The following is a 57,671-nucleotide window of genomic DNA, read 5'->3' as shown; positions in this document are numbered from 1 at the left end:
AAAGTAGCCCATATAATCGCATTACTTGAGCAAAGTTCAAGTATACATCACTCCATTCTTGAAGAAGCTATTTCCTATCGCAATACTTCCATAAGGTGAAGCAAAGAAACTTAAATGTAGACCAGTCTATGACAGCACATACTACAAGAATCAATTTTCATAGGTAAAATGTGAAAAAGATATAACTTCTTCTCGATACATGACAATATCAATCCAATCCAACTGGATTTCAGGAAACTCAATAGAGTTGAACATAGGTTGCTCGTGGACCAAATAATATTGCAACAGCTTGAACATTCTTTTAATTTTCTGGGTAGTAGCCGCTTCATTGCTATAACCCATAGTTAACGATGCACTTCTGGTTTTAACTTCTATGGCAATGATTTTATTGGATTTTTGTGCTATGATATCCAATTCACCGAAAGAACATCTCCAATTATGAGATAAAATATGCCATCCCAAGGTTCGTTTGACATATTCCCTAGCCAAACGCTCGCCTTTCTGTCCTAATTCACGATTCCCGCTCATTGGCAAATAAATAGGCCAAAATATGAGCCACTGGCTCATATAATTCCTCAGGAATAACATCATCAATTTCTAATTTCAATAATGAATGAACTAATTTTTCATCTTCCCAAATCGGCACATGGTTTTGATGTGCGGAGTCTATTATTGCTTGAGCGACTTGTTCAACGCCTTTAGCCAGCACGCGCGGAGCAGCATCAACTTGTTGGCGGTATCTTAACGCCACTGCCTTTTTGACTTTCACTCTGCATCACCCGGTTTTTCAAAGTGATAAGACCATTGTTTCAGTTCCCATCCCAACGGTTGTAAAATATTTTTAACCACCGCGCCTAGCGATTGAATTTTCTTCAAAAATTTCTCATGTCCAGTTTCGATATGAACAAATAAAAGAGGTTGTAAGCTTGTAATATGCATCACCACCGGCTGTCGCTCATAGACAAGGTTAAGCACCATATGATGCATAATCTTTCCACCCACTGCTAACTTTGTCTGTCGTTTCGCACGCCATGGGAAAACTCTTGCTCGTTGGCTAGAATGCGTAGAATAGGAAAGGAGACCTGCGCCATTCCGTTCAAATGGATTAACCACCACTGCAGATGAAAAACGATTCAACAAGATTTCTTTACGAATAGGGAGTACCCATGGAGATTTCATATCGTCCAAATTCAGTTTGGCAAAGGAAATAAACTGGGCTAGTCCATCTCTTGTACGAATAAACGAAAAACGGTTCTCTCTGATTTGCGGTTTGTCCATTATACCTGTTCGCACTAATTTTTCCATATCATTTTGACTCACCAATTGCTCTACCATAGACCAATAACGTTCAATCATGGGATGAATAATTTGTTCCAGACTACCACTTTTTTGGTCACTCGCATTTTCCGCTGAGGCTATACTCCCTGCCATCCAGTCAAGGATAACTTTTCTCCAGCCCCATTCGGCTTGCTGAATCTCTCGGCTTTTCCAAAATTGTGCCGGCCAATCATGCAACGTATTCGATTCAGGTTCATTAAGAGCTTGAATTGAAGTCGCTTGATGCAAGGTTGCTGGATTTTTTGTTCTTTCAGCTATCGTACGACTTTCAGTAGAAATTTTGGCAGATGGTTGAGTTGATGAAATATTGGAAGACGGTGATGTGGGATGAGATATTTTATTCACAGAAAGTCATCCTTCGCGATTTCTCATTATCGTTTGAACAGGAGAAAAAGATTGACGATGATGGGGCGTAATACCATAAATATTCATAGAATCAAGATGTTGAGAAGTGCCGTAACCCACATTATTTTCCCAATCATAGAAAGGGTATTCCTTTGAAAGATTTTTCATGTAACGATCTCTCCATTCCTTCGCCACAATAGAAGCGGCACCAATGGATAAGCATCGTATATCCCCTTTAATAACGGACAGAGTTAGTGAGTTCACTCTGTTTTGTAAACTATCATTTCCATCTACCAATACCCAGTCTGGTGTCCATTTTAACCCTTGAACAGCCCGTTGCATAGCTAATAAACTAGCTTGACGTATATTCAAATGGTCAATTTCTTGTACACTAGCCGCCCCTACTGAAATATCGAGAGCAATTTCCTGAATTTTCTCCAGTAAAACCTCTCTTTTTTTGGCGGTCAACTTTTTCGAATCTGTGATACTCTGAAGTTCTGCTATTGGAACATCTGGAGAAAAAATAACAGCTGCTGCAACAACAGGCCCCGCTAAACACCCCCTACCTACTTCGTCTACTCCTGCAAGTAAAACTTGTTTTGAACCTACAAGCCAACGTTCCATTTGCCAAGAACGAACCAGCATGTACACCACCTTTGATTTTCAAACTTTATCCTTTCAATAAAAAGCAATTTTGCCATATCAACTTAGCAACCGTTTAACATTGAAAAGACACTGCTTATTCTATCGAGATCATCAATAATAATCTATCCGTTAATGGCTGATTCATTCTACTCAGCACTCTATTCTTCCCCGTGTACCCATTCAAAAGACACTCTGCCCAGTTTACCCGTCTGCAGCTCACGAAGTAGAGACTCTGCCATACGTTCTAAATCCGGACGCGCACCAGACATTAACATGCCTTTCATACGGGTCATTTTTTCAAACAAATCTAAAAACGCTTCCGCTCCTTCAGGTTCATCGAGAGAATATGAAGCATAGGAGCGCGCTTCAATTTGCCATCGTTCTTCAACCAGATGCGGGTAATATCGAATTAAGAATTGTAGTGCATGTAACGCCAAATCTACATGATCTAAAATTTCTGGTTTTATAGCCCCACTCATAGCCAAGAGATACCCATCTTCAGGGGAATCTATTTTGGGCCAAAGCACTCCAGGGGTATCCAGCAATTCAATGCTACCTATACGTACCCACTGCTGGGCTTTTGTAATTCCCGGACGATCACCTGTTTTTACAGCAGAACGTTTAGCCAATCTATTGATTAACGATGATTTGCCCACATTGGGTATACCCACCACCATAGTACGCAGAGGACGTGGTCGCATGCCCCGACGCGCTTCCCGTTCGCGTTTAGCCTTAGCTGCCATTTCTAAAGCAGGAATAATCCGCTGTACTTGACTACCCGTTTGCGCATCGACAGCTATAGCTGAAATACCTTGATGTTCAAATTTCTGCAACCATTGCTTCGTTTGGCTTTCATCTGCCAGATCCTTGCGAGTCATCACAAGCAAGCGTGGCCGTGCTCCAATTAAATCTTTCAGCAAAGGGTTGGAACTGGCCATTGGCAATCTCGCATCGACTAACTCAATAATTGCATCAACCATTTTTATGGAAGCTTGAATTTCCCGACGTGCTTTGGCCATATGTCCAGGAAACCACTGAATCGTTTGCAATATCTTTTCACTTCCATCACATATAATTTTCTGTTGAAATCAGATCCGATAAACTACCACAGATGAAACGTATACTGAAATACTAAAACTAAGAAAGGGCCACCCGGCCCTTTCTTAACGCATTTACTTTTACTAACGCAAATCAGCGTACGGCTTAAACTAGCGAATTTCTTTAATGCGTGCAGCCTTGCCAGACAATCCACGCAAATAGTACAACTTCGCTCGACGAACTTTACCGCGACGCATAACTTCAATCTTTTCTACCTTTGGAGAGTGTAATGGAAATGTTCTTTCTACACCAACACCATAAGATATTTTGCGCACAGTATAGGTAGCACTGATGGCTGAACCACGACGCCGAATGACCACGCCTTCAAAAACCTGAATACGCTCACGCTGACCTTCACGAACTTTCACGTGCACACGCAACGTGTCTCCCGGGCGGAAACTAGGAATATCTGTACGTAATTGTTCCCGCGCTACTTCTTGAAGTAAATTCATCTAGGATTTTCCTCCCTTACCTTCGACGTTCATGCTTGTTTGCAAGCAGCGGACCGTCGAGATCACGCGCGATAATATACCATATAAATTCATCAAGGTCAATTTTTTAAAAATTTCACCTAATATAAAATGGTACAATAGAACAGGTAGTCGTACGACTACCTGTTCAAAATGCATGTATTAAGATGGAGACGTGCGAGTAGAAAACTTTACTTTTAGCTTTTTGTCTTCGTCCAGCATTTTAGAGACTGAATTCCGTGCTTGCTGCGAGGAACGCATCTTCCTCAAATGATGCAAAATCTCCATATCTCGCTCCCACTGTGGGAGCTCTGCATGTTTGTTCATGCTTACCAACTCCCCGATGGAAAAGTCCATCGCGGCATTCCTAAAAAGAAGCATTTCTTAAAAGTTACAATTGACGATTACTCGCCACCATTGTAAAACTGCCCGCAACGCTTACGGAGTTAGCTGACGGGTTCGGGAGCAGGCATTCCCTACATCAGTGAAAGACTGATGATTCACCCCTGTGATTGGGTTCTCCGCTTCTCTTAGGAATTCAGCGACGGCATACTTTATTATATGCCTCTTTGCTTGTTTTGCCAACTGATGAGCATATCTGAAATGATATAAACTCTAATCTTTGAATTGTTTTACAAGTGACAAAGGAATGTTTACCTTGGCGTATTTTTTATTCAGGTTAAACAGAATGGTGTCTGTAGAAATTTGTATAGGTCCCACTTCCGATATAGAACCCACCGAACTCGTTTCTACTTCACGAATTTGACCACTGCGTTTTCCGACCATGACCGTCATTAAAACATGCGAACTGGCTGGAAACACTTCTCCCGCATCCCATGTGGCTAATTTTTCCACATCCACACCAGGGACAATCATGGTGAACACCCAGCAATACTCGTCTACCACATATTGTTGAGGCTGCAGATACACAGGCGTTCCCATCTTCTCTACACCTTCTAGCACTTTAGCATACGTTTGAAATACATCGGGGCTTGGCAAAGGATCAGAAGGTGTCCAGTGACCATTGACAAACGAGAATGCGGACTGCCCTTGCTGAAAAAATTGAATATTCGTGTCTCCCTCATGTACACCTAACGAAACTTCATTTGGTTTTTCAACTGAACCATAGACGGTAAATGATGGATTTATAGAATTATCAACTAAATTAACACTAGCCTTAATTTGATATTGATGAAGTTGAAGCCCCTTGTGAATAGCCGTCTGAATGATGGGCCATGCTTCAGCATCCGTTTTCGCTAAAGAAATGGGTGGCACTTGATTTAAGGTGGTCAGAGGTTTTGGCGAACATCCAACCAGTCCAAAACAACCAAGCAATGCAGCTACAATCCATAGCTTATTGGACTTCATCTGCTTTCACCCGCTTTCTTCTGTCATTCAAGCGCAGTCCCCAGCCAATGAGACCAATGATTATAAAAATACCAATAGAGACTGGGAGTACTGGCGTATACGAACGTTGAATGATTAAATATTCACCCGTTCCGTATATTGAAAGAGCTAAATCAACCTTACCTGGTTGCCAATGAACAGGCTCTACATTGACAACGTTGGTTCGATATACACGCCAATTTCGATAAAGTTGATGATCTCGATATAGATAAGAAGAGAAATATCGAGTTGGCACGTCTCTCATCGCACTTGGATCATCCGTGATAATTTCAGGTGCTCGATTTCCAACAGAAGGTAATACAGCTTCAAAACGCAACGAGGAACCAAGGGGAGCCTCATATACTGTACGAAACTGTCCTGCACTATTGACCGACAAAATATAGGCTCTTTGAGCGTTGACAAAAATAGCATCTGGTCCACCCTTGGTAAGCGGACCAATCACAATATCATGCGGTAGTGATTGTGTCAACGAAGCATGGAAGCTAGCTACTACTTTATTTTGAGTTAAACTGACAATTTGCAGTAAATTGGCTCCTTCGAGCAATACCTGATTGGCGCCTGGTCGAGTAAATGAGCCTTCACCAAGAATAATTTGCGTTTTGACTGGAACTTGCACTGTATGACCTTGCCAACTTCCGGTCAAAAGTCCTCCTTGAATCTGCAAGGGTGGATTTGCAGGTGTAACATTTGCGTCAGATAATAATTGATTCCATTGCTCTTGATCTTGCTCCCAGGTTTGTGCAGCCAAAGCCAGAAAATTGCCTGAATAACTGGCTGGTTCTAAACCTAATGCTGCGGCGCTGGCAGGTGAAACTGGAGCCGTCAAATACATAATGGCATGTTGATTGACAATCTTCCAATGTGAAACTGACAAGGGGAATGTAGGCGCCACCAAATTCCAAAGTGAAACTTGAGCTAAATCACTCAACGGTAGCGGTTTAACTACTGCTTTGCCGTGATCCGAAAGTATTTCCATTAACTCATACTCGTGTTGAGCGGTCTGTAAAAGATTATACAGAGAGTCAGGCTTACTTGTAGCTTGACTAGCTAAATCACTAAGTTCTGCATTGCTAGGTAATACACGATTGAAAGTGACAAGTGCAGGTCCTTGCGGAGTTGAAATGGTCGACCAAGGCAATGCAGGAATATCTCCAGGAATCAAACTCATTTTTCCATATTTTACGATCTTAAAATGTGTCAAAAACGGCCATTCACTGTAGGGAAGCCATAGATTCACCAGCAAAATTGCAGCCGCAGAAACCAGTACGGTCTTCCAACCTGCTTTCGTAAACCATATAGCCAAAATACACAATCCCAGAAGCATGATGACAGTAAAAAGCACACGCAACCCTGTAGGATAAAAGGATACGCTTGAAATTCCTTGACCAAGCAAAAGAGCAAACAGCGTGAAAGTAATCCATTTTTTGCGCGATTGGATGCGAATAGTTGTCAGCCAGAGCACAATAATCACGATGACAGCCAGTACGCCAAGCAAAGCAAAATCTTCAACCAATGGTTTAACAACCCAAAGATTCATAGCATTGACAAACAGCGCCCAAAGCAGATAGACAATCCAAAGCCATCGACGACTACGCTTCAATGTTTTGTCCATCTTGCACCTCCTTGCCAAACCGCCCATATCCCCAAATCAGTAAGAGAGTTAAAAAAGCAAAATACAGAGCTGTCATGGGATTGTATTCCCATACATTTTCTGTGAAATTATGAATCACAACCGCTAAAATACCTGCAAATCCTCCAATAGCTAAAAACTTATCTCGTCCCCAAGCTGCTTTGGCAACTTTTTTATACAGCTCATAAAGAAGGGAAAGTTGCATACCAGCAAACAGAACAAGCCCCACCAATCCAGATTCGCCCAATGTCTTTGCGTAGTAATTATCGGAGTAGATTCCACCTCGATAAGTTGCAGCAACTTGTCCTCCGTAATGGCCTAAGCCTGCGCCAAAAAGAGGATTTGCCGCCATATGATCAAACGCCGTTAACCAACGGGCAATGCGGCCTGCTTCAGCTGATTTAAGAAAATAGACCGGTGAGAACAAATCAGCAAATCGATGATGTATAGATGGTAGAAAGAATGCCACAACACCTACGACTAAAAGAATCAGTAACAATCTCCGCTCAAAAATGAGCGCGGTAATCAACAATGACAACGCAAAAGCTAACCAAGCTCCTCGTGTATAGCTGAAGAGTAACGAAGCTAGACAAAAGACAGCGCCAAGAATATAAAACATTTTTCTCCAGCGATTGGTTTCACGAATAGCTAAGCTGATTAAAAGTGGTGAAGTCATAGCTGTAAATGCGCCCATTTCATTCGGACTCTGTAATACAGAAAAGACACGGGTACGAACATGTTCGTTGACGTCATTAAACGCTTGGGGGACCGGAGCTTTGGTGACATACTGATAAATTCCATTTGCTCCAATTAGAACAGCGGTAGAAGCAAGAACATGAAGTAACTTTGGCACATCTTCTTCATCGACAACAAAAGGCATTAAAAAAGTATAGAGCATGTAATAAATGTCATCCCGCAACCCTTGAACAGCAAGAATAGGTTGTCCAATATTAGAAAACATCATAGCGAAGCAGAATAGAATGTACCAGCCGGCAAATTTTTGCCAGAGAAATAATTTGGGTTTTTCGCCTGCCAACCAACGTCGCAATGCTACAACAGCTAATATGAGTAGCACTACGACATCCCAAATAACACCAATGGGATGGATATGCGGTAGACGCAATGCATAATCGACAATGGGATACGCCATGTATAATACCATGGCGTATCTAGCAACGCGGTGATGCTTGAGACCTAACCTGGCATGGCGCGGAAGATGTGATTGATCGCGCTCAGACTCCTGCATTAACAAAGAATTCACTCCCGTTTCACTGATTAGGAACAACCCCGCCCCTTATTTCACGAAAGCCATTAAGTTCAGCGAATCTGAAGTTCGAAAGCGGGACGAATCTCTCCTACCAAAGTTCCGCTGTGATTAACGAGAGACGGCCGATGCCAGCGGTTTAACGCATTTTTCTCTTCTGCGGTTAAAAGCTGCAATTGACTCAGCGCTTCAATTACAACTGGTCCCACCGCACGGCTGTTACCATCGTCAATCTTTAAACAAAGTCCTATTCCTTTTTCTACCCATCCTACACAATAAACGCCTTCTGCTCCGGCTTTTGCAACTACTCTGCCAGGCATTGACATCATTAAATCTGTACAAAGTCGTTCGCTACCAGCTACAAGTTTAGGATTATCCATCATAGCACTTGCCAAACGTTTTAAAGCCAAGCCAATTTTTTCTTGCGGATTTTCCTGTCTAACACTCTCTGCCAGCTTGGCATATAGCAGCGCAAAACGATGAATGGGCATAGCAAACACTGGTACACCGCATCCATCGACTCCCCATTTCACTTTGTCAGACTCTATTTCACAAACTGCTTGCAATACTTGAAAAATATGCTCTTGAACTGGGTTATCGCGCTGGTCATATGTATCCAGTGGAGCATTTAAAAATTTTGCTAGCGCAAGCATTCCGGTGTGCTTTCCAGAACAATTGTTATGCAACGCGGTGACTACTTGACCATTTTTCAACATCGTCTCATAGGTTTTTTGATGATAAGGAGCATGGACACCACAACGCAAATCATCGACGGAAAGACCCAGACGAGCAAGTAAACTTTGTACAAGTTCAGTATGCTCTGGCTCACCACTATGTGAAGCACAGGCTAGAGCCAGTTCCGCACTGGACAATTGAAAACTGTCAGCAGCTCCTGTCAATAGAAGCGGCAATGCTTGCAAAGGTTTGGCTGAAGAACGAGCAAACATAACACGATTAGGATCGCCAGTTGAAGCAATCAGATTGCCCTTGAAATCTATCACGACTAAATCGCCGCGATGTACACTTTCTACAATTTCACCACGTGTGACTTCAACGAGAAGTTCGCTCATTTTGTGCCAACCTTTCCATTTTACGCTGCTTGCGATATTCAAAGCGAGCAGGCGCAGTTTGATAATGCCATTTCTCCTCTTCCGTTTCCGGAATCACACCAGGTACAGGAGCAGGTCTTCCATCAGGCCCCAGTGCAACAAACGTCAAATACGAAGCGCCTGTTTGTTTGACTTGCCCAGTCATCAAATTTTCGGACTCTATACGCACAAAAACTTCCATTGAAGTTTTGTGCGTATATGTCACAAACGCCTCCAATCGAATGGCTTCCCCAGCTTTAATAGGTTCCAAAAAATCCAGGCTATCTGAAGAAGCTGTAACCACTGGCATACGGGCGTGACGCATTGTGGCGATGCTTGCTATTTTATCCACATAAGCCATCACTCGCCCGCCGAAAATAGTACCATAATTATTGGTATCTGGAGGTAGCACCAAGTCCGTCATAACGGTTCTTGAAGCAGATACTGGCTTGCTTTTCACTGTTAGGCTCCCTCACTTCAAGAAAGTTCTCTTTTCGACAAAATCCATCATCAAAAAGTCCCTTCCCAATTGTAGTGCCAAGAGCCGTTGGCTTCAACTTTTTACCCTCATGACCGTCTGTTTTTGACGTTCCCAGGAAGCTAACATGGACGAAGGGCTAAAAGCCCACTCACGATGTCCGATCTCTCGATATATTCCAAAATGCAAATGGGGTGGAAACTTTCCAGCCGTACCAGGTGGTCCGTATCCTGTTGAACCAACATAGCCAATCACTTGACCAGGACGCACTAAACTGCCTTGTTTCACGCCTTTTGCAAAAGAAGATAAATGAGCGTAATAATAGTAGTAGTTATCTCCGTCTCGTATCCCTACACGCCAGCCGCCAAAACGATTCCAACCCATCAATTCTACGTATCCGTAACTGCAAGCCAGCACGGGTGTACCGTAAGAGGCAAAAATATCGACACCTTCATGAATTCTTCTACCGCCAAAACTTCTTCCCGCACCAAATGTATGCTTGACAGTATAATTATAACGTTTATCTACTGGAAAACAGTGACCCTCTGGATGCAAACCAAATGTCTCAAAAATACGTGAGAAGGCAAAGACTCTGTCCATTGCCACAGGATCTTGAAACAATGCCCACACGCATTCATCCAAATCACTCTCACCGCTTTCCAAATCAATCCAAGAGGCAAGGGCAGCAATTCGATCTTCTGCTTCAATTTGACTGGCAATCCGATCACGATTGGCATCTACACCTAGACCTCCGAATAAACTAATGGTCATCGGATCGATATCGTGACTATTTGGATTCGATAGACCCGACCAGGCTACATCATCAAAAGCATATCCATAGAACGGATGCTCATTGCGATCAGCCTTTGTCTTGGACAATTCAGCGTATCGATCGATCCCTGCTAAAATCCCCCAAGGGACATCAAAACGCTTACCGTACTGTTCATAAATAGGCTGTAATTTTATATCGGCTTTCGTAGCTGCTTGAGCAATGGATGTGGTTTGTCCCCACGGAACAAAAATCGTGAAGGAACAGAATGTGGCCAAGAATACTTGCAGTTTGGGCTTATTTAGAAATCCCATGCGATTTAAATATCCTCCCTTCCTGCTCTTCTTAAACTCCAGAAGTGTTTAGAATTCATTCCACGACCATCTCATCTTTACCATTTCCCAAGTCAACGCGGATATGCTCTTTTGTGGACTGGAAAACGCATGATAAAATATCCATGGACGTAAATAGCAGATACTAAGGAGAAGTGAAGATTGAAATCTTTTTCTAAAATTGAGTTTCCCGTTCGTTCCACAGATTTGGATGTAAATGCGCATGTGAATAATGCGAAGTTTCTCGAGTATTTGGAGTGGGGACGAGAAGATTGGTTTGAACAACGCGGTTTTAAATACGACGAATTAAAAAAACAAAACCTCATCACAGTTCTTGCTCGTATGGAAGTTGACTATCGTCGGGAAGCTAGGCAGAACGATACAATGACCGTCTATACTTGGTTAAGCGCCGTCGGTCGCAGCAGTATGCAAATGGAACAAAAGATTTTGAACCAGTATGGGGAAATGGTCACGGAAGCAAAGGCTACAGTAGTAACTGTAAGTGCCAAAGAGCGCAGACCCATAGCCGTACCGGATGAAATCCGAAAACACATAGCTTTGGAATCACCTGCGCTAGTGATAAATTAATCAGAAAAAGGATTATATTTATCGATCTCGTTAATTTCAAAAGATGAATATCCCATTTTCTGTAATTTATTCCGAAAATCTTTAGGCAACGGATCGCGCACAATATATCCATCGGCCATTTGCAACATAAAGGCGTGCAGCCATTGATGGAGTGCTTTATCCGCATTTTCATTATTCAATTCTCTAATGGCGCGGCCTCCCTGATATTTAACATCGTCAACCAGAGCATGTCCAATATGTTTCATATGGGCGCGTATTTGATGTGTCCTGCCAGTAATGAGTTGCAGGCAGACAACTGTCGATTTACCATTGCTTACAATAGGTTCAAAATCCGTTCGAGCGGGTCGAGCATCTAATGCATCAGATATAACGGTACGATTGTTTTCTCGACGTGAAATAGCCAACTGAATAGACCCGCGATGCTTAATCTCTCCGTGTACTAACGCTATATAATACTTCTCAATCTGACCATTTTGAATCTGGCGAGAAATTTCCTTAGCCGCCCAGCCATTTTTAGCAAAAAGAACAATCCCGCTTGTATTTCTATCCAAACGGTGAAGAGGTGCCGGACTGTATGTATCCGAATCTGCATCACCTTTTTGATAGAGATATGCGGCAACTTGATTGACTAATGTATGCTTGTGCTCGCCCGCCGCACCATGTGTTAAAACACCTGCTGGTTTGTGCACAGCCAACCAATCAGAAGTTTCTTCTAACACTTCAATATCTGTTCGGATGCCGGAAAATTTATGAGGCGACTTTTTGACATTCTCATAGTCATCACGATGAATAAAGAGAATTAAACGATCACCCGTATCTACAATTTGATCCGGTTTCGCTTTTTTTCCATTGAGTTTAACGCGGCCTGTACGAATCATCTTATATATCCCTGACAAGGGAATACCGGGAAGCATCTGCCGAACCACACGGTGTACCTTTTTACCAGCTTGCATTTGGGTAATTTCATGTTCTATCAATTAACATCCTCATTTCCAACTTTTATAGCATTAAGGTTTCCCACAAGTTAGCTCTTTGAACCGGATCGCCATGAGCTGGACAAACCCAATTAAATGACAAATTCCCGACTTCTTTTATCGATTTACGCAATGCTTGTTTATCCCAAGTTAAGAACCCCGGAGATGGCTTTAATTGACCACGACGCGTTGTCACCAAGTCCCCAGCAAACAATATATCATTGTAACGTAAAGAAACATGTCCTAAGGTATGACCAGGAGATGGAATAATTTCAATGCCACCTATCTGTTGCCCAGCATGGTAAGAATGAGTGATGTGTGGACGCTCAACTTTCATAGTTCTTTGAATAAAACCCCTTACTCCCTTTGCCTTCGCTTGTCCATGAATGTAAGGAATCTCTATTTCGGGAGCCCAAATGATAGCTGATGATTGATCCTGAAGCCATTTTGCGTTTCCAATATGATCAACATCCATATGCGTTAACAGAACATGCGCAATATCTTTTGGAGTCATTCCTAAATTGGCCAATTCTTTTTTTAATTGATCTCTTTTGGATGAAAGACTTGTATCAATCAATACAGGTTCATCGGATAAAACCAAATAAGCATAACTACCTTTAGTAGAAGTTAACAAATGTACATGAGGAGCAATTTCCATCTCATCACCCACAAGGAGAAAAATGTATAGGACTATAATTCGTATCATACAAAAAAACTGTCAGGAGTTCAGCTCTGTTTATACAGAGCATTCTCCCAACAGCCACCTGTACTCCTGTTGCCTGGCAACGACCTAGGTTCCCAGGGGTCTTCACCCCAAGTATGCTCGGCGCTGGAGGTCTTCACGGTCGTGTTCGGGATGGGTACGCGTGTATCCCCTCCGCTATGGTCACCAGACTCTTCTTCCCTTTCCAACTGTCTCAGCAAGAGGGATTTTCCTTGGTGAAGGCCTCGACCGATTCGTATCCGTCCGCTCCACGCCTCACGACGCTTCCACGCCGGACCGATCTACCTTATCGTCTATAAGGGGTCTTCCTTCCTTGACGGAATGGGATACGTTATCTTGAGGCAGGCTTCGCGCTTAGATGCTTTCAGCGCTTATCCCTCCCCGACTTGGCTACCCAGCTGTGCCCTTGGCAGGACAACTGGTCCACCAGCGGTCGGTTCATCCCGGTCCTCTCGTACTAAGGACGAACCCTCTCACGTATCCTCCGCCCACGGCAGATAGGGACCGAACTGTCTCACGACGTTCTGAACCCAGCTCGCGTACCGCTTTCATGGGCGAACAGCCCAACCCTTGGGACCGACTTCAGCCCCAGGATGCGATGAGCCGACATCGAGGTGCCAAACCTCCCCGTCGATGTGGACTCTTGGGGGAGATCAGCCTGTTATCCCCGGGGTAGCTTTTATCCGTTGAGCGATGGCCCTTCCACGCAGTGCCACCGGGTCACTAAGCCCGACTTTCGTCCCTGCTCGACCTGTCCGTCTCGCAGTCAAGCTCCCTTGTGCCTTTACACGCCCCGCGCGGTTTCCATCCGCGCTGAGGGAACCTTTGGGCGCCTCCGTTACCTTTTAGGAGGCGACCGCCCCAGTCAAACTGTCCGCCTGACACTGTCCCCACACCCGATTCAGGGTGCCAGGTTAGAAGACTAGCATCTCAAGGGTGGTATCCCAACATCGACTCCACACAGGCTGGCGCCCATGCTTCTGTGTCTCCCACCTATCCTGTACATGACATGCCCGTCTCCCATATCAAGCTACAGTCAAGCTCCACGGGGTCTTTCCGTCTAGCCGCGGGTAACCTGCATCTTCACAGGTATTACAATTTCACCGGGTCTCTCGTTGAGACAGCGCCCAAGTCGTTACGCCTTTCGTGCGGGTCAGAACTTACCTGACAAGGAATTTCGCTACCTTAGGACCGTTATAGTTACGGCCGCCGTTTACTGGGGCTTCAATTCAGAGCTTCGGGCTCTCGCCCTCACCCCTCCTCTTAACCTTCCAGCACCGGGCAGGCGTCAGCCCCTATACTTCGCCTTTCGGCTTCGCAGAGACCTGTGTTTTTGCTAAACAGTCGCTTGGGCCTTTTCACTGCGGCTCTTCTTCAGAGCGCCCCTTCTCCCGAAGTTACGGGGCCATTTTGCCGAGTTCCTTAACGAGAGTGCTCCCGCGCGCCTCCGTGTTCTCCACGCGCCCACCTGTGTCGGTTTCCGGTACGGGCAGATGCATTCTCCCTAGAGGCTTTTCTTGGCAGTGTGACCTCGAGCGCTTCGGTACTCTTCTTCCCTCCCCATCACCGCTCAGAGTTCTCGCCGCGCGGTTTTCCCTGCGCGACCCCCTTGCGGATTGGACGGCCTCTTCCATCCGGCCGCTCGCTCTAGCCTCCTGCGTCACCCCTTCAGTCATGCAAATCCATCTGGTACGGGATTCTCAACCCGTTCTCCTTCGACTACGCCTCTCGGCCTCGCCTTAGGTCCCGACTAACCCTGGGTGGACGATCCTTCCCCAGGAAACCTTGGGCTTTCGGCGGAGGGGATTCTCACCCCTCTTTTCGCTACTCATACCGGCATTCTCACTTCCATAACCTCCACCTTCCCTCTCAAGAAGGCTTCTCCGCTTATGGAACGCTCCCCTACCCTGTGGTCTTCCCACAGCCATAGCTTCGGTGTGTGGTTTAGCCCCGTTACATTTTCCGCGCAGCGTCACTCGACCAGTGAGCTATTACGCACTCTTTCAATGATGGCTGCTTCTAAGCCAACATCCTGGTTGTCTATGCACCGCCACATCGTTTCCCACTTAACCACCCTTGGGGACCTTAGCTGTTGGTCTGGGCTGTTTCCCTCTTGACTACGGATCTTAGCACTCGCAGTCTGACTGCCACGGTTCAATGAAACGGCATTCGGAGTTCGACGGAGCTTGGTAACCCTGGTCGGGCCCCGCACCCCATCGGTGCTCTACCTCCGTCCCTCATCCGTGACGCTAGCCCTAAAGCTATTTCGGGGAGAACCAGCTATCTCCGGGTTCGATTGGAATTTCTCCCCTACCCCCAGTTCATCCCCCGGCTTTTCAACGCCGGTGGGTTCGGGCCTCCATGCGGTGTTACCCGCACTTCACCCTGACCAGGGGTAGCTCACCCGGTTTCGGGTCGATGGCAATCAACTTCTCGCCCTCTTCAGACTCGCTTTCGCTTCGGCTCCGGCTTCCCTGCCTTAACCTCGCTTATCACCATCACTCGCCGGTTCATTCTACAAAAGGCACGCCGTCATCCTTTCGGACTCCGACTGCTTGTAAGCACACGGTTTCAGGTTCTCTTTCACTCCGCTCCCGCGGTTCTTTTCACCTTTCCCTCACGGTACTCTCCGCTATCGGTTGCCAGGGAGTATTTAGCCTTAGGAGGTGGTCCTCCCGGATTCCCACGGGGTTCCTCGTGTCCCGCGGTACTTGGGGCCTGCGCTACCTCCCTCGACAAGCTTCGCCTACGGGGCTCTCACCCGCTCTGGCCGACCTTCCCATGTCGTTTGGCTCCCTTGTCTCCTTCGGCCCAGGCAAGACCCTGCCTGGCTGCGCATCCCCTCTACCCCATGATGGCAACGGGGGTCCCCTTCTCCACCATCATGGTTTAGGCTCTTCCGCGTTCGCTCGCCACTACTTGCGGAATCACTCTTGTTTTCTTCTCCTCCAGGTACTGAGATGTTTCAGTTCCCCAGGTTCCCTCCGTCTATCCTATACATTCAGATAGCGGTACCGGCCCATCACGACCGGTGGGTTCCCCCATTCGGACATCCCTGGATCTTCGCTCGCGTACAGCTCCCCAAGGCATTTCGGTGTTCGCCCCGTCCTTCTTCGGCTCCTGGCACCTAGGCATCCTCCGTGCGCCCTTTCTACCTTCACCTTGCTTCCCTCTTGCTGATTCAGTTCTCAAGGTCCTTCGAGCTTATCCCTCTCTCAAGGCATAAGTAGCTTTCGCTAAGTTCTCTCCCGAGAACCCTCAAAACTAAACACGCACGCCTCTCCACCAAACCCCTCTCTCTTCCCTAGAAAGGAGGTGATCCAGCCGCACCTTCCGATACGGCTACCTTGTTACGACTTCACCCCAATCATCGACCCCACCTTCGGCGGCTGGCCCCCTTTCGGGTTACCCCACCGACTTCGGGTGTTGCCAACTCTCGTGGTGTGACGGGCGGTGTGTACAAGGCCCGGGAACGGATTCACCGCGGCATGCTGATCCGCGATTACTAGCAATTCCGGCTTCATGCAGGCGAGTTGCAGCCTGCAATCCGAACTACGAGCGGTTTTCAGGGGTTCGCTCCAGATCGCTCTCTCGCTTCCCGTTGTGCCGCCCATTGTAGCACGTGTGTCGCCCAGGACATCAGGGGCATGATGATTTGACGTCATCCCCGCCTTCCTCCGACTTGCGCCGGCAGTCACCTGTGAGTCCCCACCTCTACGTGCTGGTAACACAGGTCAAGGGTTGCGCTCGTTGCGGGACTTAACCCAACATCTCACGACACGAGCTGACGACAACCATGCACCACCTGTCTCCTCTGCCCCGAAGGGACCTACCATCTCTGGTATCGTCAGAGGGATGTCAAGCCCTGGTAAGGTTCTTCGCGTTGCTTCGAATTAAACCACATGCTCCACTGCTTGTGCGGGCCCCCGTCAATTCCTTTGAGTTTCAGTCTTGCGACCGTACTCCCCAGGCGGAGTGCTTATTGGGTTTCCTTCGGCACTGAGGGTGGTACCCCCCAACACCTAGCACTCATCGTTTACGGCGTGGACTACCAGGGTATCTAATCCTGTTTGCTCCCCACGCTTTCGTGCCTCAGCGTCAGTCACTGTCCAGCAAGGCGCCTTCGCCACTGGTATTCCTCCACATCTCTACGCATTTCACCGCTACACGTGGAATTCCCCTTGCCTCTCCAGTACTCAAGTCCTACAGTTTCCAAGGCATTCCCAAGGTTGAGCCCTGGCCTTTCACCCCAGACTTGCAGAACCGCCTACGCACCCTTTACGCCCAGTGATTCCGGACAACGCTTGCCCCCTACGTATTACCGCGGCTGCTGGCACGTAGTTTGCCGGGGCTTCCTCTCGGGGTACCGTCTCGCAAAGAGCATTCCCTCTCCTTGCCGCTCTTCCCCCTTGACTGAGCTTTACAACCCGAAGGCCTTCCTCGCTCACGCGGCGTTGCTCCGTCAGGCTTGCGCCCATTGCGGAAGATTCCCTACTGCTGCCTCCCGTAGGAGTCTGGGCCGTGTCTCAGTCCCAGTGTGGCCGGTCACCCTCTCAGGTCGGCTACGCATCGTCGCCTTGGTAGGCCTTTACCCTACCAACTAGCTAATGCGCCGCGGGGTCCTCTCTCAGCGATGCCCTAGCATCCTTTCCCGCATCAGGCATGCGCCTCATGCGCCTATCCGGCCTTAGCACCCGTTTCCAGGCGTTATTCCGGTCTGTTAGGCAGATTCCCCACGTGTTCCTCACCCGTCCGCCGCTGGTATCTTTCGATACCCGCTCGACTTGCATGTATTAGGCACGCCGCCAGCGTTCGTCCTGAGCCAGGATCAAACTCTCAATGTCTAATTCCTTCTCCCTCGCTCTCTCGAGCTCGGGCACTTCTTCTCTGGCGTTTGGTGATTCTTGTGCGTGTTTAGTTTTCAAGGTTCTCTCGCTGCCAAGGCTCTCTTTCGCGTCCCCTCTTGCAGCGACAGCGACTATCTTACCTCCTTTTTGTCGAAAAAGCAATAGCTTCTGTCGAAAAAAATCGGTTTTTTTCATTGCCTGCGAAATAATTTCCTAACAGATGGTCAAATCGTGTGATTTTCAACCATCAAGCCCACTCCAATCTCCTTTTTCAAATCGTTGAATGACAACGCGATCGGCCTCAGACAAATTTGCATGAAGTAACATATCGGGTCTTCGCTTCCAAGTACGATATAACGACTGCATTCGCCGCCATTCAGCAATTTTCCCATGGTGTCCGGAAAGCAACACTGGCGGCACGGATATTCCACGAAATACAGCAGGCCGAGTGTATTGTGGATACTCCAAAAGTCCATGGCTATGCGATTCTTCCGCTAACGATTCTTGATTACCGAGCACACTTGGAAGAAGTCGTACAACTGAATCAATAACTGCCATAGCCGCTATTTCTCCGCCTGTCATGACGAAATCTCCCAGCGAAATTTCGTCAGTTACCCAAGTTTGGCGAACGCGATCGTCCATTCCTTCATAATGTCCGCAGAGAATAACCAAAGATTTCTTTTGTGAAAATTCCTGAGCCATACTTTGCCGATAAGGCTTTCCTTGGGGAGTCATGAGGAGAATTGCATCTGGTGTCTCACGCTCTTGTAAAGCTTCAAGGGCACGGAAAATGGGTTCTGGTTTAAGAAGCATACCTGCACCGCCACCAAACGGATAATCATCCACAGTGCGATGCCGGTCAGTTGCATAATCCCGAAAATTTATACACTGAAGCTGAGTGGCTCCCGAATCTTGTGCACGTTTGATGATACTTGTCTCGAAAAAGGGAGTAAATAGTTCCGGAAACAATGTCAAGACGTGAAATTTAAGCATTTTGACCTTCTCCTGTCTCTTCCTCAAGCAATCCCGGGAGAAGATGCACTGTCATCCGCTTCTCATCTAAAGAAATATTTAATACGCATGAAGGAATGGCAGGAATCAAAAGTTCTCTTGTTTGATCTGACTTTTTCACAACATACACATCATTCGCACCCGGTTGCAGCACTTCCATTAATTCTCCTAAATACTCGCCAGAGTCTCGATATACCTGAAGACCAATTAATTGGTGAATGTAGTAAGTCCCTTCCGGCAATGGCTCCAGCATTGATTCAGGAATACACAATTCTGTTTTACGCCAATCTTCCACCTGAGAAATGGACTGGATTTGTTCAAAAGTGAGAATCCAAAATTTTTGATGTTTCTTGGCTGATTCTACAAAAACTTCTTGAAAGGGGTCTTGATTAGGACGACGAATCCATAATTGAGAACCTTTCGAAAATCGAACTTCCGGGAAGTCAGTACGAGGATATACCTTAACCGCCCCTCGCAAAGCATGCGGCGATACTATCACACCCACAGTAAAAAATTTTTCTCTCATGTAGATCCTCCTTTCTCCTTATTGGAGGCTTGTCCATTCTATTTATCTTTATAATATTTGAATGCTAGATCACCCTATAGGAATATCACAACGCAAAGAATGGGCAAAAGCGCAACGCCCGCCCATCCATTCTATGATGCTTGGCGAAAAAATCCGTCCCAAATCAAATAAGTTTATTCTTGGAAGGATTGACCTCCACGACGGATATCGATAACCACACCATCTTTCACAACAATTTCCGAGCCCATTAAAATTTTACTCCAGTCATCTCCTACTCGAACATCAACCACTGTTTCCACATTCATATTTTGAATCTCCGTCCCCAACTCTAACTGTTGAATTTGTTGCATTTGTTGGAGAAGTTGTTCGCGTTGCATGAGACGATTATTTTTTTCCGTCTCCACTTGCTCGCGAACCTGTTTAGCTATTTCGCCACCTTGACTCATAGCTTGTTCGATTGCTTGCTTACCTTGTTCCTCAATCTGTTCTAACTCATGCCCAAGTTGCTCAATTTGTTTGCGATGTTCCTGGATAATTTGCTGCTTTGCCATCTCTGTCAAAATAAATTTCACCGCTACTGGTTGACGAATTTGCACAATATTCGCTCCTTTAAATTTCGAACTGCGCTCTACTTCTATTTTAACGCGATCGCTGTTTTAACGTTTTGCTTCAATTTCTAATTGTACTCGAAGTCCTTGACGATGCGCAGAAGCTGCTAGAATTTGACGCAACGATTTTACAATACGTCCTTGGCGTCCTATAACTTTGCCAACATCGTCCGGATGCACATAGAGTCGATACGTGACAGAACCCCCATCGATTGTATGAGCATCTATTTGAATGTCCTGTGGATAATCGACAATAGCTTCTACCAGAAAGCGAATCAATTTTTCCATCAAACCCGCTCCTGACACCCGCAGATAAAATCAATGACTGGAAAATTCGATGATGAATACAAGCAGCCAAAGCCGGCAAAATGCCGGCCTGGCTTACTGATGAATTTATTTTGCTTGCCGAGCCTCATGAAATTTCTTCAATACCCCCTGCTTACTTAACAGATGACGCACGGTGTCAGAAGGTTGGGCTCCCGTTGAAAGCCAATGCAGGGCACGCTCTTCATTAATGCTAATTTCCGCAGGATCCTTGAGCGGATTATAAGTACCAATCTCTTCAATAAAACGTCCATCACGAGGCGAACGAGATTCCGCAACAACCAAACGATAAAAAGGAGCTTTTTTAGCACCCATTCTTTTCAAACGAATTTTGACTGCCATCAATTATCATCCTTTGCATTCATTATTTTTTCTTTTTCTTATGATGTCGACGAGATTTTGGAAAATTGGAACCCTCTGCTGAGAGAGGCAATTTGCCCAATTCATCTTGTAAATTAGGAATTCCACCATCCATCCCGAGCGACTTCAGCGCACTAAGCGCATTTCGGCGTCCCATTTTTTTGCCAATCCCTGAAAATTTTTTCATCATCTGACGCGTCTGCTCAAATTGATTGAGAACTTGGTTTACCTCACGAACGGTGGTCCCACTTCCCATTGCCACTCGCCTACGCCGACTTGCATTCATGACATCAGGATTGGCACGTTCCTCTTTTGTCATGGAAGTAATGATAGCATCCATGCGCAGAAAACGCTTATCACCGAGATCGACATTCTCCAAACCCTTCATTTTGTTCATCCCGGGAATCATTTTCATGATTTGATCGAGTGGGCCCAAATTGCGAACTTGTTGGAACATCTCGCGAAAATCATCCAGCGTAAAAGATGCGTTGCGCATCTTTTGCTCCATTTCCCGCGCCTTTTCCATATCCACTGTTTGTTCGGCTCGTTCAATCAGGCTAAGAACATCTCCCATGCCTAAAATGCGCGAAGCCATACGATCGGGATGGAAAGGTTGCAACGGTTCAATCTTCTCACCGAGACCAACATACTTGATGGGACAGCCAGTGGCAGAACGAATCGTTAATGCCGCTCCTCCACGCGCATCGCCGTCTAATTTGGTGAGAATGACACCCGTGAGACTGAGCCTTTGATGAAAAGTTTCTGCCACATGTACCGCGTCCTGCCCAGTCATGGCATCAACCACAAGCAAAACTTCATCCGGCTCAGCGAGAGACTGGATATCTTCCAGTTCTTTCATTAAATCCTCATCAATGTGCAGGCGTCCTGCGGTATCGACAAGTACAATGTCAGCCCCTTGAGCTTGTGCAGCGCGCAATCCTTGCCGAACAATCTCTTTGGGAAGTTGGGACTGACCCAGTTGAAAAACTGGGACATCAATCTGAGTTCCTAGAACCTCCAACTGTTGAATGGCTGCTGGACGATAGACGTCTGCAGCAATCAGGAGCGGACGGTGCTCATGCTGTTTGAAGCTAAGGGCAAGCTTGGCAATGGTGGTGGTCTTACCAGCACCTTGCAGGCCGACCAGCATGATAACCGTGGGCGGCTTGGCTGCCATCTTGATTTTCGCTTGCTCGCCACCCATCAACTCGGTCAACTCTTCATAAACAATCTTGACGACCTGTTGTCCAGGCGTCAAACTGTTTTGCACATCTACGCCTACTGCACGTTCCCGAACGCGATCGACAAACTGTTTAATCACTTTTACGTTGACGTCCGCAGCAAGCAGCGCAAGACGAACTTCCCTCATGGCGAGAGCAACGTCTTCTTCTGTAAGTTTGCCTTTACTGCGCAGCTTGCTGAGCGCTTTTTGCAAACTGCTTGACAATGCTTCAAACACGCAGATCCCCCCTCTCCTCGCCAAACAGGAATTGCTTCCACTCTTCCAATATCCTGTTTATTGGCTCCATTTCTTCGTCTGACAGGTCAGGATGATTTTGAGTTACACGATACCAAGCCGCCTGCAAGCACTTCAACCATTCCTGTTGACGCTGATGGTGCGCCAGCAAACCAAGTTGTGACTCATACCGTTCCAGCACTTCTTCTGCACGCGTGAGATTGTCATGAACAGCTTGTCTGGATACTCCATGCTGGGCGGCAATCTCTCCATACGACCAGTCATCGAAATAATGAAGTTCAAACATTTGTTGCTGGCGTGATGTGAGAAGCTGACCATAAAAGTCATACAACGCATTGACACGTGCGACCTTTTCTATCATATTCGGCTCCCGCCCCACTGTCAACCTCCTCACCTTGACAACATTATTCTGCCTCGCAAAGACTCTCCGCAAATGCGCGCGCTGAAAAAGGTTGAAGATCTTCCTTGCTCTCACCAAGCCCAACCCATTTCACAGGAATGCCTAGTTCCTGTACAATCGGCAAAACCACACCGCCTTTGGCTGTGCCGTCCAACTTGGTTAACACAATGCCACTGACTTGAACCACTTCGCGAAATACTTTTGCTTGCGAGATGGCATTTTGCCCGGTCGTTCCATCCAACACTAACAAAACTTCATGAGGCGATCCCGGTAATTCCCGGGAAGCAACTTTGTAGATTTTAGCCAATTCTTTCATAAGGTGATCTTTATTCTGCAAACGACCTGCCGTATCACAAAGAATAAAGTCCACTTTGCGCGACTTGGCCGCCTGAATGGCATCATAAACGACTGCAGCCGGGTCGGCTCCTGCCACGTGACGCACTACATCGCAACCAACACGCTCGCCCCAAGCGACCAACTGTTCCGTTGCGGCGGCTCGGAATGTGTCTCCTGCAGCCAATAATACTTTTTTCCCTTGCGATTTATAATAGTAAGCCAGCTTGCCAATCGAAGTTGTTTTACCAGCACCGTTGACACCGACAACCAAAACAAGTGTAGGTCCGTCCGCTGCTACAGATGGTGTTGGATCAACTTTCTCCAATGCTTCAGTAAGCGCTTGCGCCATTAAAGGCGGAAGTTCAGATGGTTGGTGAATTTTATTTTCTCGAGCTAATCGACGAACGCGTTCGACTACTTGAAGCGAGGTTTCCATACCCATATCAGCAGCCAAAAAAGCTTCTTCCATCTCTTCATAGACAGAATCGTCCAATCTGTTGGAAGAAAACAAGTGTCCTAATCTGCCAAACAACGCTCCTCGACTTTTCTTTAACCCCTGCTTAAATCGTTCAAAAATGCCCACATTATCCCTCATTTCTCTGGTCCATAAGCTTGACTGTTCAAGAAAGTTTAGGCTGGCTCATCTTCCCAGTCTTCCGCTATGCGCACACTCACCATGGAGGATACGCCTAATTCTTGCATGGTTACACCATACAGCACATCAGCGGCTTCCATAGTACCGCGACGATGCGTGATAACAATAAATTGTGTTGCTGCGGCGAAAGCTTGCAGTTGTTGAGCAAAACGACCTACATTGCCTTCGTCGAGAGCAGCCTCCACCTCATCAAGAACACAAAATGGCACGGGTCGAACACGCAAAATGGCAAAAAGTAACGCCATGGCTGTCAAAGCGCGTTCACCACCAGAAAGCAAATTGAGACTCTGCAATTTTTTCCCTGGTGGTTCAGCGATAACCTCAATACCTGTTGTCAGCAGATGCTCTGGATCTGTCAACTGCAAATCTGCTCGTCCACCTTGAAACAATTGACGAAATACAATCTGAAATTCAGAGCGAATCTGATCAAAAGTTGCTTGAAACCGTTCTTGCATCTGCTCATCAAGATTTTGTATGACATCTAATAATTGCGCTTTTGCTGCAAGAACATCATCTCTTTCCGATTGCAAAAATTGCAGACGCTCTGTTAACCGATTCCACTCTTCCCAGGCACTCACTCGCACATGACCCATGGATTGCAGTTTTAAACGAAGGTTGCGTACCGTTTCCCTGGCTTTCTCCACATTCTCCAGACGTTCAAGTTTAGAGATAGCCCACTCGTAAGTCATCTCATACTGTTGACCCAACTTTTCGAGGGCATGGCGCAATTCTGCGTCTGTGCGCTCTTCAAGCACTGCCAAGCGATGAGTCCGCTCTTCCACAGCTGCTAAAGCAGCTCTCGCTTCATGGACTGCTTTGTCCTTGACGCGCAAAGAAGACTCTAAAACTTGACGTTCCTGGCGCAACCAGAGCATGCGATGCTCTATCTCTTCTTTTTCTTGAAATGAATTTTTCAGACGCTCCTGCAATTCTTGTTCCCGCTCGGCAAGTTCGGCAAGTAAGGCAGCAAACTCGCTTAAATCCTTGTCTGCCGTCTGCAAGCGCTGTTCTAATTTTGCCTTTTCTCCTGACAATTCCTGAAGACGCTGCTGATTGGCGCTCTTCTCCTGTTCAAGAGTAGCCATTTGGACTCGCAAAGCAGTCAATTGCTCCTGCGTTTGTTGAGCATTTTGATCCCAATCTTGAATTTTTTTGCGAATTTCTGTTAATTGCTGTTCACCTTGTGCAATACGTGCTTCCGTCTCTTCGACTTTCTCAGCTGCCTGTTGCAGACGAGTACGGCGCAATTCGTCTGATTCCTTACTTTCTTCTATTTCAAATTGCACAGCTTGCCATTTTTCTTCCGCATTGACCAAACGCAGTTCTGCATCACGAATGGATGCTTCGGCCACCGTCAAACGTTCGGCTATTTCCGTACGTTCCTTGGTCAGCGTCTGTCCCAATCGTTCTATTTCACGCATGCGATTCTCTACAAGGGCTAGTTCTGCTCCTGCCTGTTGTTCTTTTTCCTGCAACTCTGCAAGTCGTTCTTCGGTTTCCTGTTTTTCACGAGTACGTCCCAGCAATCCAGGACCTTTTCGTGCATGGCTACCACCTGACATCAAGCCACCTGGAGCTACCACATCACCTTCAAGCGTCACCAACCGTACCCGATAGCGCAGCTTACGCGCCAAACGATTGGCGTCTACCAAAGTTTTCGCCACTACAACATTGCCAAGAAGATGAGCAATCGCCTGTTCGTAATTTGAGTGATATTGAAGCAACTGGCTGGCCACACCAAGCGCGCCCTCATCTTGCTTAACAATGGCCGCTTCTTCCTCAGAAAGGTAACGACCTCGAATCACAGAAAGCGGCATAAACGTAGCTCGACCCGCATGGCGTTGCTTCAAATACTCAATTGCCCGTCGCGCATCTTCTTCTGAAGCCACCAGCAAATTTTGAACTGCTCCACCCAGTGCGGTTTCAATGGCTAACTCCAACTCTTTGGGAACTCTGATGAGGTTGGCTATACTACCATAAATATGTTCTAAACGCCCGGCATCTTTCGCCTGAAGCACCGTTTTTACCCCGAGCGCGTAACCATCATAGCCAGATTCCAAATCACTCAATAATTCAACACGTGATTGTAAGGCCGCCAGTTCCTGACGCAAACGCTGGCGTTCTTCTTTCCATCGGCTATCTTCTTTACCTAGCTCGCGAAATTGTTGCGAAACTTCCGATAAACGCTGATCCATGGAAGCGAGCCCTTCACGCTCTTTTGCCGCCATAACCTTGTTAGCTTCTAATATCTCTTTTGCCTCTTGGCGAAGCTTGTCCAAACGCTCTGCCTCGGCCACCAGCCAAGCTCGCTGTTTGCTATCGGCGGCATCCCGTTCTTGTAAAGAACGATAGATATTGCGCGCCGTAGCAGCTTCTTGATGCCATGTAATATAAAGGTTATTCAGTTCTTCCAGTTCTCGCTCTAGCTTTGTCCTGTTTTCCGTCAATACCAAGGCTGAAAGCGTCCGCTCTTCTTGACGCATTTGCGCCCAATCTGCCGCGATTTCACTCTGGCGCAAGTCTATATGCTTTTGACGCTCCGCCAGTTGATTTAATTCACGACGCGCCTCTTCTACTTGATTTTGCCGATCCGCTTGAGCTGCGAGCAGATGAACGCGTCGTTCTTGATAGACCGCTGCCTCGCGAGTCCATTCCTCACGTTGCGCTGTGAGTCTTGCAAGCTGCTCTTGAACCATTTCCATTTCTTCTTGCTTTTGTTCCAGTTGAAGATTTTCATGCTTCAGTTGCTCTTCTGATTCACGAAGCCGATCTTTGGCGGCAGAACGTTGGGACACCAAAGAACTCGATTCGGCAGCCAACTGCTTTCGTTGCTCAGAAAGACTATCGATGTCGTGCATGAGAATTTGAGCTTCAGTTGTCTTCAATTCAGCCTCAATATCCAGATATTCGCGCGCACGTTTAGCTTCGACAGCAAGCGGCCGCTCCTCCCGTTCCAACTCAGCAATGATATCGTCAATACGGGTGAGATTGGCATCTGTCTCCCCCAGTTTTCGCTCCGCTTCCTTGCGGCGATGTTTAAATTTAACAATCCCTGCCGCATCTTCAAAAGGGCCACGCCGATCTTCGGGGTGCGTCGAGAGCATTTCTTCAATACGTCCCTGACCAATGATGGAATAAGACTCTCTGCCAAGCCCAGAATCCATAAAAAGTTCTAAAATATCTTTTAAACGGCAAGGCTGTCGATTTAATAAATATTCACTTTCCCCTGAACGATAGACACGGCGTGTGATATTAACTTCTTTGTATGAAACAGGCAAGTGCCCATCTTCGTTATCCAGCGTAAGTGAAACTTCACAAAAATTCACGGCACGTCGCGTTTCACTGCCAGCAAAAATAACATCTTCCATACGATTGCCGCGTAAAGATTTGGCACTTTGTTCACCAAGCACCCATCGAATAGCGTCTGCCACATTGCTTTTGCCACTGCCATTAGGCCCTACAACCGCCGTCAGTCCAGGGGAAAACTCCAACGTCGTCTTATCGGCAAACGATTTAAATCCTATCAAATCAATCCGTTTGAGAAACATTTTCTCGCACACCGCCTGATGAACGGACCAGATGATCGTAAGCTACATGAGCCGCTTGCTGCTCCGCTTCTTTTTTGGAACGCCCAGTCCCCATACCAAACTGTTCGCCTCGAATCAAAATTTCCACCACAAATTCGCGCGCATGCGCTGGTCCGCGTTCTTCAATTGTTACGTAGCGCACCATCTCGCCTTGCATATGCTGCTGTACCCACTCTTGAAGCAATGTTTTGTAATCTGTACCCAATGTGGCTTGATCCAAATGAGCTAACATATGTTGCTGAACAAAGTTCCAACAAGCTTCTATTCCTTGATCGAGATAGAGTGCGCCGATAAAAGCTTCAAAAACATCGGCAAGTAAAGCAGGACGCATGCGTCCGCCTGAACGTTCCTCTCCACGGCCAAGCCGCACATGTCTTTCAAATTCAAGTATTTTCGCAAAACGAACTAAGGAAGGCTCGCAAACTAAACTAGCTCGCATACGCGTCAGTTGTCCTTCAAGCAAATCAGGGTACTGTCGATATAAGTAGTCACTGATCAGCAATTCCAAAACTGCATCACCCAGAAACTCTAACCGTTCATTGTCACCTAAACGAGATTTTCGATGTTCATTGCGATAAGAAGCGTGCGTAAAAGCCTGAAGCAATAATTGCGTGTCTCGAAACTCTACACCACATTTTTTTTGCAGTTCTCCTAAAGATTGATCACGAGTGGAACGATCTCGTTGTAAAGTATCGCCTGTATGTTTTTTCATCTTGGTGACCTTCCCCTACTGGATGTTGAGGGACAGGCGCTCACAAATAGAGCAAGTGACTGTCCCTCAACATCCCGTCCTTTTTCTTGTTCGGTTATTGAGTGGCCTGGAAAGGTAAATGAACCTCTCCAGGCATTATAAACTTAGTTTTCCATAAAACGGCGGATAATAATCGAGGCATTATGGCCACCAAATCCAAACGAATTGGACATGACCGTATCCACCGCCTGCTCACGTGCCTTGTTGGGCACATAATCTAAATCGCATTCTGGATCAGGGGTTTCATAGTTCATAGTAGGTGGAATCATTCCGGTTAAGATGGTCATGACACTGGCCACAGCTTCAACGCCGCCAGCGGCGCCAAGCAAGTGTCCTGTCATAGATTTAATAGAGCTCATACTTAATTTATAAGCGTATTCTCCGAATGTTGCTTTTACAGCCATGGTTTCTAATTTGTCGTTCAGATCGGTAGATGTACCATGAGCATTAATATAGTCTACATCTTCTGGACGCAACCCAGCATCATCGAGGGCTGCTTGCATCGCCAAAGACGCTCCAAATCCAACCGGATCGGGGGCAGTAATATGATGGGCATCTGCAGACATACCATAGCCAACGACTTCTGCCAGAATTTTTGCACCGCGGGACTTGGCTGATTCTAAGGATTCCAGAACCAAAACACCAGCACCCTCCCCCATCACAAATCCATCACGATGAGCATCAAAAGGTCGACTCGCTTGCTCAGGACTGTCATTTCGTGTAGATAGTGCCTTCATATTGGCAAAACCGGCCAGCGCTAAATCACAGATTGTAGCTTCTGCACCGCCGCATATCATTGCATCGGCAGCACCGCGAGCAATAATCTTGTAGGCGTCGCCCACAGCATGTGTACCTGTCGCACAGGCGGAAACAGGGGCCAAATTGGGACCTTTAGCCCCAAACATAATTGATATTTGGCCACTTGCAGAGTTAATCATCATCATAGGCACAAGAAATGGAGATACTCGTTTAGGACCGCGATCGCGCAGAACGTTGTAATTTTCAAGCATGGTCTGCAAACCGCCAATACCGGAACCAATGTAAACACCTACGCGGGCCGCGTTCTCTTCCGTAATCTGCAAACCAGACTGGCGGAGAGCCTGTACAGCAGCACCGACCGCAAACTGTGCATACATATCAAAGCGACGAATTTCTTTTTTCTCAATGTAATCTTCCGCCTGAAAGCCTTTGACCTGTCCAGCAATTCTTACTGGATACTCACTCACGTCAAAACGATCGATCAAACCGATTCCCGATTTGCCCGCAAGCAAATTCTGCCAAAAAGATTCCACGGTTGAACCGACTGGGGTAACTGCACCAAGACCTGTTACAACTACACGTTTTTGCACAGCTTCACCTCCTCTGTATATAACAGAAAGCCCCGGCAATTGCGCGGGACTCCGTATCACACCACTTCACTCCATAATTATTGGTGGGAGGAGATGTAGTTTACAACGTCGCCAACTGTTGTAATTTTCTCAGCATCTTCATCTGAGATTTCCATATCAAATTCATCTTCCAATTCCATAATAAGTTCTACAACATCCAAAGAATCCGCGCCAAGATCTTCTTTAAAAGTAGCTTCCGGAGTCACTTTGGCCCCGTCAACACTCAGACGGTCAACAATGATGGTCTTTACTCGTTCGAAAACGTCAGACATGCTATCACCTCCCGCGAAAGAGTATACTACATGACCATTCCGCCGTCGACATGCAGAACCTGCCCTGTCATATAAGCGGCGGCCTCAGAGGCAAGAAAGGCTACCACTCCAGCCACATCCTCCGGTTTTCCCGCGCGCCCGAGTGGAATGGACGCACTCAATTTCTCCAGTGTTGCTTGGCCTAACACATGGGTCATATCAGTTTCAATCAGACCTGGCGCAACCGCATTGACAGTAATATTGCGAGGAGCCAACTCTCGCGCCAGCGATTTGGTAAAACCAATGAGCCCTGCTTTAGAGGCCGCATAATTTATTTGTCCAGCATTACCCGAAATTCCTGCTACGGAAACAATAGAAATGATTCTTCCACTGCGTGCTTTCATCATAGGACGGGTAACTTCTTTCGCCAGATAGAACGCACTGCTTAAATTCGTGTCCAGAACCTCCTGCCAATCCTTGTCCTTCATGCGCAAGAGAAGATTGTCGCGTGTAATACCAGCATTATGAACAAAGATATCTAATTTCCCAAACTTTTCTATTGCTGTTTGCACTAGTTTTGTACATTCTTCCGGACGGCTGATATCAGCCTGCACAAGATAAGATTCCCCACCTGCCGCTTGTACGAGATGTGCAGTTTCCTCAGCTTTTTCAAGGTGACCCGCGTAATTTATGACAACTTGCGCACCTTGCTTGGCAAATTCCAAAGCAATCGCTCTTCCAATTCCACGCGAGGCTCCTGTGATTAAAGCAACTTTAGACATAGCTCACCTGCTCCTACATAGCCAAAAACGGCTCAAGTTAAACTAGATGTTATTTCCTACGAGACAGCATCACTCTGTTAATGCCTGCAATGTCTCATGCAAAGAAGGCTCATCCTCTACGCGCAGCGTGCGAACATTTTTGTCAATCTTTTTAATAAGTCCGCTCAGCACGCTTCCCACACCAAACTCCACAAACGTCTGTACACCTAAATTCACCATGGTATGAATATCATCCACAAAACGCACAGGAGAGTATAATTGACGCGACAGCGCTTTCCTCGCAGCATCAGGAGTTTGATATGGCTCAGCATCTACATTGGCAATGACGGGGACGTCACCATCTCTAAAGGGGGCTTCTTGTAGCAAGCTATCAAACGCTGCAGCAGCAGGGCGCATCAACGAACTGTGAAAAGGTCCACTAACAACCAACGGAATAACTCGGCGCGCTTTATGCTGCTTTGCCAGTTCAGATGCATTGCTGACTGCTTTTTGGGTTCCGGAAATAACAATCTGGCCAGGGCAATTTAAATTAGCTAACTCCACTACGTCCGATCCGTTAGACGCTTCTGCACAAATGGCCGCCAGTTCCTCTTCTTCCAGGCCCATCACCGCTGACATAGCCCCCTGTCCAGCGGGTACAGCTTCGTTCATCAATTGTCCACGATGATAAACCAGTTTCACAGCATCAGCAAACGGCAGCATGTTTGCCGCTACCAAAGCGGTATATTCACCAAGACTATGTCCTGCAACTGCAACTGGCCGAATAGGGGATTGAGACTGAAAAACTCTCCAAGCAGCTACACCTGCTGTAAGCAATGCCGGTTGAGCATGATAGGTCAGGCGCAATTCTTCTTCAGGTCCTTCCAGACAAAGCTTGGTCAGCGAAAATCCCAGCGCTTCATCCGCCTCAATAAACGTCTGGCGAGCTAAAGGATAGTTTTCTATCAGTGATTTACCCATGCCCACTGTCTGGGCACCCTGTCCTGGGAAGACAAATCCAACCGTCATCCTTCTGCACTCCTTACCTTTCTTAAAATAAAAACTACACAACCTGTTTATCTAGGTCATACAACTGTTTTAGAGACGAATGGCTACTGATCCCCAAGTCAATCCGCCACCAAATCCAACACAAACAACCAAATCCCCAGTCTTTGCACGACCTTCGCGAACAGCCTCATCTAAAGCTATGGCTATGGAAGAAGCGGAAGTGTTGCCGTATTTGTCAATAGTGACCATCACCTTGTCTTCCGGCAATCCGAATCTGCGCCGCGCCGCGTCAATAATCCGAATATTGGCTTGATGAGGGACAAGTAGTGAAATATCTTCTTTCTGATATCCAACTTTTTCTAGCACTTCTTCTGTAGAACTGACCATCGCATTGACAGCAAACTTAAATGTCTCCTGTCCTTGCATTTTCAGATAATGCAAGCGCGCTGCCACAGATTCTGCTGACGCAGGAATTCGCGAACCACCTGCAGGCATGTTTAAAAGATGCCCGCCCGACCCATCTGAGCCAAGCGAAAAACCAAGTATACCAGCCTCTTCACTCTCTTCGGCGCGTCCAAGCAGCACAGCACCCGCTCCATCACCGAAGAGCACACAAGTAGAACGATCTTCGTAATCAGTAATTCTTGACAACAAATCCCCCGCAGCTACAAGCACATAAGAAAAGTGGCCACTTTCGATAAAAGAAGCACCAAGCGACAATCCATAAAGAAAACCGCTACAAGCAGCAGACAAATCAAACGAAGCTGCTTTTTTAGCTCCAATAGCATTTTGAACGAGATTAGCTGTAGCAGGAAACATCATGTCAGGAGTGACCGTGCCGCACACAATCAAATCCACTTCCGACGCATCAACCCCAGCTGCAGCAAGCGCCCTTTCGCATGCTTTGGCCACATAATCGGAAGTGGCTTCGTTTGCTTCTGCAATGCGACGTTCTCGAATACCTGTTCTTGTTACAATCCACTCATCGGATGTATCAACCATCTTTTCCAAATCCGCATTAGAAAGCACTCGCTGAGGCACCGCTGAACCAGTGCCTAAAATTTTTGCACGCACTCCCACGTTATACCATCCTCCTAAAATGACTTCATCTCGTTCAAACTTCCTCTAAATTCAGAAATGCCTCCGATAATTTCCCTAGCAAGTTCTTTTCCACAAATGCCTGTGCCTGCCCAAGTGCCACGTACCAAGCGCGTACATTGCTGCTGCCGTGGGCTTTGAAACATCCTCCATTAACACCAAGAAACGGGGCGCCACCATATTCTGAATACTCAAATCGATGAAAAAACTGTTTTAATTGAGGTTTTACAAGCAAAGCGCCCAATTTGGTCTGAAAAGAAGAAACTAACGTAGAGCGAATCCCGGAAGCTAATCCAAGCCCTAGACCTTCAGCCAATTTTAATACCACATTGCCGGCAAACCCGTCGCATACCAGTACATCACAAATACCAGAGAGCACATCGCGAGCTTCTACATTGCCGACAAAATGCAAATTCGATTTTTCCAGCAACGGAAAGGTTGCCTTCGTCAAAGCATTCCCCTTCCCTGCCTCTGTTCCTACGTTCAATAGTCCAACTCGCGGTCGACTTGTGCCAAGAATCATTTCTGAATAATAGCTGCCCATAAAAGCAAACTGGCGCAAATTTTCTTCATTGGCATCCATTGTTGCGCCTGCATCTAAAAGCAATACCCCTCGACCATCAAAGGTCGGCATGACAGGAGCTAAAGCAGGGCGTAAAATTCCCGGTACGCGTCCAATAATCAGTAACCCAGCAGCAACAATAGCTCCTGTATTGCCTGCCGACAGTAATGCGTCTGCTTTGCCTTCGGCCACCATTTCAGCAGCTATTACTAATGAGGCATTTTTTTTTCGCCTTACAGCACGCACTGGCTCATCAGTACCGTCTATTTGCTCCGTGGTGTGAACGATTGTTACATTGACTGGAAAAGAATGAGAAACTGCACGAATTTTCTTTTCATCTCCAACCAGGATATACTCCGTATGCAGTTCCTTTGCGGCAGCATCTAAAACAGCTTGTACAGGCGCCTGCGGTGCCAAGTCTCCCCCCATCACATCGACAACAAGCTTTGCCAAACATCTCCCTCACTTTCACAAGCCAAGCCATACTTTCAACAGTCATTGATAATTTAGAAATGGACTTTCAGGCATTCCATACCGGACCAGCAATCATCCAAATTTGACCTTTCAAAATAATTTTCTTTTCTACATGCGCAACGGCAAAACATCGCAATACATGCTTTCGTCTCGCCACAACTTCTACCCGCGCATGCACAGTTTCCCCTAGATAAGCTGGATTGGCAAATCTCAACTCGCTTTTGGCGGTCACTGCAATATCCGCATCCACCATGGCTGTCGCAAGAGAATTGACCTGAGCAAACAAAACATGGCCGCGAGCAATCTGATAGCGATGAAAGACGTGCTGCGCTTCAATCGTCAATTCTGACACCGCGTATTCATTGAGACGAAGCTCTTTTAATTCCCCGGTGATTTCTTGTTGATCAAGCGAGCGCAACGCATCATGGGATGTCTCTGCCAGACGGCGAATACGCTCGCGCGCTTCAGGAATCGCTAATTTTTGCCGATCCAATCGAATGGTGGCCACACTTACGCCAAAATGTTCAGCCAATTGCTCATCCGTGGCAAAGGGATGTTTTTGAATATACATCCTCAAGAGTCCGTGGCGCTCAACCCTTTTCAGTTTACCATCCATCCTTTAACACGTGGTCGGCAAAGAGTTGCAGAACTCAGTCGATATTGTAGAACTCAAGTTCATCTGTACCGGACACACTCTATGTTGATAATGACAACAATCTTAACTGATATTGATTTTTTTAATAACTGGTACTAATGCTAACTGCCTGTAGACCTACTGACAAGTATAAAGTTTCACCAAAAACAGACGTTTGTTGACAAAATGACGTCGCAAGTAAAAGAGAGTGGATAGGTCATCATTGCAAAACCGAAATATTTTGACCTTATCATCTTCCGATAAATGAAAAAAGCCAGCCTGTCGGCTAGCTGTGTTTTTACACTTTACTTAACGGACAACACTGTTCTGCCCTTATAAGTGCCGCAATTTTTACAAACATGATGAGTCAGTCGATATTCGCCACATTGCGGACACGGCTGAATTTCCGGAGCCGTCAGTTTAAAGTGAGTGCGACGCAGACGTTTGCGCGTCTTGGACGTTCTATGTTGCGGTACAGCCACGTACAACACCTCCCTTGCCACTACCGTTCAACATCTTACTCTGATTCAGGGGAAGAAAGCAAGTCTTTTAAAATTTCTAATCTCGGGTCCACTTTTCGCTTTTCACAAGAACAGTCGGCCATATTCAAATTTTGCCCACACTCCTGGCACAATCCGCGACAATCAGCCCGACAAAGAGGCACCGATGGGAGGGCGAGCAATAATGATTCTTCCACCAAGTCATCCAATATAACTTTATCATCAGGCGCATAAACAGCATCGATTCGTTTGGCTTCCTGCTCATTCCAGCTATAGCGTTCTTCCACTGGAGCATGCAAACTAGCCGTAAAAGGCTCAAGACATCGCGCACAGCGGTACTCAACTTCAGTATCGGCAGCACCAGCCACATTCGCAAAGTTATCCACCATCGAAACAGAGAGATGGACATCAGCCACTTTGGCTTCCAATACATCTTCAGAAGCCGCCACCATCTGGTTTGTAGAAAAGCTCTCATCCATCAGAAGACTTTTTTGGTCTATCAATGTTTTTCTAGAAAACTCCAAAGTCATGACCATCACCCCAGCACTGACTCCAATCCATTTGAGCCGAAGTACAAGCATTAGAAATTATGACGCACCATCATACGTTTCACAATGATTATCCTTTTCCAGTTCTCGTAAAACTTCTTCCATTTGCGCTTTTGCTGACTGATAACCAATATCAATCGCAAGTGCTGCTTTCGAAAACTGCGAAATCCCTATACTGGTCAGTTGCGGCGTAATCGCTATATCCGCTGCACTGCGTACCGATTGATAGACCTGTTCCTGCATGATATCAAGAGATTGAAAAAAAACATCAATCATGGATTGAGGTAAAGTGGTCTGGGAATTTACAGAAACATCCACAGCGATGACTTTCGAAGCGCCCAGATTGCGAACCGCTTCAATCGGAACGCGATCGAGCACCCCTCCGTCCACAAGCACAGCGTTTTCCGTAAACACGGGAACAAAAACGCCAGGAATGGCAATGCTGGCACGCACCGCCTCGGCAATGTTGCCATGGGTAAAGACAACACGCTGTCGGCTTAATAAGTCGGTTGCAACAATCGCTAAAGGAATTTTCGCCTGTTCAATATTTTGACCTTTGGTGAGCATATGGACCATCTGCTTCACCTTTTCACCATTTACCATTCCCATTTTAGGAACAGTAAAATCTACCCAGTGACGCCAACGAAGCGTGGTGGCAAGCTGCTCCATAAACACAGTGCGCATGCCTGTCGCATAAAATGCTGCAATCAAGGCTCCCATGCTCGATCCGCTGATGTAATCAATGGTGATTCCCGCTTCTTCAAGCGCTTTGATAACACCTACATGAGCAAATCCTTTTGCACCACCAGAGCCTAAGGCTAGCCCAATGCCCACCCTATCGTCACCCCACAGACATTTATGATTGAGAACGATGCAATCTGGCGGCAACGGCAGCAGGAACAAACGCATCTACCCTACCACCATGTTTCACGATATCCTTTATCAAAGAGGAGGCTACATGCCCTGTTTCCGGAGTCGCATAGAGAAAAAGTGTAGGGATGCCGGACAATGCCTCATTCATGTGTGCCATCCGGCGTTCTGCGTCAGTATCCAAACTGTCACGCAAACCGCGTATGATTGCCACTGCCTGCTCTTCGCCTGCCAAGTCAGCAACCAATCCACAATACGAACGCACCCGAATTTTCCCCTTCACTTCTGCGGGCACCGACTGCTCTAGTAGCCACTTCCTGTCTTCTGCAGTGAACATCGGTTGTTTATCAGGGTTTTCCATAATAGCCACTACAATTTCGTCAAAGACAGGTAAAGCACGCATCAAAACACTAAGGTGTCCATTGGTGGGCGGATCAAAACTGCCTGGATAAATTGCACGTTTCACCTGAATTCACTCCATGTTTATCCTATTTCATTTCATCTTGTCTCTTGCTCAACCCATCTCTTCAATAGCTACAGGTTCATATACGGTTACAGCGATATCGCCATAGACGCGGTTTTTTTTCATTTCAATTCGACCGATTTGTTCAGGGAGTTGCACCTGCTTGGGACTTTCCAAAATCATTTTGGCAAAGTGCAAAGGATGGCTGGCGACCCATTCCAATATGGGCAGCCATAAGCCTTTTGCGTAAGGCGGATCGACAAAAATCCAAGACAATTTCCGTTCTTCTTGAAGCACACGACAGAGTGTCTTCTGCCAATCCGATTTCCATACCTGCACGCTCTGTTCTGCACGCAGTCTTGCCAAGTTCGTTCGAACGACAGACAGACTCACCGGATGCACATCCGCAAAAATAGCTTCAGGAGCCCCTCGACTCAAAGCCTCAATGCCAAGTGCTCCCGATCCGGCAAACAAATCCAGTACTGTATTCTGAGGAGAACTCGGACCCAACAAATGGAACATTGATTCTTTGACGCGATCGGTCGTAGGACGCGCAAAATCACCGGGAGGCGATTGCAAAGGATGTCCGCGCCACAACCCGGCAATGACACGCATAGCGCCTCCTCCCCCCTCCAGCACATCACGTTTTTCTCACAAACCCATCCTTACATACTTCTCCACTCTACCACAAGCAGCCAAGTGTAAAAAATCTCCTATTTGCCGTTTAATTTATCATTTATCTGTCTAGGATGAGAGTATCAGCCGATGATGGCTGTTGAAAACCTGAGTTGCGCGAGGTTTCCCCATCCTCACGAACTTGTGGTTTCTCCTCTCCCAGAGAAACGTGCCCAAGGCTGGTCGCTTTGGGCACGCAAAAAATCCGCGCTTACCCGGGCGCGGGTTTTTTGTTGTCTCTGTCAGCATAACGAGTCAAGAAGTCTGAGAAGCTTTCATTTAATTCTTCTGAAAAATGGATGCTAGAAATGGAACGCCCATAGTATAATTCTGAAAAGCACATAAGGAGGAGAAGCCTCTGTTTATCCGCAATTGTTTAACCAACGCTTCCGAATTGACCATCGTTCATCCCAACAGTACGATTCAATCTGCACTGCATCACTTGCAGACCCATCTTTCCTTACCCTGTGCAGATGAAAACATGCAGTTTCACGGACTGATTAGCAAGCGTTCTATTTTTGACGGATTTTTGGCTGCCCATGAAAATCATATCAGTTTTTCAGAGTTTTGCGAGCAACCGGCAACGCATTGTATTCTTAGAAATGTCAAAACATTGACCTTGGAAGATCCATTTGAAAGCACCATTGAGATTATTACCGAACAGCCTTTCGTTCCCATTGTGGAAAATGATTTGTTCCTCGGAATTGTCAAACGTTCTTCCATACAAAAAGCGCTATCCGTGGCTTTCGCCACTCACATCCCTGCCGATCGCCTGCTGTTAGGTGTTGCTGAAACAGAAGGTGCATTAGAACGTTTGTTTAATATTACGCATCGCTTATCCTTGAATGTGGTAACCTGCGTGGCTCTCGATGCTGAAGAGTCAGCACTCAACCGTAGAGTGATTCTCAAAGTAGAAAAAACACCCAAATTGCCTTTGCTAGTTCAACAATTAGAGAAGGCTGGTTACTTAATTATCAAAATCAATTAAAATCTTGTTTGTCTATGAATACTATATCCAAGCCCCTCAGAGAGTACTCTGGGAAAAGCAAGAAATGAAGTGGCCTGAAGAATTGATTTGAAATGAGGTTTTTTCATTGACAGGCGAATATTGGACGCTTACCAAGGCACATCAAGCACTCGCGCGGCGACAGTTGTCGGCGCGCGAATTGGCTGAAGCGCATCTTCAACAGATTCATGCGCACAACAGTCAACTACGTGCTTTTTTGTATATCAATGAAGATATTTTACAATTAGCGCAAGAGCAGGACAAAAAACGAGCGCAAGGAAGTTTTCTGCCTCCCTTGGCCGGACTCCCTATCGCGATTAAAGATCTGTTTCACACAAAGGATATGCCCACCACTTATGGCAGTCGTTACTTTGCCCATCATCAGCCACTCGCCGACGCTCCAAGCGTAGCCCGTTTACGAGAACTTGGCGCCTTATTGATAGGCAAAACACATTTGCACGAATTTGCATTCGGCACGACAAGCGAGAATATCCACTATGGACATGTCCGCAATCCATGGAATCGTTCTAAAATTGCTGGTGGTTCCAGTGGCGGATCGGCCGTGGCGTTGGCAAGTGGTATGAGTTTAGCCGCCCTTGGCACAGACACGGGTGGTTCCGTGCGTATCCCGGCCGCTTTAACAGGCACCGTCGGTCTGAAACCCAGCTTTGGCCTCATTTCAAAAGAAGGCGTCTTCCCACTTGCTCCATCGCTCGATCACGTTGGACCAATGACACTTTCTGTAGACGATGCTGCCTGGATGCTGAGTTTACTCACTGCTTCGTCCCATGAACAGGCTATGCGCATGTCGCCAGACGATCACCCCTATCTCCCTTACTCACTTCCTGAACCGATTCGCGCCGGTGTGATACGTCCTTATTTTTTTGATCGCTGTCATCCTGGGGTGGTAGACAAAATCACATCCTTGTTGCGTGTGTTGGAAACCCGATGGCTAAAACGCATTGATTTATCTTTGTCCGGTCTAGAAAGAGTACAAGAATATCAGCGGGTATTGATTACCACAGAAGCCTATGCTCTTCATCGACAACGACTTCAAGAAAACGACAGCCTGTTTGGAGATGATGTGCGTGATCGCTTGAACAGCGCTAAATCGCTAAGTGCGATTGAGTTTTTAGATGCACTGCATTTTCAAAAAGAATTTACAGCCGAAATGACGGAGAAATTTGCAATAGTGGATGTCCTTGTTATGCCAACGGTTCCTATTCCTGCTACGGATATTGGTCAATCAAAAGTTTTTGTGGGTTCCCATGAAATGCCCGTGCGAAGCCTACTCAACCGCAATACGCAACCGTTCAACTTCACCGGTTTGCCAGCACTCAGTATTCCTGTCGGGCTTTTGGATGGCCTGCCAGTGGGCTTGCAGTTGGTAGGACCGCTTGGTTCAGAGAGAAAGTTGCTTTCCATTGGAAAGTTTATAGAAGAAGCGGTGCAATGGAACCCTCTGGCCCCTATGCACCGCACTTGAAGAGAGAAAATAGAATGATGTGACGAATCAAATCAGTATAGTGCAACTAAGATCGACTGAGCGGCATTGCACGCACCGGAGCCGTCCGAATACCAAGTACAGACTGGTAATGTTCTATCAACTGACGAGTTGGGCGTTGCCAGTCCAACTCGGATGCAATCTGTGCAGCGTGGGAGCAGATATGGTCTCTCCACTCACGATCTGCAAACAGTTGATTGACTTTCTGCAAAAGATCCCCTGCCTGCTGGCTGTTGTATATAACGCCAGCTTTTCCATATTCCAATACTTCCCGCGTAGGTGGACTGTCTGCTGCAATAATCGGCAAACCGCTTGCCATGGCTTCAAAAAGTACCAATCCTAGCGTCTCCGTCGTGGACGGGAAGACAAAAGCATCAGACGATTTATAAGCTTGCGCCAGTTCACGACCATGCAAATAGCCGACAAACGTGGTTCGTGTACCTGCAAAATAACGTTCCAGTTCAGCACGGTGCGGTCCATCACCGACGATGGCCAAATGATACGGCTTGTCCTCTTGCACGCACTCCAGTAACTGTTCGATCCGTTTTTCAGAAGCCAATCTGCCCACATACAAAAGCAATTTATCTGTATCTTTCGCGTTTGGCGCTAAACGATGCCTCATTTCAGGAGAAGGAGAGGTTTCTTGATAGAGCTTCAAATCAACTCCGCGTTCCCACAAACCTACATTTTTAAAGCGTTGAGCCAACAATATTTCCTGTGTAGCTTTAGATGTGCACAAATTAAGAACAGCCCGATTATGCAAAGTACGAAAATACCACCATAAAGCCGGTTCGAGAAAATCCAAATGATAATGACGAGCGTAAGCTGGTACATTCGTATGGTAAGAAGCGACTAACGGCAAGCGCAATTTCCATGCGTAATAGATAGCCGACAAACCGACGAATGCGGGATTGACGGTATGAATTAAATCAGCTTGAAACTCTTGGAGAGGTGCACCGATTTTCCTGGACGGCATGGGAAACTTTTTTTCAGGATAGAGAAAAAAGCGCATTGACGGCAAGGAAACAATTTTTGCTCCGGCATATTCTTTTGGCGCACCTTCAGGCGCAAACAGCAAAACCTCGTGGCCTTCTGCATGCAACTTTTCCAACGTTGCACAAAGACGCGTGACAATGCCGTCCGTCCCCGGCAAAAAAGTTTCCGTAAACATCGCAATGCGCATTCGTTCCTACCTCCAGGTCGCAGTTGGCGCAATCACATTTGTTTGAATTCGATCGCGATAGCGCTCTGCTGTCTCAATCAAGTCGCGAATCAACTCGTCCGAGAGCAGATGAGGTTGCAGCCCCAAATCAAGCAGTTTTGTATGAATGGCGTTGTAATAATGTTCTTCTTTTTCTACACGAGGATTCTCCAAATGATCAATACTCACTGTCAATCCCATCTCAGCAGCCACACGTTGTACACGCTCTGCCAATTGAAGGACTGAAAATTGTTCGGTAAATTGATTGAAAACACGGAACTCACCGCGATCGGCCGGATGAAGCGCTGCTAATTCAACACACTGCAAGGTATCGCGAATATCGAGAAAAGCCCGTGTCTGTCCGCCTTTTCCATAAACCGTCAAGTTATAGCCAATGGCAGCCTGGATACAGAAGCGATTAAGCGCCGTACCAAATACTCCATCATAGTCGATTCGGTTGTAAAGACGTTCATCCCGTTTTGTCTCCTCGGTCCACAGTCCATATACGACTCCCTGATTTAAATCAGTGGCTCGAATCCCCCACGATTTGCAGGCGAACATAATATTGTGACTGTCATGAACTTTAGAGAGATGATAGAAAGAAAATGGCTGTTTGGGATAAGGGAGAACATCCACTCGCCCCTTATGTTCAATACGGATATAGCCTTCTTCAATATCAATATTCGGCGTGCCATATTCACCCATTGTACCCAATTTGATGAGATGGCAGTCAGGAACGAGTTCTTTCATAGCAAAAAGCACGTTTAAATTGCCAACTACATTGTTCACCTGGGTGAAAACAGCATGTTCCCGATCGATCATGGAATAGGGTGCAGAGCGCTGCTCACCATAATGAACGATTGCCTCAGGTTCAAACGCTTTAAAGGATTCGTGGACAAATTCGTAATCTTGCAAATCTCCGCGGAAAAGCGTAATCGTTTTTCCTGTGATCTCTTTCCAAGCAGAAATACGCTCTTCAATAGATGCAATCGGCGTCAGTGACTGTGTGCCAAGTTCTACATCCCATTCTCTGCGTACCATATTGTCTAGAATGGCTACTTCATGACCTCGCTCTGAAAAATAAAGCGCTGTGGGCCAGCCACAAAACCCGTCTCCACCAGCAATCAAAATTTTCACTGAATACATTCACCCCGTAGATGAAGTTCGGCAACATACACCGACATCCGCTGACTGTCCCATTTGGACAAGCCCTCAGTTCATCTACACTCTACAATGTTTGTCCGTTCTCGGCAAGCGCAGTCTCTTCCAATTGAGCTCCGTGAATTGGAAAACCTCTCGGAAAATCTATATTCACATGGTCGCCAACTTATCGATTTCCTATTCCTACATTGGCCAAAACGCTTCCCATTTTTACTCGCTGTCCGACAGTTTGGAGATTGTTCACCACAAAACCAGGAGAAGTCAGCAAAATAACCGTAGAACCAAGTTCAAATCGACCAAACTCTTCTCCTTTCAATTCTTCAACAGCTCCTTGAAACAAAGATTCGCTATGGTGAAGAAAACGATGACGGAATGGATGCATGCGCGGCATATGACGCAAACGTACGGAACCGACACCAAACGCACCAATCGAAACAAGCACATAAAAATGTTGGTCATTGACACGAAATTCTGTTACAACTCGTTCATTTTTCGCAAAAAGTAACGATGTCATCTTTTCGCCCAGCGAATTGACTGGATAAAGATGGCCTGGAATATGACGATGGGATACCCAAAGCCCTGAATAAGGAATATGAATTCGATGATAGTCGCGAGGACTTAGATAAATCACCCAAAACTGACCTCCGGTCAATCGATGAGCCAAATCTTCATCATGGAGCAAATTAAAAAGAGAATAAATTTGACCTTTAGCTTCAAACTGTTGTTGATCGTCAATTAGACCTGTACTGGTAACCAATCCGTCTACAGGTGAAACCAGTCCCTCTTTTGCCAGTGGTCGGGCAAAGCTGTGCAGCGATCGACAAAAAAAACTGTGCAAAGTAGGGTAATCTTCTACTTTTCGGTCGAGCTCCCAAACATTGATTTGGTACTTGCGAACATACCAGGGAATCACTTTTCGACTCAGGCGCATCCTTGAAAATTTACCCAAAAAATACGTTGTTGTACTTCTTGGAATAAGCTGCATAGCAATTCTTTGCAGACGCTGCATGGGTCACCTCTAGTTTGGATACTCATCCAGCCAAGGATGAATTCCATATGGTTGTATGATCAAGCATACGGTCTGGAGATGTTCTTCACAAGATAAACAAAGAGGAGCCACCCTCCAGTCACTTTGACATGACCTTCGTGGTAGCTCCTCTGTTCTTCACCAGGACCCTTTTTGTCTGGTATCCTGATTAGAAGTTCTGACGACCCGACAATTGCTGTTCAGCGTAGGCCACCAGACGTTTGGTGATTTCTCCACCAACTGAACCGTTCTGACGAGAAGTCGTTTCAGCGCCGAGCTGAACGCCAAACTCAGAAGCGATTTCGTATTTCATTTGATCGAGGGCGCGAGAAGCACCGGAGACAACTAGGTTATTGCTACTTCCGTTTGCCATTTCCTTTCACCTCCCCTGCTCTTGGTACACCTATTATGAGAAGAGAACACTAGAAATATGTTTGCCACATTAAGCCAATACAAAAGTTGTACGGCCCCCGCTAAAACCCGTCCCAAAACTGTACAATTTTTAATATTTTAGCCCTGCCGAATCTGCTTCAAACAGATGTTTACGCAAACCTTCGTAAACCGGGAGCAGCCAAAATTCGTTTTCCTGCAATAGTTTCTCTGCCTCATCGCGAGCGACTTGCATGATATTTAAATCGCGAGCCAAATCCCCTACAGTAAATTCCGGCAATCCGCTTTGCCTTACGCCAAGAAACTCTCCTGGACCGCGCAACTCCAAGTCCTTTTCCGCAATCAAAAAACCGTCATCTGTACCAACCATGGTTTCAAGACGTTGCTTGGCCACATCTCCAGGCGGATCACCAAGAAGAATACAAAAACTTGCATTCGCACCACGACCAACGCGTCCGCGCAGTTGGTGCAACTGGGCAAGGCCAAAACGCTGGGCATGGTAAATCAACATGATGGTGGCATTGGGAACGTCAATACCGACTTCGATGACGGTTGTAGAAACAAGCGCTTGAATTTCACCTGCTATAAAGGAACGCATGATGGCGTCCTTTTCTTTCGCCGACTGACGCCCATGCAACATACTGACTCGATAGCCAGCCAAATGCGACTGCATCTGCTCGTACAGCGACACAGCCGATGTCGCCTCCAGTTTTTCCGAATCCTCCACAAGTGGAGCGACTATATAAGCCTGCCGACCTTTAGCCAGTTCACGACGAACCATGCGAACTGCTTTGTCTTCTTCACTGCTTCGCAACCAAAATGTACGTACAGGCTGCCTGCCTTTTGGACGTTCGCGAATCACGGAAACATCTAAATCTCCATAGATGGCAAGCGCCAACGTACGCGGTATGGGCGTGGCAGACAGATAGAGAATGTCGGTGCGCTCCCCTTTTTCTTGCAATGTACCACGCTGTGCAACGCCAAAGCGATGCTGCTCATCGGTAATGACCAGCCCTAAACGAGCAAACTCCACATCTCCTGTCAGCAAGGCGTGTGTGCCTAAAAGGAGATCGACCTGATGGGCCGCCAGAAGAGCCAGAATCTCTCTGCGTTCGCGAATACCTGTGGAACCTGTGAGCAAAGCTACACGTACACCCAGTGGCTCAAGCCGCTTGCGAGCTTCAAGAAGATGCTGCTCGGCGAGAATTTCTGTAGGAGCCATCATAGCCACTTGCCAGCCAGCACGTACCATAGCATAGGCGGCAAAGAAGGCAACCCATGTTTTGCCCGATCCGACATCCCCCTGAAGCAGTCTCGTCATGGCACGTGGACTATTGAGATCATGATAAATCTCTTGCATAGCATCGTATTGACCATCCGTTAGCGTAAATCCTTCCAGCGCATCAGCAAACTTTTCGAATACATCAGAAGGTACATGACGGACAACTCCGTCTGACTGCAATTTGGCTTGAACACGATATCGCTGCAGTTGCAGCTGGAATAAAAAAAATTCTTCAAAAGCAAGTCGCCGGTGGGCTTGTCGCAACTCCTCCCGGGTTCGGGGCCGATGCATGGCCAGTAACGCTTCATAACGATTTACCAGTTTATAACGCTGCCGCAATTCAAGCGGCAATAAATCAACAATTTGATCTTGAAATTGCGCCAGTGCTTGTTGTATAAAAGCAGCTATTTGCGGCGAAGAGATTTGTTTGCTTGAACGGTAGACAGGGTACATGGCCGCTTCTTCTGAACGTAGTCGCTGGTTGCCAAACTCTGTATGAGAAACGGCGATACGACGGTAACGTTCACTCCATTTTCCTTGCAGAATGACAACTTCGCCTTCGCGCAGACGTTTTTGTAAATAATGTTGGTTAAACCACATAGCGTACGCAGGGGTTTGAAAATCAACCAGAACAGGTGCCTGGAGAATAGATTTTCCATTTTGCCAACGCAGTTTAGGCGACCCATTAATGGTCACCTGAACGCGCACCCTGTCACCATCCGCATAAGACAGCAGTGGACGAATACGCAAATCGTCATAACGGTAAGGAAAATGCGTGAGCAATGCAGCAACATCATGAATGCCAAGTTCGGCCAATGCCTTGGTTTTGGCCGGTCCTATACCAGCCACATGTGTGACAGGCACCTTTTCAAGCAAAACCGTTCACTCCACCGTGATAAAATAATCAAACACCGATTGACCGCCCTCTTGAAACTCCACTTCTATTTCCGTAAGCGCCACAATTTGCTGTCGAAGCAAGGACAAATCCGAAGTGGAAGCCGCCGATCCGATATAAACGGTAATGAGTTCTGAATCTGGCTGAAGAAGCTCTTTTAGTAAATAGACAAGGGCATCATTTGCATCTGGCAGAACGTTCAACAGTTCATCTTCAAGAAGAGCTAGAAACTGTCCTGCACGGACTTCACGATTTTGATAGACAGAATCACGGCTTGCTTTGGCAACCATTCCCACTCGACATTGAGAAACCGCTCGTTGCATGGCCAGATTATTTTCATCAAATCCAAGATGAGGAGAGAATGCAAGCAATGCAGCGATACCATGTACCGGAGTGCGCGTTGGAACCACAGAAACCCGTTTGTTTGCTTTTGTCATCAGTTGAGCAGCCTGCTCAGCAGAAAGAAGGACATTTTTATGGTTGGGTAAAAGAATCACTTGCTCTGCGCCGCTCGCCTCAATCGCTTTGGACCAGTCTTCAATGCTTGGATTGGCCAATGGTTCTTGCCCTACCAAGACTGTCACACCAAGCGATTCATAGACTCTACGAAAACCTTCTCCATTGATAGCAGCAACAATCGCCATCTGGTCAATATTTTGCACTTCCTCCGTAGAATCTTGAGCCGCTGGATGCGGCCTTGAGTCTTGTTCAACTGGATGCAAATGGGCATTTTGCTCTGTCATGTTCTCTATCTTAATCTGCACAAGGGGACCGAACTGCAATGCCACTTCCAACGCTTGACCAGGATGCAGCGTGTGAACATGCATACGCAAATATGGAGGTGACGTTACCAATACCAAAGAGTCGCCACCTTCAGCCAGTAACTGATGACGCAAAGATTCGCCAGCTCTATCCACATCTCCAGCTTCTATCCGAATTAGAGCTTCTGTACAGTAACCGTAATGTCCGTGAGATTCAACCATCTCATGAATAGCATCGCTGCTGATATTTTCAACATTCTCGGCAGGATAAAAGTTCTTCTGCTCTAATTTTGATGGATTAAAAGTATCCGTTTCCGTGTACTGGGGAGATGCCTGATCCTTATTCCATCTCGACACTGCATCCGCCATGCCTGCGAGAATATAGACGAGACCCTGCGCACCAGAGTCTACCACTCCCGCTTGTTTTAAGACAGGCAACTGTTGCGGTGTAGCAGCCAAACTCTGTTTTGCACTCTCTACGATGACGGCAAACAAGGATGTCCAATCAGCATTCTCTTGGCGCGCTTCTTTCTGAGCGGCTTGTGCAACATCTCTTGCCACAGAGAGAATCGTCCCCTCAACTGGCTTCGAAACAGCTCGATAGGCAATTTGCACCCCTTCAAAGAAAGCTTTGGCAAACTGGTTTACACTAAAAGCGGTTACATCCACTTGACTGAAACCACGGAAAAGTTGAGAGAGAATAACCCCCGAGTTACCTCTAGCTCCCATTAAAAGGCCTTCCGCAAATATTTTACTGACTTCTGCACAGGTCTGAAACGATTTTCCGTGCAACGCTTTAATGCCTGCCGTAAAAGTGAGATTCATGTTGGTTCCTGTGTCACCATCTGGGACAGGAAATACATTCAAAGCGTTAATTTCCTCTTCATGCAGAGAAAGCTCAGCGTGCGCAGCGCCGAGCAGGATTTGCCATTGATGAGATGAGAGAAGAAAAGATGGATTGGCCATGCAGTCCTCCTATGAGTTGCTGGAAACGCGAACACCCTGAACGTAAATATTTACCCGACTGACTTCCGAACCAACACTTTCCTGCAGCATATATCGAACCTTCTCGCGCAGATTTTGAGCAACTTCATAGATGTTTGTACCATAGGAAACAATGATGTACAAATCTACTTCCACATCGCCATTTTCATCAATGCGAACTTCCACACCACGTCCTGGATTGTCCCTGCCTAACAGTTCTGTCAGGCTATCCTTGACCTGTCGTCGAGAAGCCATGCCTACCAAGCCATAACAATCCATTGCGGCATAACCTGCAACAGTGGCAATTACCTCTTCCATCACGGTCACTTGACCCAATTCCGTTTCAAAAGTCTTCGGCATGGGCAACCTCCCTATCTCCAACCAGCTATTTACTGCCCATTGTACTATATCAGGATATTGAGGAAAAGCGACGCGCAAAATGATTGCAGTCCAGTGACCCATATGCTAAGATGTCTGGGGTTAACGATCGACTGCAAATTCTGCCTTTGGGCAGCATTCGTAGCCAAGGAGGTGCTCCATCATGGCGAGACGCTGTGAAGTGTGCGGCAAGGGTCCGCAGGTTGGCCACAAAGTCAGCCACTCCCATATTCTCACCAAGCGCCGTTGGCTCCCTAACCTTCAGCCCGTTCGCGTCAACGTGAACGGAACCGTGAAGCGGATGCGGGTTTGCACAACATGCCTAAAATCCGGCAGGGTGACCAGAGCGGTTTGAATTTGGGTTTAACCATTACTGATGAAGAGGATTATTTCATTCAGCGAAAAAAGCACTCGTTTGCACGGGTGCTTTTTTTGTTCCCACTGACCTGCTCTGCAAAGTTGAAATGAGTCAGCAAATTCCCATCTCATGCTAGCTATACTATACATTTGACATTCATTAGTCCTTGGAAACCGTTCCCAACACTGCTTTGACAATACCACCTAGAAATTTTGGAAGTTTAATCGTGTAAAATTTCAACACACTTTCCCTCCCCTTTGGACCCATATCGCTGCGAACAGCGCCGCATGGTCACCATCTCTTAGGATGTATATTCAATTAAGGAGAAAATGTGCTGTGAGCCAAGCTTAAAATCGAGAAAGAAATTCCTGGACACGTTCCTTGGGGTGAGCCGCTTCAAAAATGGCCGATCCAGCCACTATGACATTGGCGCCCGCAGACATCACCTGTTCAAGCGTCTCCAGAGATATTCCGCCATCTACCTGTACATGCGCCGTACTGCACCCATACTCAATCAGCTTGCGTCTGACTTCAGAAATTTTGGGCAACGTGGCAGGAATCAAATGTTGACCGCCAAAACCTGGATTTACAGTCATGACTAAAACGAGATCGACATCTTCAACAATATAGGCTAGCGTATCTAATCCAGTAGCTGGATTGAATGCTATACCCGCTTGCAAACCAGCGCTGCGAATCATTTGTATAGCACGATGCACATGAGGAGTGGATTCAGCATGAATGGTCAGGCGATTGGCGCCTGACTTGGCAAAAGAAGTAATCCATTTTTCCGGGGCTTCAACCATGAGATGCACGTCTAAGAAAAGAGAAGGGAACGATTTGCGCAGGGCATCCACGACTACAGGACCCATACTGAGATTGGGAACAAAATGACCATCCATGACATCGACGTGAATCCATTCTGCACCTGCCACAACTACTTCGTCCACTTGCTCAGACAGACGGCTGAAGTCGGCTGACAGAATGGAGGGGGCAAGAATTTTTTTCAATATTGACGTCCCTCCTGTTCTATCTTATTGTTAACCAATGTTTGGTAATTGGTGAGACGCTCTGCAGGCAAATCTCCCCGTTCAACCGCAGCTTGTACAGCACAATTTTCTTCTTGCAAATGTAAACATCCTCGATAGGGACAATTTTGGGCAAAGGGAAAAAAATCAGGATAATAGAGTCGGACATCCTGAGAGGCCACCGACAAACTTAATTGACTAAAGCCAGGAGCATCAGCAACCCACGCGTTTTCACCGACTGAGAGAAGAGAAACATGGCGCGTGGTATGTCGACCACGCCCCATTTTTTCGCTAATTCCTCCAGTTTCAAGGGAAAAATGAGGTGCTAAGGCATTGAGCAAAGAAGACTTGCCGACACCGGATGGGCCTGCCAATACAGTGATTTCTCCTGTCAACGCCTCTTTCACATCTTCTAGCCCGATTTCTTTGCGACTACTGACGAAAAAAATGGGGAATCCAGTCAATCGGTATTGGTTAAACAAATCTTCTTTATCTTGATCCGTTGCAATATCACATTTTGTAAAAACAATGACAGGTCGAATCCCGGCCTGTTGAACAGCCACAAGAAGACCATCGAGCAAGTAGGTTTGAATGAGCGGCTCAACAATGGAAAAGATGACAAAAGCTTGCGTAATATTGGCAACTGGCGGGCGTAACAGTTCTGTACTGCGCGGCAAGATTTCTTCAATGACGCCTTCGGTTTCTCCCATCGGCACCATTTGAACGAGATCGCCCACCAACACAGTCTGTCCTCTTTTTTTAAAAATACCGCGCGCACGGCAACGACGTTCTATTTCTTCTGTTGTATAAACATCAAAGAAACCACCGCGCGCACGAATGACTCGCCCTTGCAAGCACATCCCTCCTGATTGGAGCGTTTTCTGTTCTATCCCTGCACCTGAACGGTCTTGACCAGATTGCCATTCAAATAAACCTGTACCAGTCCATTTTCTCCGGGTTGCAAATAAAGCGTTTCTGTCCAACTTGTTGTTTGCGAAATCTCTTGATTAACGACTATCTGCCCGCTGCCTTCAGCATCTGTCAAAGCAATTTGCACATGTACAGGCCCCTGCCCAGAATTAACAGGAACAGTGATTTTCACCTGATGCGGGGTCGTATTCGGTGGCGGTGTATTCGATGTTGAATTCCCACCTGTACTGTTATTACTCGACGAACCATTGCTTGAAGTGTTTGGATTGTCAGAAATGTACAGATTAATCGTTGAATTAGGTTGTACATTAGCACCCGCCGCAGGTGAAGTTTGTACGACCGTAGAACTCGGCTTTGTAGAATTGACAGGTGTAACTGTACCTACCTGTAATCCTACTGCTTCCAATGCTTTGACGGCATCAGCGTAGCTCATTCCTACCACATTTGGCACAGAAACACTGGATTGCCCTTGTGAGACATAAAGTGTAACGTTACTGTTTGTAGCCACAGTTGTCCCAGCGGGTGGATTCGTAGAAATCACTTCGCCTGAAGGAGTGTTGGAATTTGTCTCATTTTTAATGACAATATGGCTGCGCGTAAATCCCGCATCTACCAAAGTCTGTTCCGCCATATCTGCAATTACGCCAGTTAAATCAGGCATCTTGACTGTTGGCGCACCACTACTCACATAGATAGTAATGATTCTTGTTTGTTTGACTTCCGTCGGACCTTCAGGATTTTGATCGTAAACAACCCCTTTGGGTTTGTCGCTCGTTCCTCTGTCTTCCACTATCTGATTGGGTTGAAAACCGGCTGATTCCAATTTTTGAAGAGCGACTGATTCTTGATCACCCACCACATTGGGAAGATTTAAGTTGGGTACTTCTAGTACGCGAGTCAAAATGGTTAATGCAGCCCAGATACCAAGCCCGATGACCAAAAGCACTAAAATGGAATAGAGAATTTTTTGCCACCAGGGTCTTTTGGGCTTATTTTTATTTTTCTTTTTCTTCTTTTTATTTTTATCCTGATCGTTACCAGTTATAGCACTATCCTCACGCACAACTGGCACGGCAATCGTTTCATCAGAAGCCTCCTTGGGTAGACTGAGTTTCTGCACATTTGGATGAACAAGCGCATCATCCAAGTCTTCCAACATGGCCGTCATGTCGGGATAGCGCCATTCAGGTGATTTCGCTAAACAACGTAGAACAATATTTTCGACACTTTGCGGAATGTTTCGGTTTAATTGTCGAGGTTCAACAAAGTCAGAACGCAGATGCTTAAGCGCCACACTGACCGGTGAATCACCAGAAAAAGGTAACTCTCCGGTCAACATCTCATACATCACTACACCTAAACTGTAAATATCACTTTTCACATCAGCATTGCCGCCGCGAGCCTGTTCTGGAGAAAAATAGTGGACGGAACCGAGTACTGAAGTGGCTTGTCGATCGTTAATGGTGGTTCCCGTAACAGCTCTAGCAATCCCAAAATCAGTAACCTTTACCAGACCAGATTTGGTTAATAGAATGTTATGTGGTTTAATGTCGCGATGAATAATTCGATGTTCATGAGCATGGGCCAGAGCTTCACAAATTTGCGCAGTAATGTCGACTACTTTCTCTACTGGCAATGGTGCTTCTGTCTTAATTAGATCCTTCAGCGTAGGACCATCCACATACTCCATGACAATAAAATACTCTTCGTCTGACATACCAACATCATATAGATTTACAATATTAGGGTGAGATAATTTGGCCGCCGCCTGCGCCTCTTGCCGAAAACGCTGAACGAACTCTTCGTCACCAGCAAATTGGGGACGGAGCATTTTTACAGCGACTGTTCTTCCCAGCAGTTCATCTACTGCTTTATAGACGACTGCCATACCGCCGCCGCCAATCGTTTCCTGCAAACGATAACGTCCGCCCAAAATGCGCTCCGTCACGGTCTCTCACCCCCTTTACGATTCACTGCCAAAACTAACGTAATATTGTCCGATCCGCCTCTCGAGAGCGCAGTTTGAATTAATTGTGTGGCTATATCGTCAAGATCTTTACTGTCAAGCAATTTTGAAGCTTCTTCCATAGCTTGAAGAAGTTCATTCTCCTCCACAAGATTAAAAAGTCCATCTGTACAGAGCAAAAGAGTATCTCCTGTTGCCCAGGAAAGCGTTCTTATATCTGGATAATGGTGTTCTTCTGCACCCAGCGAACGTGTGACTAAATGCCGCTGTGGATGGTGCTTTGCCTCATCTTCAGTTAATTGGCCTCGCCTTACCAATTCTGCAACCAGAGAATGATCAGCTGTGATTTGCTCTAAAATACCTGCGTGGTAAAGATAAGCTCGACTATCCCCAACATGGGCAATATGAAGGGATTGAGGATGAAGAAGAGCGCAAACAATCGTGGTTCCCATGCCAAAATAAGCTGGATTATTTTTCCCAGTCAAATAAATGTTTTGATTGGCCACATGAACCGCTTCACGCAACAATTCTTCAGCATCCATATCCTCTGTCTGATGTTCCAGCAAATACTCACTCACTTTTTCAATGGCAATTTGCGAGGCTATTTCTCCCGCAGACGGCCCACCCATACCATCTGCTACCACACACGCTTGCCTGGGAAAAAGCTGAGGCAGAACCACATAATTGTCCTGATTCATTGGCCTGACAAGACCAATATGGGATTTGGCCGCAAAGAGCAATTTGCCACCTCCAGCAGAAGATTCAATAGAATAAAACCTTTCAATTCTCTCACAGTCTATCCAGAAAGAATGTATGCAAGTCAAGCCTTACGAAGATGCTCTGCTCGCAGTTGACCGCAAGCAGCAGAAATGTCATGGCCCATTTCACGTCGCACCGTTGCATGGACGCCAAGCGACTCCAGTTGTCGTAGAAACGCTTGTACACCCTGCACAGAAGTACGCTCCAAATTTCGCTCTGGCACATAGTTGACAGGAATCAGATTGACATGACAGGGCAAATCTTGTAAGAGTTTCGCCAATTCCCGCGCATGCTCCAAGCTATCATTCTGTCCGCCAACCAGCGCATACTCAAACGTGATTCTGCGTCCAGTCTTGCTGTAGTAATAGTGACAAGCTTCCATAAGTTTTGCAATAGGATAGGCCTTATTGACCGGCATCATGGCAGAACGCAATTGATCATTTGGAGCATGCAGGGATACGGCCAATGTAATGGGACGTCCATCATCTGCAAGACGTACAATACCTGGCACAAGACCTACGGTCGAGATGGTGATGTGCCGCAATCCAATATTCAGACCACGAGGGCTGTGAATAATATCAATAAATTTCATAGCCTCATCAAAGTTATCCATCGGTTCACCAGAACCCATCAAAACGACGGAAGAGACTCGTTGCCCCCGCTCATCGAGCAATCGTTGACTGTACATCAATTGCTCAACCATTTCGCCTGCCGACATTTGCCGTATCATTCCACCCAGTGTTGAGGCACAGAACGTACATCCCATCTTGCACCCTACTTGCGTTGAAACGCAGACACTGTTGCCATATTCATGACGCATCAGTACAGTTTCAACGCTCACTCCATCAGGCCAACCGAGCAGAAACTTGGTGGTGCCATCAAAACGCGAAACTTGCCGGGTAATCTCGGTAGAATTTTGCACAAACGCAAACTCGGCTAATTTTGCGCGCAATATCTTAGATAGATTGGTCATCTGTTGGATATCAGTGACGCGTTTTTGATATAACCATTCAAATACTTGACGACCGCGATAAGCAGGTTCCTGAAAAGTTTCTGCAAACCAGCTTGAGAGCTCTTGTTCGCGCATGTTGTATAGATGAACTGCCATTTCAGAAATTCCTCTCTTCTGATTTCATCATTAAATTTGACCATAGCTTCCTATACTTACTTGACATATCGATTGGCAAGACCATCTAAACTTGTTTCTCCAGTCGAACCATATAAAATCCATCCGTCGCATACCACTCAGGCGACAGTAAGTATCCTAGTTGAGTCAAATGCCGCCCTGCTAAAAGACGCTCCAACCGAGGAACCGCCACAACCTGAAATTCCTTGTGTTCCAATAAAAACCGTTCAACCAGCAGTTCGTTTTCCTCCGCCCAGAGCGTACAAGTAGAATAGACAATCCTACCTCCAGGACGAACGAAACGCGCCGCATTCCATAGCAATTCCTGTTGTAAAACCTTCAAACTTTCAATATCTGCAGGACTTCTGCGCCAGCGAATATCAGGACGATGACGCAATACGCCAAAACCGCTGCAAGGCGCGTCCAACAACACAGCATCATAGACTTCTTGCAAAGGCAGTTGATTACTGGCCTTGCGTGCATCCAACAAGCGCGGATGGATGATATCAATTCCTAATCTTGAAGCCGCTTCTTTGATCGATCGAACTTTGTGCAAATGCACATCCAGAGCATCAATCCATCCTTGATTGCCCATGCGTTCTGCCATATGTGTAGTTTTGCCACCAGGAGCGGCACACATATCCAAAACACGCTCACCTGCCTGTGGATCCACAGCCTCCACCACAAGCATGGCTCCTTCATCTTGAAGAGTCATCCAACCGTCACCATAAACATCGAGTGAGCGGACATCTTGCGATAAACGTAAATGCACAGCTTCTTCACAAAGTGCCGAAGACTCTGCCGCACCCTCACCCAGTTGATGATGGAGACGCTGCAATAATTCTTCACGGTTGGTTCGCAACAAATTGACGCGCACACTGAGCGGAACAGGATGATTTTGCGCCTCCAGCATTCGGGTAGCAGCTTCAGCACCATATCGCTGACTGAGACCTGCGTATATCCATGTGGGCAATGACAAGGATAGAGCTTGGCGTTCTATCGGATCGGTCACATTCTGTAAAAGCCTGTCCAACTGTTGACGAGGTGAGCCGCGTCTCATCAGATTACGTAAAACACCATTGACAAAACCACTAGCGCGTGGAGCCAAAATTTTGCACATTTCAACCGCCGCGTGAATGGCAGCATAATCAGGTATACGATCCAGGTGAAGCAATTGGTATGCTGTCATGCGCAGAATCCATCGCACGTTGCTATCCAGACTTTGCAGCGAGCGTTGCAAACAGGTTTGCAGCCAAGCGTCAAGAAGACGCATTTGTTGCAAGGTACCGTAAACCAATTCTGTGCACAAACCTCGATCGCGCGCGTCGAGGGGGGAATTCGCCAATTGCTCGGCCAGCAGAATATTGGCATAGGCGTTTCCACTCTCCACGCGCGTGAGCACCGCCAGCGCAACTGAACGAGCTGTTATGGATGGCCGTCTTTGCACGAAAAAATCACCTGCCGTCCGTTTAACCCACGCATCCAGGCATCCGCAGGCATTCGCCTGCGCCCTGAAGGTTGCACTTCGATAAGTTCAATCCATCTACCATCACCGCAAGCTACAGAAACCAAATTCCCATTCATCACCACTTCGCCAGGAACCGCCTTAGCAGGTATCACAGTTTCCAGCAAACGCGCATTCCATAGTTTCATAGGCTCACTTTCCACCATCACTGACGCACCAGGCCAAGGTGTCAAAGCGCGAATTTGGCAATCTACCTGACATGCAGGCTGACAAAAATCAATCCATTCGTCCTCACGCAAGATACGTTCTGCATACGTCACACCTTCTGCAGGTTGCGGTTGTAGCTTACAACAGCCTGCCAAATAATCCGGCAAATACTGTATAAGTAATTGAGCACCCATTTCAGCAAGGCGTTGATGCAAAGTTTCCACATTGTCATTCGCGGCAATTTCAGTTTGAGCCGCAGCCAGAATAGGGCCGGCATCCAACTCGCGTACCATTTGAATAAGCGTTACGCCCGTGACCGTATCCCCTGACATGATGGCCCTTTGAATAGGCGCTGCGCCGCGCCATCTAGGAAGCAAAGAAGCGTGGATGTTTAACCCACCCTGTTTAGCCATTTCGAGAAACCATTCTGGCAAAATCTTCCCATAAGCAGCTGTCACCATAACATCTGGAGAAAATGAGGCAACATACTCTCTCACCTCGGGGGTCTTGAGACGTTCTGGCTGCAACACAGGCAAGCCGAGACGAAGAGCCTCCTGTTTGACTGAAGGAGGCGTCAACAAACGTTTGCGGCCAGTTGGACGATCCGGTTGTGTGATAACCCGAAGTTGGTATCCTCTTTCAGCTAACGCCCTCAAAGCAGGCACAGCAAAATCTGGTGTACCGAGATACAATACGCGGTAATCACTCATTGCTGCGCCTCCGAAGCATAGGATTCATCTCTACGAATCTGTTCAGAAGTTAAATAATCAGTAAAGAGAATACCATCAAGATGGTCTATCTCATGTTGAATGCAACGAGCGAGCAAATCTTTGGCTTCTATTTCAAAAGTCTCTCCCTGTCTATTCAAAGCGCGTACGCGCACATACGCCGCGCGTGTTACCTCACCGCTGATGCCAGGCAATGAGAGACACCCTTCTACAGAACGCTGAGTCCCGGATTTCTCTATAATTTCCGGATTAACCATTTCAATCAAGCCTGATTCCTTACCGATATCCATAACTACAATTCGCTTTGCAATTCCAATCTGATTAGCAGCCAAACCTATTCCTTCGGCATGATACATAGTTTCTGCCATATCACTTAACAACTTGCGAATAGCCTCATTGACGACTGGCACCGGTTTAGCGACTTGTCTCAAAACAGGGTCGTTGCCCGTACGGATGACACGCAACGCCATAAACATCCTCTCCTCTTCCCGAACTCCTTAACCTATACGACCTGCGGAGACATCTAATATACAGACGCCTTGTATTTTCCGCATTCGTTCATAGACAGTGTCAAACGCCTGGATGATCCAATCTCGCACATTGTTCCACTCAGGATACTTTACCACAACCTGATAACGATACCTATCTTCTACACGCAAAAGTCCAGCAGGCGAAGCTGGTAAAACAACAACCCCATCAGGAGCAGGATGACGCATCAATTCGCGAAAAAAGCGCTCGGCAGCACCTTTGGCATAACGTTCCTCTTGATGACTAGCGAGAAAAGCTGCTATCTCGCAAAAAGGCGGGTATCGATACTGTAATCGTTGATAACGCTCATATTGATAAAACGCGTTGTAGTCTTGGCGCGCCGCAGCTACTATCGTATGGTGCTCTGGACGATAGGTTTGAATCAGCACGCTGCCCGGTTTTTCTGCGCGTCCAGCGCGCCCTGCTACCTGAGTCAGCAGTTGAAAAGTTCTCTCCTCTGAACGATAGTCCGGTACCATCAGAAGTGAGTCAGCATTTAAAACACCCACCAGCGTAACATTGGGGAAATCAAGTCCCTTGGCAATCATTTGCGTGCCAATCAGAAGGTCCGCTTCTTGATGCATAAACTTATCCAACAGATCTTTATGCGCTCCTTTGCGCCGTGTGCTATCGACATCCATGCGCAATATACGGGCAGTGGGAAACAGCTCTTTTAACGTATCCTCGACTTGTTGCGTTCCCAGCCCATACGGACGCATAGCAGCT

The 57,671-nt window shown here is 46.7% G+C and carries 58 protein-coding genes, 3 rRNA genes and 1 riboswitch (2 of these 62 cut by a window edge); of the genes, 5 read left to right on the top strand and 56 right to left on the bottom strand.

Features of this window, described 5'->3' with window-relative positions; all coding sequences use genetic code 11:
* Positions 1–99, top strand: partial view of a YifB family Mg chelatase-like AAA ATPase gene (locus ACOJUR_RS07420; RefSeq protein WP_420950520.1) — the final stretch only. The gene continues 1,338 nt to the left of window position 1, outside the view; the window shows 99 of its 1,437 coding nt (coding positions 1,339–1,437); its start codon lies beyond the left edge, outside the window; its stop codon occupies positions 97–99.
* Between the two features lie 51 nt (positions 100–150).
* On the opposite strand, the gene ACOJUR_RS07415 is transcribed toward ACOJUR_RS07420, so the two are convergent.
* The 12 genes from ACOJUR_RS07415 to ACOJUR_RS07360 all read right to left on the bottom strand — a co-directional run bounded on the left by ACOJUR_RS07415 (position 151) and on the right by ACOJUR_RS07360 (position 10,846).
* Positions 151–528, bottom strand: a complete 378-nt coding sequence (locus ACOJUR_RS07415) for a YraN family protein (protein WP_072874137.1) — start codon at positions 526–528, stop codon at positions 151–153.
* Positions 512–769, bottom strand: coding sequence for an EscU/YscU/HrcU family type III secretion system export apparatus switch protein (locus tag ACOJUR_RS07410; protein ID WP_072874138.1), 258 nt, complete (start codon positions 767–769; stop codon positions 512–514). Before ACOJUR_RS07410 ends, ACOJUR_RS07415 begins: the two co-directional genes overlap by 17 nt.
* A complete protein-coding gene (locus tag ACOJUR_RS07405; RefSeq protein ID WP_072874139.1) occupies positions 766–1,683 on the bottom strand; it encodes a hypothetical protein in 918 nt (305 codons plus the stop codon). The genes ACOJUR_RS07410 and ACOJUR_RS07405 overlap by 4 nt, the downstream gene beginning before the upstream one ends.
* 6 nt (positions 1,684–1,689) lie before the next feature.
* Complete coding sequence (locus ACOJUR_RS07400; RefSeq protein WP_420949622.1) at positions 1,690–2,328, bottom strand: ribonuclease HII; 639 nt, start codon at positions 2,326–2,328, stop codon at positions 1,690–1,692.
* A 158-nt stretch (positions 2,329–2,486) separates the two neighbouring features.
* Entirely contained in the window at positions 2,487–3,377 is an 891-nt protein-coding gene (gene ylqF, locus ACOJUR_RS07395; RefSeq protein ID WP_420949621.1) for a ribosome biogenesis GTPase YlqF, read from the bottom strand.
* 159 nt (positions 3,378–3,536) lie between these two features.
* Positions 3,537–3,878, bottom strand: a complete 342-nt coding sequence (gene rplS, locus ACOJUR_RS07390; protein WP_072874142.1) for a 50S ribosomal protein L19 — start codon at positions 3,876–3,878, stop codon at positions 3,537–3,539.
* Positions 3,879–4,316: 438 nt separating this feature from the next.
* Positions 4,317–4,450: riboswitch (cyclic di-AMP (ydaO/yuaA leader) on the bottom strand.
* Positions 4,451–4,511: 61 nt separating this feature from the next.
* Positions 4,512–5,264 carry a hypothetical protein gene (locus ACOJUR_RS07385; RefSeq protein WP_420949620.1) on the bottom strand — a complete coding sequence of 251 codons (753 nt, stop codon included), beginning with the start codon at positions 5,262–5,264 and terminating at the stop codon, positions 4,512–4,514.
* Positions 5,251–6,915 carry a hypothetical protein gene (locus tag ACOJUR_RS07380; RefSeq protein WP_072874144.1) on the bottom strand — a complete coding sequence of 555 codons (1,665 nt, stop codon included), beginning with the start codon at positions 6,913–6,915 and terminating at the stop codon, positions 5,251–5,253. Before ACOJUR_RS07380 ends, ACOJUR_RS07385 begins: the two co-directional genes overlap by 14 nt.
* Positions 6,893–8,179 (bottom strand): O-antigen ligase family protein, encoded by a 1,287-nt coding sequence (locus ACOJUR_RS07375; RefSeq protein ID WP_420950519.1) that lies wholly within the window; start codon positions 8,177–8,179, stop codon positions 6,893–6,895. Before ACOJUR_RS07375 ends, ACOJUR_RS07380 begins: the two co-directional genes overlap by 23 nt.
* Before the next feature lie 71 nt (positions 8,180–8,250).
* Positions 8,251–9,267 (bottom strand): asparaginase, encoded by a 1,017-nt coding sequence (locus ACOJUR_RS07370; protein ID WP_420949619.1) that lies wholly within the window; start codon positions 9,265–9,267, stop codon positions 8,251–8,253.
* On the bottom strand, positions 9,248–9,709 hold the full coding sequence (locus ACOJUR_RS07365; protein ID WP_072874166.1) for an acyl-CoA thioesterase: 462 nt from the start codon (positions 9,707–9,709) through the stop codon (positions 9,248–9,250). The genes ACOJUR_RS07370 and ACOJUR_RS07365 overlap by 20 nt, the downstream gene beginning before the upstream one ends.
* Before the next feature lie 129 nt (positions 9,710–9,838).
* A complete protein-coding gene (locus ACOJUR_RS07360; RefSeq protein WP_083574208.1) occupies positions 9,839–10,846 on the bottom strand; it encodes a M23 family metallopeptidase in 1,008 nt (335 codons plus the stop codon).
* A gap of 180 nt (positions 10,847–11,026) precedes the next feature.
* Between ACOJUR_RS07360 and ACOJUR_RS07355 the strand changes: the two genes are divergently transcribed.
* Complete coding sequence (locus tag ACOJUR_RS07355; RefSeq protein ID WP_072874147.1) at positions 11,027–11,452, top strand: acyl-CoA thioesterase; 426 nt, start codon at positions 11,027–11,029, stop codon at positions 11,450–11,452.
* Here ACOJUR_RS07355 and ACOJUR_RS07350 read toward each other — a convergent pair.
* The 27 genes from ACOJUR_RS07350 to rsmD form a co-directional block, all read right to left on the bottom strand.
* Entirely contained in the window at positions 11,449–12,429 is a 981-nt protein-coding gene (locus tag ACOJUR_RS07350; protein ID WP_420949618.1) for an RluA family pseudouridine synthase, read from the bottom strand. The two genes, ACOJUR_RS07355 and ACOJUR_RS07350, sit on opposite strands and share 4 nt — an antisense overlap.
* Positions 12,430–12,451: 22 nt before the next feature.
* Entirely contained in the window at positions 12,452–13,096 is a 645-nt protein-coding gene (locus tag ACOJUR_RS07345) for an MBL fold metallo-hydrolase (RefSeq protein WP_420949617.1), read from the bottom strand.
* A gap of 107 nt (positions 13,097–13,203) precedes the next feature.
* A 5S ribosomal RNA gene (gene rrf, locus ACOJUR_RS07340) occupies positions 13,204–13,320 on the bottom strand.
* Positions 13,321–13,362: 42 nt separating this feature from the next.
* Positions 13,363–16,312 (bottom strand): 23S ribosomal RNA (locus ACOJUR_RS07335).
* Positions 16,313–16,458: 146 nt separating this feature from the next.
* A 16S ribosomal RNA gene (locus tag ACOJUR_RS07330) occupies positions 16,459–17,994 on the bottom strand.
* The 16S, 23S and 5S rRNA genes sit together here, the layout of an rRNA operon.
* A 243-nt stretch (positions 17,995–18,237) precedes the next feature.
* Positions 18,238–18,990 carry a tRNA (guanosine(37)-N1)-methyltransferase TrmD gene (gene trmD, locus ACOJUR_RS07325; protein ID WP_072873838.1) on the bottom strand — a complete coding sequence of 251 codons (753 nt, stop codon included), beginning with the start codon at positions 18,988–18,990 and terminating at the stop codon, positions 18,238–18,240.
* A complete protein-coding gene (gene rimM / locus ACOJUR_RS07320) occupies positions 18,983–19,534 on the bottom strand; it encodes a ribosome maturation factor RimM (RefSeq protein ID WP_072873837.1) in 552 nt (183 codons plus the stop codon). Before rimM ends, trmD begins: the two co-directional genes overlap by 8 nt.
* A gap of 173 nt (positions 19,535–19,707) precedes the next feature.
* Positions 19,708–20,130, bottom strand: coding sequence for a YlqD family protein (locus ACOJUR_RS07315; protein ID WP_306954067.1), 423 nt, complete (start codon positions 20,128–20,130; stop codon positions 19,708–19,710).
* A gap of 60 nt (positions 20,131–20,190) precedes the next feature.
* A complete protein-coding gene (locus ACOJUR_RS07310; RefSeq protein ID WP_072873835.1) occupies positions 20,191–20,430 on the bottom strand; it encodes a KH domain-containing protein in 240 nt (79 codons plus the stop codon).
* A 105-nt stretch (positions 20,431–20,535) separates the two neighbouring features.
* On the bottom strand, positions 20,536–20,808 hold the full coding sequence (gene rpsP, locus ACOJUR_RS07305; protein ID WP_072873834.1) for a 30S ribosomal protein S16: 273 nt from the start codon (positions 20,806–20,808) through the stop codon (positions 20,536–20,538).
* A gap of 22 nt (positions 20,809–20,830) precedes the next feature.
* A complete protein-coding gene (ffh, locus tag ACOJUR_RS07300; RefSeq protein ID WP_072873833.1) occupies positions 20,831–22,285 on the bottom strand; it encodes a signal recognition particle protein in 1,455 nt (484 codons plus the stop codon).
* On the bottom strand, positions 22,278–22,682 hold the full coding sequence (gene ylxM, locus ACOJUR_RS07295) for a YlxM family DNA-binding protein (protein ID WP_420949616.1): 405 nt from the start codon (positions 22,680–22,682) through the stop codon (positions 22,278–22,280). The genes ffh and ylxM overlap by 8 nt, the downstream gene beginning before the upstream one ends.
* Before the next feature lie 25 nt (positions 22,683–22,707).
* The gene (ftsY, locus tag ACOJUR_RS07290) at positions 22,708–23,634 is read right to left on the bottom strand and encodes a signal recognition particle-docking protein FtsY (protein WP_420949615.1); all 927 of its coding nucleotides are present in this window, start codon (positions 23,632–23,634) and stop codon (positions 22,708–22,710) included.
* Between the two features lie 35 nt (positions 23,635–23,669).
* Positions 23,670–27,242 carry a chromosome segregation protein SMC gene (gene smc / locus ACOJUR_RS07285; RefSeq protein WP_420949614.1) on the bottom strand — a complete coding sequence of 1,191 codons (3,573 nt, stop codon included), beginning with the start codon at positions 27,240–27,242 and terminating at the stop codon, positions 23,670–23,672.
* A complete protein-coding gene (rnc, locus tag ACOJUR_RS07280; protein WP_072873830.1) occupies positions 27,223–27,993 on the bottom strand; it encodes a ribonuclease III in 771 nt (256 codons plus the stop codon). Before rnc ends, smc begins: the two co-directional genes overlap by 20 nt.
* Before the next feature lie 143 nt (positions 27,994–28,136).
* Entirely contained in the window at positions 28,137–29,381 is a 1,245-nt protein-coding gene (gene fabF, locus ACOJUR_RS07275; protein ID WP_420949613.1) for a beta-ketoacyl-ACP synthase II, read from the bottom strand.
* A 77-nt stretch (positions 29,382–29,458) separates the two neighbouring features.
* On the bottom strand, positions 29,459–29,692 hold the full coding sequence (gene acpP, locus ACOJUR_RS07270; protein WP_072873828.1) for an acyl carrier protein: 234 nt from the start codon (positions 29,690–29,692) through the stop codon (positions 29,459–29,461).
* A gap of 26 nt (positions 29,693–29,718) precedes the next feature.
* A complete protein-coding gene (gene fabG, locus ACOJUR_RS07265; protein WP_420949612.1) occupies positions 29,719–30,453 on the bottom strand; it encodes a 3-oxoacyl-[acyl-carrier-protein] reductase in 735 nt (244 codons plus the stop codon).
* Positions 30,454–30,522: 69 nt separating this feature from the next.
* Positions 30,523–31,461 (bottom strand): ACP S-malonyltransferase, encoded by a 939-nt coding sequence (gene fabD, locus ACOJUR_RS07260; RefSeq protein ID WP_420949611.1) that lies wholly within the window; start codon positions 31,459–31,461, stop codon positions 30,523–30,525.
* A 69-nt stretch (positions 31,462–31,530) separates the two neighbouring features.
* A complete protein-coding gene (locus tag ACOJUR_RS07255; protein WP_420949610.1) occupies positions 31,531–32,520 on the bottom strand; it encodes a beta-ketoacyl-ACP synthase III in 990 nt (329 codons plus the stop codon).
* Between the two features lie 34 nt (positions 32,521–32,554).
* A complete protein-coding gene (gene plsX / locus ACOJUR_RS07250) occupies positions 32,555–33,553 on the bottom strand; it encodes a phosphate acyltransferase PlsX (RefSeq protein WP_306954055.1) in 999 nt (332 codons plus the stop codon).
* Positions 33,554–33,620: 67 nt separating this feature from the next.
* Positions 33,621–34,190 carry a transcription factor FapR gene (fapR, locus tag ACOJUR_RS07245; protein ID WP_072873824.1) on the bottom strand — a complete coding sequence of 190 codons (570 nt, stop codon included), beginning with the start codon at positions 34,188–34,190 and terminating at the stop codon, positions 33,621–33,623.
* Between the two features lie 323 nt (positions 34,191–34,513).
* Positions 34,514–34,690, bottom strand: coding sequence for a 50S ribosomal protein L32 (gene rpmF, locus ACOJUR_RS07240; RefSeq protein WP_072873823.1), 177 nt, complete (start codon positions 34,688–34,690; stop codon positions 34,514–34,516).
* A gap of 35 nt (positions 34,691–34,725) precedes the next feature.
* Positions 34,726–35,238, bottom strand: a complete 513-nt coding sequence (locus ACOJUR_RS07235; protein WP_203114353.1) for a YceD family protein — start codon at positions 35,236–35,238, stop codon at positions 34,726–34,728.
* 57 nt (positions 35,239–35,295) lie between these two features.
* Positions 35,296–36,165 (bottom strand): patatin-like phospholipase family protein, encoded by an 870-nt coding sequence (locus ACOJUR_RS07230; protein ID WP_083574150.1) that lies wholly within the window; start codon positions 36,163–36,165, stop codon positions 35,296–35,298.
* The gene (gene coaD, locus ACOJUR_RS07225) at positions 36,113–36,592 is read right to left on the bottom strand and encodes a pantetheine-phosphate adenylyltransferase (RefSeq protein WP_072873821.1); all 480 of its coding nucleotides are present in this window, start codon (positions 36,590–36,592) and stop codon (positions 36,113–36,115) included. Before coaD ends, ACOJUR_RS07230 begins: the two co-directional genes overlap by 53 nt.
* A gap of 48 nt (positions 36,593–36,640) precedes the next feature.
* The gene (gene rsmD, locus ACOJUR_RS07220; RefSeq protein ID WP_420949609.1) at positions 36,641–37,204 is read right to left on the bottom strand and encodes a 16S rRNA (guanine(966)-N(2))-methyltransferase RsmD; all 564 of its coding nucleotides are present in this window, start codon (positions 37,202–37,204) and stop codon (positions 36,641–36,643) included.
* A gap of 454 nt (positions 37,205–37,658) precedes the next feature.
* On the opposite strand from rsmD, the gene ACOJUR_RS07215 reads away from it, so the two are divergent.
* Both ACOJUR_RS07215 and ACOJUR_RS07210 read left to right on the top strand, forming a co-directional pair.
* A complete protein-coding gene (locus ACOJUR_RS07215) occupies positions 37,659–38,252 on the top strand; it encodes a CBS domain-containing protein (RefSeq protein ID WP_420949608.1) in 594 nt (197 codons plus the stop codon).
* A gap of 106 nt (positions 38,253–38,358) precedes the next feature.
* Positions 38,359–39,756 (top strand): amidase, encoded by a 1,398-nt coding sequence (locus ACOJUR_RS07210; RefSeq protein ID WP_203114355.1) that lies wholly within the window; start codon positions 38,359–38,361, stop codon positions 39,754–39,756.
* Positions 39,757–39,802: 46 nt separating this feature from the next.
* Here ACOJUR_RS07210 and ACOJUR_RS07205 read toward each other — a convergent pair whose 3' ends face one another.
* The 7 genes from ACOJUR_RS07205 to ACOJUR_RS07175 all read right to left on the bottom strand — a co-directional run bounded on the left by ACOJUR_RS07205 (position 39,803) and on the right by ACOJUR_RS07175 (position 47,835).
* A complete protein-coding gene (locus ACOJUR_RS07205; RefSeq protein ID WP_072873817.1) occupies positions 39,803–40,957 on the bottom strand; it encodes a glycosyltransferase family 4 protein in 1,155 nt (384 codons plus the stop codon).
* A 6-nt stretch (positions 40,958–40,963) separates the two neighbouring features.
* Positions 40,964–42,112 (bottom strand): NAD-dependent epimerase/dehydratase family protein, encoded by a 1,149-nt coding sequence (locus tag ACOJUR_RS07200; protein ID WP_072873816.1) that lies wholly within the window; start codon positions 42,110–42,112, stop codon positions 40,964–40,966.
* A gap of 190 nt (positions 42,113–42,302) precedes the next feature.
* Positions 42,303–43,145, bottom strand: a complete 843-nt coding sequence (gene asd, locus ACOJUR_RS07195; RefSeq protein ID WP_072873815.1) for an archaetidylserine decarboxylase — start codon at positions 43,143–43,145, stop codon at positions 42,303–42,305.
* A gap of 187 nt (positions 43,146–43,332) precedes the next feature.
* Complete coding sequence (locus ACOJUR_RS07190) at positions 43,333–43,536, bottom strand: alpha/beta-type small acid-soluble spore protein (RefSeq protein WP_072873814.1); 204 nt, start codon at positions 43,534–43,536, stop codon at positions 43,333–43,335.
* Positions 43,537–43,665: 129 nt separating this feature from the next.
* Positions 43,666–45,711 carry an ATP-dependent DNA helicase RecG gene (gene recG / locus ACOJUR_RS07185; RefSeq protein WP_420949607.1) on the bottom strand — a complete coding sequence of 682 codons (2,046 nt, stop codon included), beginning with the start codon at positions 45,709–45,711 and terminating at the stop codon, positions 43,666–43,668.
* A 6-nt stretch (positions 45,712–45,717) separates the two neighbouring features.
* Positions 45,718–47,457: a DAK2 domain-containing protein gene (locus tag ACOJUR_RS07180; RefSeq protein WP_420949606.1), complete on the bottom strand. Its 1,740-nt coding sequence runs from the start codon at positions 47,455–47,457 to the stop codon at positions 45,718–45,720.
* 9 nt (positions 47,458–47,466) lie between these two features.
* On the bottom strand, positions 47,467–47,835 hold the full coding sequence (locus ACOJUR_RS07175) for an Asp23/Gls24 family envelope stress response protein (protein WP_072873811.1): 369 nt from the start codon (positions 47,833–47,835) through the stop codon (positions 47,467–47,469).
* Between the two features lie 181 nt (positions 47,836–48,016).
* Between ACOJUR_RS07175 and rpmB the strand changes: the two genes are divergently transcribed.
* Entirely contained in the window at positions 48,017–48,208 is a 192-nt protein-coding gene (gene rpmB / locus ACOJUR_RS07170) for a 50S ribosomal protein L28 (RefSeq protein ID WP_072873810.1), read from the top strand.
* A gap of 162 nt (positions 48,209–48,370) precedes the next feature.
* Here rpmB and spoVM read toward each other — a convergent pair whose 3' ends face one another.
* The 10 genes from spoVM to priA all read right to left on the bottom strand — a co-directional run.
* Positions 48,371–48,451, bottom strand: coding sequence for a stage V sporulation protein SpoVM (spoVM, locus tag ACOJUR_RS07165; RefSeq protein WP_129583545.1), 81 nt, complete (start codon positions 48,449–48,451; stop codon positions 48,371–48,373).
* Positions 48,452–48,558: 107 nt separating this feature from the next.
* Positions 48,559–49,209: a ribulose-phosphate 3-epimerase gene (gene rpe / locus ACOJUR_RS07160; RefSeq protein ID WP_072873857.1), complete on the bottom strand. Its 651-nt coding sequence runs from the start codon at positions 49,207–49,209 to the stop codon at positions 48,559–48,561.
* Positions 49,210–49,214: 5 nt separating this feature from the next.
* The gene (gene rsgA / locus ACOJUR_RS07155; RefSeq protein ID WP_420949605.1) at positions 49,215–50,090 is read right to left on the bottom strand and encodes a ribosome small subunit-dependent GTPase A; all 876 of its coding nucleotides are present in this window, start codon (positions 50,088–50,090) and stop codon (positions 49,215–49,217) included.
* Between the two features lie 32 nt (positions 50,091–50,122).
* Positions 50,123–52,114: a Stk1 family PASTA domain-containing Ser/Thr kinase gene (pknB, locus tag ACOJUR_RS07150; protein ID WP_420949604.1), complete on the bottom strand. Its 1,992-nt coding sequence runs from the start codon at positions 52,112–52,114 to the stop codon at positions 50,123–50,125.
* Positions 52,111–52,872, bottom strand: a complete 762-nt coding sequence (locus ACOJUR_RS07145; protein ID WP_420949603.1) for a Stp1/IreP family PP2C-type Ser/Thr phosphatase — start codon at positions 52,870–52,872, stop codon at positions 52,111–52,113. The genes pknB and ACOJUR_RS07145 overlap by 4 nt, the downstream gene beginning before the upstream one ends.
* A gap of 80 nt (positions 52,873–52,952) precedes the next feature.
* The gene (rlmN, locus tag ACOJUR_RS07140) at positions 52,953–53,999 is read right to left on the bottom strand and encodes a dual-specificity RNA methyltransferase RlmN (protein ID WP_072873805.1); all 1,047 of its coding nucleotides are present in this window, start codon (positions 53,997–53,999) and stop codon (positions 52,953–52,955) included.
* Positions 54,000–54,084: 85 nt separating this feature from the next.
* On the bottom strand, positions 54,085–55,464 hold the full coding sequence (gene rsmB, locus ACOJUR_RS07135) for a 16S rRNA (cytosine(967)-C(5))-methyltransferase RsmB (protein ID WP_420949602.1): 1,380 nt from the start codon (positions 55,462–55,464) through the stop codon (positions 54,085–54,087).
* On the bottom strand, positions 55,443–56,399 hold the full coding sequence (gene fmt / locus ACOJUR_RS07130) for a methionyl-tRNA formyltransferase (protein ID WP_420949601.1): 957 nt from the start codon (positions 56,397–56,399) through the stop codon (positions 55,443–55,445). Before fmt ends, rsmB begins: the two co-directional genes overlap by 22 nt.
* Positions 56,396–56,887 carry a peptide deformylase gene (gene def, locus ACOJUR_RS07125; protein ID WP_072873803.1) on the bottom strand — a complete coding sequence of 164 codons (492 nt, stop codon included), beginning with the start codon at positions 56,885–56,887 and terminating at the stop codon, positions 56,396–56,398. Before def ends, fmt begins: the two co-directional genes overlap by 4 nt.
* 27 nt (positions 56,888–56,914) lie before the next feature.
* Positions 56,915–57,671 carry the end of a replication restart helicase PriA gene (priA, locus tag ACOJUR_RS07120; RefSeq protein WP_420949600.1) on the bottom strand. The gene runs 1,541 nt beyond the window's last position, so the window shows 757 of its 2,298 coding nt (coding positions 1,542–2,298); its start codon lies beyond the right edge, outside the window — the gene reads right to left on this strand; the stop codon is at positions 56,915–56,917.

Origin of the sequence: Alicyclobacillus tolerans, assembly GCF_048984885.1 — a bacterium.
Lineage (GTDB): Bacteria > Bacillota > Bacilli > Alicyclobacillales > Alicyclobacillaceae > Alicyclobacillus_I > Alicyclobacillus_I tolerans.
Note: the sequence above shows the minus strand (reverse complement) of the source record. Positions and strands in the feature narration are given on the sequence as shown.

Excerpts from the sequence above, each read along its gene's own strand:
- ACOJUR_RS07235 (WP_203114353.1), bottom strand. The coding sequence starts at position 35,238 with ATGACTTTGGAGTTTTCTAGAAAAACATTGATAGACCAAAAAAGTCTT.
- ftsY (WP_420949615.1), bottom strand. The coding sequence starts at position 23,634 with ATGAGGGATAATGTGGGCATTTTTGAACGATTTAAGCAGGGGTTAAAG.
- rpmB (WP_072873810.1), top strand. The coding sequence starts at position 48,017 with ATGGCGAGACGCTGTGAAGTGTGCGGCAAGGGTCCGCAGGTTGGCCAC.
- ACOJUR_RS07380 (WP_072874144.1), bottom strand. The coding sequence starts at position 6,915 with ATGGACAAAACATTGAAGCGTAGTCGTCGATGGCTTTGGATTGTCTAT.
- ACOJUR_RS07415 (WP_072874137.1), bottom strand. The coding sequence starts at position 528 with ATGAGCGGGAATCGTGAATTAGGACAGAAAGGCGAGCGTTTGGCTAGG.
- ACOJUR_RS07365 (WP_072874166.1), bottom strand. The coding sequence starts at position 9,709 with ATGACGGACTTGGTGCTACCTCCAGATACCAATAATTATGGTACTATT.
- rnc (WP_072873830.1), bottom strand. The coding sequence starts at position 27,993 with ATGAAAAAACATACAGGCGATACTTTACAACGAGATCGTTCCACTCGT.
- rimM (WP_072873837.1), bottom strand. The coding sequence starts at position 19,534 with ATGAGAGAAAAATTTTTTACTGTGGGTGTGATAGTATCGCCGCATGCT.
- rlmN (WP_072873805.1), bottom strand. The coding sequence starts at position 53,999 with ATGGCAGTTCATCTATACAACATGCGCGAACAAGAGCTCTCAAGCTGG.
- ACOJUR_RS07375 (WP_420950519.1), bottom strand. The coding sequence starts at position 8,179 with ATGCAGGAGTCTGAGCGCGATCAATCACATCTTCCGCGCCATGCCAGG.
- ACOJUR_RS07180 (WP_420949606.1), bottom strand. The coding sequence starts at position 47,457 with ATGGCCAATCCATCTTTTCTTCTCTCATCTCATCAATGGCAAATCCTG.
- ACOJUR_RS07205 (WP_072873817.1), bottom strand. The coding sequence starts at position 40,957 with ATGCGCATTGCGATGTTTACGGAAACTTTTTTGCCGGGGACGGACGGC.
- fabD (WP_420949611.1), bottom strand. The coding sequence starts at position 31,461 with ATGACGGTTGGATTTGTCTTCCCAGGACAGGGTGCCCAGACAGTGGGC.
- ACOJUR_RS07175 (WP_072873811.1), bottom strand. The coding sequence starts at position 47,835 with ATGCCGAAGACTTTTGAAACGGAATTGGGTCAAGTGACCGTGATGGAA.
- rpsP (WP_072873834.1), bottom strand. The coding sequence starts at position 20,808 with ATGGCAGTCAAAATTCGTTTGAAAAGAATGGGTGCTAAAAAAGCTCCT.
- ACOJUR_RS07190 (WP_072873814.1), bottom strand. The coding sequence starts at position 43,536 with ATGGCAAACGGAAGTAGCAATAACCTAGTTGTCTCCGGTGCTTCTCGC.
- asd (WP_072873815.1), bottom strand. The coding sequence starts at position 43,145 with ATGCAGCGTCTGCAAAGAATTGCTATGCAGCTTATTCCAAGAAGTACA.
- fabG (WP_420949612.1), bottom strand. The coding sequence starts at position 30,453 with ATGTCTAAAGTTGCTTTAATCACAGGAGCCTCGCGTGGAATTGGAAGA.
- rplS (WP_072874142.1), bottom strand. The coding sequence starts at position 3,878 with ATGAATTTACTTCAAGAAGTAGCGCGGGAACAATTACGTACAGATATT.
- ACOJUR_RS07360 (WP_083574208.1), bottom strand. The coding sequence starts at position 10,846 with ATGGGATTTCTAAATAAGCCCAAACTGCAAGTATTCTTGGCCACATTC.
- ACOJUR_RS07385 (WP_420949620.1), bottom strand. The coding sequence starts at position 5,264 with ATGAAGTCCAATAAGCTATGGATTGTAGCTGCATTGCTTGGTTGTTTT.
- smc (WP_420949614.1), bottom strand. The coding sequence starts at position 27,242 with ATGTTTCTCAAACGGATTGATTTGATAGGATTTAAATCGTTTGCCGAT.
- ACOJUR_RS07230 (WP_083574150.1), bottom strand. The coding sequence starts at position 36,165 with ATGCGTTTGTTCCTGCTGCCGTTGCCGCCAGATTGCATCGTTCTCAAT.
- trmD (WP_072873838.1), bottom strand. The coding sequence starts at position 18,990 with ATGCTTAAATTTCACGTCTTGACATTGTTTCCGGAACTATTTACTCCC.
- ACOJUR_RS07310 (WP_072873835.1), bottom strand. The coding sequence starts at position 20,430 with ATGGAAAAATTGATTCGCTTTCTGGTAGAAGCTATTGTCGATTATCCA.
- fapR (WP_072873824.1), bottom strand. The coding sequence starts at position 34,190 with ATGGATGGTAAACTGAAAAGGGTTGAGCGCCACGGACTCTTGAGGATG.
- fmt (WP_420949601.1), bottom strand. The coding sequence starts at position 56,399 with ATGAGTGATTACCGCGTATTGTATCTCGGTACACCAGATTTTGCTGTG.
- acpP (WP_072873828.1), bottom strand. The coding sequence starts at position 29,692 with ATGTCTGACGTTTTCGAACGAGTAAAGACCATCATTGTTGACCGTCTG.
- ACOJUR_RS07370 (WP_420949619.1), bottom strand. The coding sequence starts at position 9,267 with ATGAGCGAACTTCTCGTTGAAGTCACACGTGGTGAAATTGTAGAAAGT.
- rsmD (WP_420949609.1), bottom strand. The coding sequence starts at position 37,204 with ATGCGTGTCATTGCCGGGTTGTGGCGCGGACATCCTTTGCAATCGCCT.
- def (WP_072873803.1), bottom strand. The coding sequence starts at position 56,887 with ATGGCGTTGCGTGTCATCCGTACGGGCAACGACCCTGTTTTGAGACAA.
- ACOJUR_RS07400 (WP_420949622.1), bottom strand. The coding sequence starts at position 2,328 with ATGCTGGTTCGTTCTTGGCAAATGGAACGTTGGCTTGTAGGTTCAAAA.